The sequence below is a fragment of the Ruegeria sp. BHSA163 genome (assembly GCF_059613365.1).
Window position 1 is genome coordinate 1 of sequence record NZ_JBXWSJ010000002.1, and the last position, 57,671, is coordinate 57,671.

Here is a 57,671-nt window from a genome sequence, read left to right on the forward strand (position 1 = left end):
TGTCTGTGGTTTCGACGAAAATCCGCACCTTCGACAACCAGATTATCATTGTGCCAAACAGTAAGATTTGGGGCGACGTAATTACCAACGTAAGCGCATCAGAAGAGCGCCGTGTCGATATGGTATTTGGCATCGCGTATTCCGACAACGCCGCTCATGCAATCGATGTTTTGAAAGAATTGGTCTCGCAGCACGATTTGTGCCTTCGTTCGCCGGAACCAGAAGTCTTTGTCGGAGAATTGGGCGATAACTCCGTTAATATTTTTTGCCGGCCATGGTCCAAGTCAGACGACTATTGGACGGTGTATTGGGACATAACAGGTCAGGCAAAGGAACGGTTTGACGAAGAAGGGATATCGATTCCGTTCCCGCAGCGCGATGTTCATCTGATCCCGGCAGAAGGATTGAAGTCATGAGAGCGCTTTTAGTTTGTTTCACGCTGCTTCTGTTTGCCAGCAACGTTGTGCTGGCCCAAACCGAAGAAATTCTGCAACCGCAACCAGAACGCGACGATCCCGAATTTATCGCACCGGTAACTGTGGACGGGGAAGAACTGTTTGTTGTGCGCGGATCTAGTGCGTTGCCGGCCACTGAGCGTGCCGAGAAAATTGAGGAAAGGATCACTCAGGTCGCGGAAAAATCAGAAAGCGCGACGGTCAATATCCAAGTTTCAGAAGCTGAATTTGGACAACTCATTCGTGCCGACGGTCAGATGGTCACCATCACCACTCAAGCGGATGCCGACCATGAGCAGATGGATATTGAGGTTCTGGCTGGATTGCAGGCGGAAGCCATCGAAGTCGCTATTTTACAGTACCGTGATGCTCGATCCAGTGAAGGACGAGTTGACAGCGCTTTGGCTGCGGTCGCGTGGACAGCAATATTCGGGCTTGTGTCATATTTCTTTTTTACAAAACGAAAGAAGTTTCTGAGTTACATCCGCAAACAGCTGGAAAAAAGGGTGGAAACTGTAGAAGAGGCAACCAAATCCCTTCTGCGAAGCCGGGCTATCGCCTCAATCATAGTGTATGCAATCCACACGGTAATGTGGGTGCTTTTTCTGTTCTTTTTCTATTATTACCTGTCCCTGGTCCTGTTGTCGTTCGCGGAAACGCAGGCCATTGCGCAAGTTTTGCTTAAATATGTGAGCGAACCGCTGATTGGAATTGTGCTGGCTGTGGTGGGCTACTTACCCAATCTTATTATGCTGGCGATAATTGCAGCGGTAACTAGGTTTGTTATCCGCGGCCTTGATCTGTTCTTTGAAAACTTGGAAAACGGTGCGTTCCAAATAAAGGACTTTGAAGCGCACTGGATCGCTCCAACGAACATGCTTTGCCGGGCTTTGGTTATCGTTATCGCGGTTGTGTTTGCTTACCCATATATCCCCGGCTCGGATTCCCGGGCTTTTCAGGGCCTGACTATTCTCGCTGGAATAATGGTTTCTTTAGGGTCCAATACTGTTGTTTCCAACATGATGGCCGGATTGTTTGTCATTTATCGTCGAAGCACCAATATCGGTGACCGAATTCGGGTAGGGGACAAAGTGGGGGATGTAACCGAAATCAAACTTATGGAAACGCTTATCAAGTCGATAAAGAACGAAATGATCAGTATTCCAAATGCTCAGTTGTTGAACTCCGAAGTTGTAAACTATTCGCGCAAAGTCGACGGTCGAGGAATCCTTGTTCATACGACGGTAGGGATCGGGTACGAAGAACCGCCAAAAAAAATTCAAGCAATGTTGATAGAAGCTGCCCGTCGCACCCAAGGATTGCGAAAAACACCGGAACCTTTTGTGCTTTGGACCCAGTTGGCCGACTATGCCATCAACTACGAAATCAATGCCTATACGTCACGTGGATCAAGTCTTCCTAAAATTCTGTCGGATTTGCACGAGAATATTGTCAATGTCTTCAACGAGAACAGTACACAAATAATGACACCTTCGTATATTGCGGATCCCCCTGAGCCCAAGATTTCCACTGAAGAATGGGATGGCAAATTAGCGCAGAATACCACCTGAGCTTGCAGCTAAGATCTTGGCAAGGTTCGGACTTGCAGCAGAGACGCATCATGGTTGCGGCGTCTTTGTTTGAATAAGCGTGAAGCACTATGAAATTTGCGGGGAGTGGGGCAAGGGCAATGTCTTTGAGCGCAAAAAGGTTCGAGCTGTTATCTATCAGTTGTTAAAACTCAACATTGCGTTGTGTGTTTTTGGGTTATTGCCTTGGTCTGCGCGGTTTAGTTTGTGATTTTTTTCAGGTGGTTGTTTCTCAGGATTTTTTAGTCACAGCGATTGCGGCAGAAAAAGCGGTCGTGGCAATTCGACGAGGCCTCACAATCGGTTTTTTGAGGAGCTAAATCTTCTTAGTATCAAATTAAAACGCTGTTTATTCTGTGCAAGCTGCAGGGATCACGCGTCTACGCGCAAAATCTCGCTAGCTTTTTCACCGATCATTATTGCTGGGGCATTTGTATTTCCGCTGACAATCTCGGGCATTATTGAACAATCAGCCACCCTAAGATTTCCAATCCCGTTTACTTTGAGTGTTGGGTCAACCACGGAGTTTTTCGATGTGCCCATCGCGCATGTTCCGGTGGGGTGGTATATTGAAACTGAATTTGATCGGGCCCAATCCAGAGTTCCCTTGTAATCATCACTTGACAACTCTGAGCTTGGCCTGAACTCTTCAGAAATTTTTGAGGCCAGTGGGTTATGTCGCGCGATGTTCCGCGCGATATTCACTCCGTCAACAATAGTTCTGCAATCTGTTTCAGTAGATAAGTAATTCGGGTGTATTTTTACGTATTGAGAAGGGTCGGGACCATCCAGACGCAACTCGCCACGGCTTTCAGGTCGAAGCTGGCATACGGACATCGTGAAAGCAGAGAATGGATGCACGCCTTCTCCGGGGCTGTCAGCAGACCAAGGTTGAACGTGGAATTGAATGTCAGGTGTATCAAGCTCTGTTCGGGTTTTAAGGAACCCAGTTGCCAGGCTAGCCGCCATCGTCATTGGACCGGCGCGAAACAGCGCGTATTTCATTGCAATTCTTGCTTGGTTGAACAGGCTGCGAACCTCGTCGTTCAACGTAGGCTCGTTGCACTTGAAAACAAGTCGCGCCTGCAAATGGTCTTGAAGGCCTTTTCCCACACTGGGCAGCGCATGGAGAGGCTCAATTCCGTTTTCTTTCAAATGATCGGGATCCCCGATACCTGATAGCATCAGAATTTGCGGAGAGTTTATCGCGCCTCCGGACAAAATGATTTCGCGGCGAACCTTGATCGTTTTCTGTTCACCTGAGCGGTCTCTGTAAATTAAGCCCGTTGCTTGCTTTCCGTCCAGTTGGGCGCGCGTCACCAATGCGTGTGTGATTATCTTTAGGTTTTGCCGATTTCGAATTGGCTTGAGGTAGGCGACAGCAGCGCTACACCGACGACCATTCCGCGTTGTCAATTGGAAATAACCGACGCCTTCTTGATTGGCCCCATTGTAATCAGGATTGAATGGGTACCCAGCGGATTGAGCAGCCGCCACCCATGCGTCACAGATCGGTCGCTGTATGCGCATGTTAGATACGGACAAGGGTCCGCCGACGCCATGGTAGTCGTCTTCACCGCGCTCTTGGTCTTCGCTGCGTTTAAATAGAGGAAGTACGTCGTCCCATCCCCAGCCAACATTTCCCATTTGTCGCCAGCGGTCATAATCCTCTTTCTGACCGCGTACATAAAGAAGACCATTCAGCGATGATGAACCGCCCAGAACTTTTCCTCTAGGCCAGTCAATTGACCGGCCATTCAGGCCGGGGTCGGGTTCGGTACGATAGCACCAATCCACGGATGGGTTGTGCATCGTCTTGAAATACCCGACGGGAATGTGAATCCATGGGTTTGTGTCTGGTCCTCCAGCCTCCAACAAGGCGACGGTTGTGTTGGGGTCAGCACTCAGGCGATTCGCAACGACGCAGCCCGAAGAGCCCGCTCCGACGACTGCATAATCCACCTCCATAACCGTCTCCTCCCAAGGTCGTTGAAAAAAACTCTAGGCAAATTGCCGGAACTATACTAGCCTTTTTTGATACAATACGTCTCAATAATTGGGAAATGGGAGGAACCAATGGGAATATTTGACCGTGTGAAAGGGGTCTCGCGTCGAGATTTCTTCAAGATTGCAGGTACCTATGGCATGAGTTCAACACTCTTGGCTGCAGGTACTTTGGGCGGCGCAATGACGGCCGCCAACCTGGCGCAAGCAGCTGAATCGCAGTACAATCGCCGGTATTCGAAAGAACCCAAGTTTAATCTGAAGTTTGGCGCGGCAGGCTTCAATCAAGACAACCTTCTTATTGAACGAGCCGGCTGTCTTGAGTTTGTGCGCGACCTGGAAGAACGCACCGATGGCGAGATCCGTGTCGAATTCATCGGCAACAACCAGATTTGCGGTCAGCTTTCCTGTGTCGAAAAAACACAGCAAGGGATCGTCGATATCTACGCGGCATCGACACAAAACTCGGCAGGAGGCGCACCCTATCTGAACGTGCTTGACTATGCCTATATGTTCCGTTCGCGTGCCGATCAGTATCACTTCATGTATTCGCCTGCCTCGCAGACCATCCTGCGCGATCCTTTTGAGAAGATGCACGGGCTGAAGTTCCTCTTCACCCACGCGGAACTCCGCGGCATCCAGCTTGGCCTTGCGTGGGAAGACAAAGACACTGTGACCTCCGTCGAGCAGTTAGCTGGCACCAAGAACCGCGTCACCGGTACTCAGCTTGGTCGCATCGCGATGCAGGCACTGGACTTGAACCCTGTTCCGGTCGCTTGGGAAGAAACCCTTGACGGTTTGAAACAAGGGCTAATCGACGGCGCAGAGACATGGGCATCGGCTGTGGCCTACGCCAATATGTCGCCAGTGGTTTCGCAATGTGTCGATCTGCGCTTTTTCTGCGGTACTGAGCATACTGCTATGTCGGCATCGACATTCGACAGTCTTGGTGGCGAATTGCAGGACGCTGTGATGGAGTCTTCTTATCTGACGCAGGTGCACGTGCAAGCAGCAAATGAGGCAGCTCTGGTCAACACCGTTGGCTTCTCGCACCCGCATCAAGGCCCCGACACGATCTTCGCCAAGAATAACGTGCGCGTCGCCGCATTGTCTGATGCCGAGATCAAAAAGGCGGAAGAAATGTGTTCCCCCGAGTTCCAGCCACAGCTATGGGAAGAGTGGCGTGAACGGATCAACAGTTGGGCCGGCGGCATCGATACCTATCAGGAAATCTATGACGAGGTACGAACCAACCCGCATACTCTCGCGGAAAATGTCGAGCCGCGTCGTTGGTGGAAAGGTTAAGATTGTTAGTCTAGCATCGAGCCAGCCCTTTCAAAGGGCTGGCTTTTTTGCCGCGAGTGGCTGAAGGGCCGAGACTGACGGGAGGGTATACATGTCAATTCTTGCTGACATTGGCGCGATTTTTTCGGCCTTACTTGCAGGCGATGCCTTTGGCATTCGAAATGCTCTGAAAAGCGATGCAACTTGGATACTCGGGTTCATCGTAGCAATCGGCGGAGGTTGGGCCATAGCGATGATTTATAAGCGCGTGCCACTTCTGGACCGCCATTTGGAACGTAGTTTCATGGTGATCAGCTATCTTGCCATTGCGTTAATAATTTTCTGGGGCGTGGTTGACCGGTTCATCTTTTCCAATCAGCAGCCTTGGTCGACGACGATCCCACCATTGTTGTTCATGGTCATGGCTTGGTTTGGTGCAACCTATAATGTGCGTCTTCGCTCTCACCTCAGTTTTTCAGAGTTCCGCAGTCGGATGAGCCGCAAGGGTCAACTCCTTTGTCTCTGCCTCGACAACGTTTTGTGGATGACTTTTGCAATTATTGTGATTGTGACGACGGCTCGGGCTGTGGCGCTTTCGGCGTCAAATTTCCAAATCGTTCTTGGCACCGACAATACAATGCAATGGTGGTTCCTAATAACGGCACCTCTCGCTTTTGTGCTGATGGCTGGCCGCGTGGTTGAAAACTTTCTGGAAGATCTTGAGAACTACCGTGAAGGTAACGAACTTATCAAGCAATCCGTTATCGGAGGAGGTGATTAATGACCGACGGAACAATAATCACCCTGATCTCGGTCGGCGTCACCTTTCTTTTTATGTTGGGTGTACCGGTTTTTTTGGTCATCGCGTCCTGGATTGTAGGCTGTTCTTTCGTTCTAGGCCTGACGCTCGACAATATGGGAGCCGAGCTTCTAAACGTATTTAACAAGGGCTTTGCCTTGCTCGCGATGCCATTGTTCATTCTTACAGGCGACTTGATCAACAAGTCGGGTATTGCGCGAAGGCTATCAGATTACGCATACGCTTGCCTTGGATGGGTGCGTGGCGGGCTTGCCATGGCTTCGCTGGGTGCATGCGGCCTTTTCGCCGCGATTTCGGGTTCGAACTCAGCCACTACGGCAACCATCGGTTCAATGCTGCACCCCGAGATGGTTAAAGGTGGGTACGACGAACGCTTTTCTGCCGCAACAGCGGCGGCCGGCGGCACGGTTGGGATCATCATCCCTCCGTCGATTATCTTTATCGTTTATGGCTTCCTTCTGAACCTTCCGATCTCGGACCTTTTTGTGGCTGGTATCCTGCCCGGCGCGCTAATGGTGATCGGTATGCAGGTTGCCTGCTGGCTTGTTTGCCGTGCTAATGGCTGGGGCCACCTGATCCAATTGCAACTGAACCGGGTTTTGAAAACAGCGTTCGGTGCATGGCTTGGTTTCTTTGCTATTGGGCTTGTGCTTTGGGGTATTTACACGGGCAAGTTTTCACCGACCGAAGCAGCCGGAGTAACCGTCGGTTTCTGTATCATTGCCGGACTCCTAAGCTGGATCGCAAGTCGCGTGTTGAAGTTGAATATGAACAAGGATTGGTCCGAGAAATCCTATGCCGAGATGTTGGTCGTGGAGGGATTCACCCTTAGAGAAATTCCCAGCATCACCATGCGTTCGGCCCAAATTACCGGGGTTTTGGCACCGCTTATTGCGATTTCGGTTGTGATGCAGCAGATACTTTCGTTGTTGGGGGCGCAGGCGGTAATAACAGACTTCCTGACGTCGATGGGCGGATACTATCCTGTTCTGTTCGCAGCCATGGCTATCGTCTTTGTTTCTGGCATGGTACTGGAGTCCCTGCCGGTTACGATCATCCTAGCACCAATTCTCGCGCCGATTGCAGCAAGCGTTGGTGTCGATCCAATCCACTTCGCGGTAATATTTCTTGTTGGCGCTTCAATCGGCTTCATAACGCCGCCGTATGGCCTTAACTTGTACGTTGCCTCAGGCGTGACCGGAGTGCCCTATTTCCGGCTATTGAGATACACGTTCTACTACTTGATCGCATTGATCTCGGTGTGGCTCCTTGTAGCTCTGACACCGGATATCGCCCTTCTACTTTTGCCCAATCGATAATATAAGCCATGGGTAAATATGCGAAATTTCTGTTTGAGGCGGATCCTGTAGAGAATAGATTGAACCGCCAAAAAAACCAGACTGTAGGCTGATGACTGAGACGACTACGCTTCAGAAGGAAACCCAGATACCGACCAACCTGCGTTTGTTACTTATCTTGGAAGAGGTCGCAAAGCGTGGGGTCGCAGTCAAACCGTCAGACCTGATTGAAACACTGGGTCTGGCGAAGCCAACAGTGCATCGATTGTTGCAAACAGCCGAGGCAGAAGGCTTTTTGCAGCGAGATCTGGATGGCCGCACATATGGTCCGGGACCTAGACTGCGCCAGCTCTCGGTAAATACGGTCTCATCAGAGCATTTGCGAACAGCGCGGCTCGCAATACTGCGAGGGATAGCGGACGAAATCGGAGAGACGTGCAACCTCGCCATACCTGATCGCGAGGGCATGATTTATCTTGATCGGGTCGAAACCAAGTGGCCGTTGCGTATTCAACTGCCTATTGGGTCTCGGGTTCCGTTCCACTGCACTGCCAGCGGAAAGATGTATTTATCCACCCTACGCCAGCGGACACTTAACGGTTACCTGTCCGCGCGCAAGTTGCAGCAGTTGACCATCAAGACTCTGACAGATCCAAATGCTCTTCGTAAAGAAATAAGTAATATCTCGGATAGAAAGTATTCAACTGACGAAGAAGAATTCATGCAGGGAATGGCGGCCGTCGCCGTCCCAGTTCTTGAGGGAAATGAAAGGCTTGTCGCCACTTTGTCTGTTCACGCGCCCACCCAGCGGCATGATTTGAACAGCTTGAAGCAATTTTTGCCCGTCTTACAAGACGGAGCAAAACAGTTATCAAATTTGCTCTCACCATAGTATCATTTTGCTTGCTTTAGGCAAAAGCTCAGTTCGATTTTGCAGCGCCAGAGGCAGGTTCAACCTCCGTAGATCTGCTATCAAACAATTGCGCTATTGAGCTTGGACCTGCACTGCTCTACGACGCAGAATTTCCTGCCGAATTAAGTCAATATGCAATCGTGCATCATAGGCACCCTGACGATAGGCCAGCGGCAGTTTCAAAGTCGCGAGGTTCATGTCCAACTCTTCGATGTTGTTGGCAACAGCATTGACTTCCTCCGCTGTAGTGGCCTCGCTAAGCTCTTGTTCGAGCGCCGCGATCCGCTGATAAAATCGCCAAACACGTCTCTTTTGAAACCAAACATAGCCTGACGGAATGACCCGCAAAAGTGGTGCCAGAAACAACAGTGGCAAGAGCAAAAGCAATACCCTGCCAAACTGAGCCGCGATCCAATAAGGCAGGTAGTTGTGCAAAACGTTTGACCCTGACGTGATAAGCTCGCTGGCCACCTTATTCAGCGGCACGGGTGGAGAATCTGTGTTTGGATACTCTCGTGGATCTTGCAGTATGCTGCGCTCACCATGGATTTTTAGCGCAGCATTTGCCAGTCTATCAGCCGCCGCAGGATGCAGGTCGGCCGTTGCAATCATTGACGCTGTTAACGTAAGAATTTTTACGTCCTCAGGCGGGCGCGGGGGATCCAAAGTAATCGAACCCGCAGGCACTGTCACCGAGCGTGCGCCCGGAAATTTCAGCGCAATAGCGTCTACGAGGGCCATTGGAACGAATATCACTTCTGGGTCGAATATTGCTTCCATAAGGTAAGGAGAGTCCAATGGTGTAACAAATAACGCTGCGTCTGCGAGGTTGTTGTATAAAGCGTTCAATGCCGCAGTTCCGCTTGCATCGATCAACTTTATTCCAACATTCTGCAGTCCAGCTGCCTTGATAAGTGCAATCGCTGCAGCACGGGTTCCCGACTCTTCGGACCCGGCGGCTAACCGGAGTTCCGACCACTCTCCTGGGTTGGACCCAATCACGCCAAACTTGCTTTTGAAGATTACCAATGGCTCTGGGAACATGGCGCCGACTGACTGCAAACCGACATCCTGCGGAATATCGATGCCACCCTGGACAAATGCTATGTCTGCACCGCCGGATACCAGTTTGCTGATGTTCTCAAGAGAACCCTCTGTCTGTATTACCTCAACTTCAATCCCATCGCGAGCGAGTTCGGCCTTGTAAAGTTGAGCGATCTGCCAGTACCCCCCGCCATCTATTCCTGCGGCCAGGCGAATGCTGGTGGGTGGTTTGAGACCAAGAATAAGAAACGCAATCAGGACCACAAAGAGAGCTGGAACTAGAAAGAACAGGAAAAGGCGCATAAATTCCTACATTCTGATTTTCGAAACTCTCGACATAATCTCGCGCGTGTAAGGTCCTCTCGTCAATTAGAATTCAGTCACTCAAACAGTTCTTGAAAAGATCTTTTTAGAAATCACCGTGCTGAATAACGTCGCGATCTACCTTGGAGCCGGGACAAAAGGTTCGGAGGTGGACGGAAATCCCCAGGGGCCAAAGTTGAAATTTTTCTTGCAACCGGTTGCAATTTTGATCATGTTCGCGATCAAAGTAGGTGCGGGAGGTGGCAATGCTCAGAATCGGACTTCTTGGCGCAGGTCGGATTGGAAAGGTCCACGCAAGTGCCATTTCGGCTCATACGAAAAGTGAATTGTGTTCTGTATCAGACGCTTATCCAAAGAGTGCCCAAAACTTGGCGGAAGAATTCAATGCCAAAGTTCAAAGTTCCGAAGAAATTATTGAGGACCCGTCGATTGATGCCGTTCTGATCGCGACGCCTACGGATACACATTCAGATTTAATCGAAGCGGCCACGGCAGCGGGAAAAGCCGTATTATGCGAAAAGCCAGTTGATCTGAGCTTGACCCGCGCGCAGCAATGCCAAGCAGCCGCCGCCCGCAACGCGGTGCCAGTGATGATTGGCTTTAACCGCCGGTTTGACCAGAATTTTGCTGCGTTGAAGGCGGCGTCTGACGCGGGCGAAATTGGTGCTTCGGAAATGCTGTCGATTACATCCTTCGATCCTGCCCCACCGCCCGTGAGTTACATAAAAGTCTCTGGTGGGTTGTTTCGTGACATGATGATCCACGACTTCGATATGGCAAACTATATCATGGGCGGTTTACCAACTTCTATTTCCGCAGTCGGGACATCCGTTGTAGATAGCGAGATTGCTGCGGCCGGTGATGTCGACACTGCAATCGTCACAATGACTTACGCGGACGGCCGGATAGCGGTTATTAGAAACTCTCGAAGGGCGGTTTATGGCTATGACCAGCGGGTCGAGCTTTTGGGCGCAAAAGGTCTTTTGCAAGCTCAAAACATGTTGGAAAACACTGTGATTAAGTCGACTGAGTACGGAGTGACAGGAGCGAAGCCGACCTATTTTTTCCTCGAACGTTACATGCAGGCTTATGCCGCCGAATGGGAGGCATTTGTCGACGCGATCCTCGCTGGATCGGAGGTTCCTGTTACTATGGAGGATGGGGTGGCTGCGCTTGCTATGGCCGAGGCCGCGACCTTGTCGAATGAGAAAAGAATGCCAGTTGAAATGAAAGAAATTTTGAAACCGGTTGCAAAATAGTTTGAATTACGGAAACTGATGTTGTGCCGACACATGTCGGCGTTTGAGATTCGGCCTGGCCGAATGCATGGGGTTGAAGCCCTAAACGAAGATGACTTGTCCCAATGGGAGGAAACCAAATGAACAAGTTTGTTAAAGGTGCGTTAGCTGCAGGTGCCTTGGCGCTCGCAACGCCGGCCTTCGCGCAGGAAATCGTGGTCGTATCGCACGGCCAGGCCAACGACGCGTTCTGGAATGTTGTGAAAAACGGTGTGGAGCAGGCCGGCAAAGACGTTGGTGTAAACGTTGAATATCGCGCACCAGAAACGTTTGATATGGTTGCCATGTCGCAGCTCATCGATGCCGCTGTTAACCAAGAGCCGGATGGGCTGATCGTTTCGATCCCGGACGCAGACGCGCTTGGTCCGTCGATCGAACGCGCCGTAGCTGCAGGAATTCCGGTAATTTCGATCAACTCTGGTTCGGACGTCTCAAAAGAACTGGGTGCATTGCTGCACGTGGGCCAGGACGAATTTGACGCGGGTAAAGCCGCGGGTGAAAAGCTGGCCTCTATGGGCGGCTCGACCGCCATCTGTGTGAACCACGAAGTCGGCAATGTTGCATTGGATTTGCGTTGCGCAGGGTTTGCCGAGGGCTTTGGCGGCAACGTCGAAGTGCTGCCAACTTCGAATGATCCGTCGGAAATCGAGTCAAAAGTGTCTGCTGCGCTGGCCGCAAACGAAGCAGTTGATACGGTCATGGCTTTGGGAGCTAGCTCGGCCGGTGAACCAACAGTTGCAGCGGTAAAAGCTTCGGGCCGGGACGTGAACGTGGCATCATTCGACCTGTCGGCGAACTTTCTTCAGTCTATCGCGGACGGTGACGCTGCTTTCGCCATTGACCAGCAGCAATACCTGCAAGGCTACCTGTCGGTTAACTTCATGGGTCTTCACGCTAAATACGGCTTGATGCCGGGTGGAAATGTTCCCTCTGGCCCGAACCTTGTGACACAGGAAAAGGCCGCCCAGGTCATCGATCTGTCTGCGCAGGGCATCCGTTAAAACGAGGACAAAAAGCACTGAAACGGCGCTGCTTGCGCCGTTTCATTTGGATTGGGAGGAAAACATGAGCCAGTCAGCGCAAGTTGTAGCCGACGAAAGAGTCAAGAAAGAGCCGTTCTTGACCAAGCTAATGAAGCGCCCTGAACTCGGTGCCATGGCCGGCGTTGTTCTGGTCTTCATCTTTTTCGCTATTACAGCGGATGAATCCATGTTCACTTTGGCCGGGGTCATGAACTTTATGACACCTGCGGCGCAACTGGGCATTCTTGCCATCGGCGCGGCGTTGTTGATGATCGGAGGCGAGTTCGACCTGTCGATCGGATCGATGGTAGCGTTTTCCGGCCTGTTCTTTGGGGTCTGCGTAGTAACCTGGCAGCTGCCGCTTATCGCGGCGATCCCAATGACTTTCGTGTTTGCCGCTTTGGTCGGGGCAGTTAACGGCAACATCGTGATACGGTCAGGTTTGCCCTCATTTATCGTGACGTTGGCGTTTCTTTTTATACTACGTGGATTGTCCCTTGTCGGTCTCAAAATGGCGACCGGAGGTTCAACTCAGTTGCGCGGCGTTCGTGATACAGTTGAAAACGATTGGCTAGCACCATTCTTCTCGGGCGAGGCCTTTGGCAGCCTTTTCACTTGGCTGGCTGAGAGCGGAATAATCGATACATTCAAAAGCGGTGCGCCCAAAGTGCCGGGTATTCCGGTCGAAATCCTATGGTTCATTGCTCTTGCACTGGCGGCGACCTACGTGTTGCTGCGCACTCCGGCCGGCAACTGGATTTTCGCCTCGGGCGGTGACAAAACTGCTGCATCAAATTCAGGTGTGCCCGTGAACCGCGTCAAGGTTTCACTTTTCATGCTGACGGCGTGTTGCGCTGCGCTCGTTGCTATTATCACCGTTATGGATGCGGGGTCGACCGACGCTCGTCGTGGTTTCCAGAAAGAGTTCGAAGCGATCATCGCTGCAGTTATCGGTGGATGCTTGTTGACTGGTGGCTATGGCTCGGCGATCGGAGCATTCTTTGGCTCGATCATTTTCGGCATGGTTGTCATCGGCCTGACCTACACCGACTTCGACCAGGACTGGTTCCAGGTTTTCCTGGGGGCAATGTTGCTGATCGCGGTTCTGTTCAACAATGCGATCCGTAAGCGCGTAACGGGAGAGCGCTGATATGACCGAAGATTCCAAGTTCCATCATGGCGACGCAGCGGTGGATGTCGCTCCGATCGTGGAAATGAAAAACATCGAAAAGCATTTTGGCAATATCATCGCTCTTGCTGGTGTCAGTTTTGACGTCAAACCGGGCGAGTGTCATTGTCTGCTTGGTGACAATGGCGCTGGCAAGTCAACTTTCATCAAGACAATGTCCGGGGTGCACAAGCCAACCAAAGGCGAGATTTTTTTCGAAGGTAAACCGCTGCATTTCGACACTCCTCGGGATGCAATGGAGGCGGGCATAGCGACTGTTTTCCAGGACCTTGCGATGATCCCACTGATGAGCGTAACTCGCAATTTCTTCATGGGTCGCGAACCTACCAAAGGGAAGGGATTGCTTAAAAGGTTCGATGTAGATCAAGCGAACGATGTTTGCATGGAAGAAATGCGCAAGATGGGTATCAACCTGCGTGGCCCGGATCAAGCGGTGGGCACGCTGTCCGGCGGTGAGCGTCAAACCGTTGCCATCGCCCGCGCAGTGTATTTCGGTGCGAAGATTCTGATCTTGGACGAACCAACCTCAGCACTCGGGGTGCGGCAAACTTCGAATGTACTGGCAACCATCGACAAGGTGCGTAGTCAGGGCGTTGGGGTCGTTTTCATCAGCCATAACGTACGGCATGCTTTGGCTGTGGGAGACCGTTTCACCGTGCTGAACCGAGGAAAAACTCTTGGTACTGCAAGGCGCGGCGAGATTACGCCGGAAGAGCTGCAGGACTTAATGGCTGGCGGTCAGGAAATGGCCGAGCTTGAAGGGTCTTTGGGCGGTACTGTCTAAAAGTTTGAAATCAAGGTGGCCTGCTTGATTGGGTAGGCCACCTTATAGAAAAAACCTTGGTGTGCGATGCCGCCAAACCTGATCGGGCCTAACTACTGGGCCTGAAACCTTCGAAAAACTTGGAATCAACGGATTGCCCAAAGCGGCCATGTGTTGAAAGGGATCATGATGAGCAAGACAATCCGACTGACTGCGGCGCAAGCTCTGGTGCGTTATCTGGGCGCACAGATGAACGAAGCTAGCGAGCCGTTCATTGCTGGTGTGTGGGCAATTTTTGGCCATGGAAACGTAGCTGGGTTGGGCGAAGCGTTGCATGCTGTCAAAGACACCTTGCCGACCTATCGCGGTCACAACGAACAAACCATGGCGCATTCAGCCATAGCATATTCAAAGCAGATGGGGCGCAGACGCGCGATGGCTGTAACATCGTCCATCGGACCAGGCGCAACCAATATGGTAACCGCCGCGGCACTTGCTCACGTGAACCGATTGCCTGTCCTTTTACTTCCCGGCGACGTGTTCGCGACGCGCGGCCCGGATCCGGTCTTGCAGCAGACGGAAGATTTCACTGACGGCACGGTAAGTGCAAATGACTGTTTTAGGCCTGTCAGTCGCTATTTTGATCGGATCAGCCGCCCCGAGCACCTATTGACAGCATTGCCTCGTGCTTTTCGTACAATGACGGACCCAGCAGATTGTGGGCCCGTAACGCTGGCTTTCTGTCAGGACGTTCAAGCCGAGGCTTACGACTATCCACTAAGCTTCTTCGAGCCGCGTGTGTGGTATCAGCGTCGCGTCCGTCCAGACGAAAACGAGCTGGCCCGTGCCGCTTCCGCGATTAAGTCTGCCGCAAAACCTGTAATAGTTGCTGGAGGCGGCATACACTATTCAGGTGCGACCGAAGCCCTTCAACGATTTGCTGAGGCTCACAACATACCGGTTGCGGAAACACAGGCAGGCAAGTCATCGCTGGCGTGGGATCACCCTTTGAACTTGGGGCCTGTCGGAGTGACGGGAGGAGAACCAGCAAACACTGTCTGTGCTGAGGCGGATTTAGTTCTCGGCGTCGGCACACGCTTGCAGGATTTCACGACCGGATCTTGGGGATTGTTTTCGAACCCTGAAAGAACAATGGTTTGTCTGAACACCGCCGCCTATGATGCAGAAAAGCATGGGGCCATGCCACTTTTGTCTGATGCGCGTGTTGGATTGGATGAGCTTGGCGTAGCGCTGAGCGGTTATTCTGCCAAGCCAGTTGCCGACACATTGAAATCGGACTGGTTCAAAAAAGTAGATGCGTTGACGGACGCCCCATCTGACAGCAATGCCCTGCCGACGGATATGCAGGTGGTTGGCGCGGTTCAGCGCGCCTCGCACGAAGACACTGTGGTGATGTGTGCGGCGGGAACAATGCCGGGAGAATTACACAAGCTGTGGAAGGCACCACGCCCCGGAGCCTATCACATGGAGTACGGCTTTAGCTGCATGGGTTACGAAATTGCGGGGGCCATGGGCATTAAATTGGCGCAGCCCGACCGCGACGTGATCTGTTTTACCGGCGACGGAACCTACATGATGGCCAACTCGGAAATGGCCACGGCTGCCATGATGGGCGTATCCTTTACAGTCGTCATTACCGACAATCGCGGGTTTGGTTGCATCAATCGCCTGCAGATGGGCACCGGTGGGGCTGAGTTCAACAACCTGTTGGATCACGCTGTACATGAGAAGCCATCTGCAATCGACTTTGCCGCACATGCGGCGTCGATGGGGGCGACATCGGTCAAAGTAAGTTCGATTGCCGAGCTTGAGGACGCGTTGGCCAAACGCGGGGGCGTCACAGGTCCTTACGTAGTAGTTATCGACACCGATCCTTATCCATCTACAGAGTATGGCGGCACTTGGTGGGAAGTAGCAGTTCCCGAAGTAAGCGTCCGCCCCGAGGTCAACGAAAAACGAGCGGCCTACGAGATCGCAATAAAAGAAAGAAACACAAAATGAGCGTAAATATCGGTATTTCTCCGATCGCTTGGCAAAATGATGATCTGCCTGACTTGACGGCATCTTTTACCATGGAACAGGCGCTGAGAGAGGCGCGTGAGATCGGATATACGGGCGTTGAACGTGGTCAACGTATGCCGAGCGATACGGAAAGCTTGCGCTCCTATCTGGATGCCAACAACATCGCGCTGTGCGGCGGATGGTGCTCTGGTGCGTCGCTGGTCAATGATTTTGCGACCGAACGAGAGGCGGTACGCGAACAGGTTGAACAGTTCGTGGCGTTGGCCAGCCCATGCATCGTCTATGCCGAGTGTTCTAACACCGTTCAGGGCCAGATTGGCACTCCTGTCAACGACAGGCCAAAACTCTCCAAAGATGACATAATGGCATACGGAGCAAAGATTACCGAACTTGCGAAATGGATGGCCGATCAGGGTATGCCCATGGCCTATCACCACCACATGGGAACCATCATCGAAAGCGAGGATGATGTGAACTGGCTGATGGAAGGATCGGGACACGAGGTCAAACTGTGTTTTGACACTGGGCATTTGTTGTTTGGCGGCGGGGACGTTATGGCAACTCTAAAACGCTGGGGCGACCGGGTTCATCATGTTCATTTCAAAGACATCCGCCCGTCAGTGATTCAGAATACACGAGAAAAAAATCTCAGCTTTTTAGATGCCGTGATTGCGGGTGCATTCACCGTTCCGGGAGACGGTTGTATTGATTTTCAGGCCGTCACCAATGCGCTTAAGGCCATGAATTATGATGGGTGGATTGTGGTTGAGGCGGAACAGGACCCGGCCAAGGCTCCTCCTTACGAATACTCAAAAAAGGGATACGAGCACATCGTCGAAGTCTGCGAACGCGCCGGGTTAGAGATAGCTAGTTAAAGGGAACACGCGCTTGCGCAACACCTAAGCCATGAGAAAGGAGATTGTCATGGTAGATCAAGAACTTGGTTTTGTCGGCTATTTTGACCGGGAATCCTGTGATCTGGATGAATTCAAGGTGTTGACCTCGCAAAGTCTGACGGCCGCTGATGCTCCACTAGCTGCAGCCATCGAAAAGAATGTTCCAATCTATGACATGGGTTCTTTGCGCTCTGATCTTGATGACGCCGTTCAAAGGCGCAGATTGCTGGCGGAATGGGGCCGTATTCTGCAGAAATCTGCTGGCGTTATAGCCTTGAAAGGCGCCTATTCGGACACATCGGTGATTGATCGTGCGACTGGTGTTTTTCGAGAGATCATCGAAGAAGAACGCCGAAGTGGTGCAGGCGAAGGCGATCACTTTGCCGCTTCGGGTGCAAATGACCGAATATGGAACGCATTGCAAAAGCAATGCCTTCGCGATCCCGAAGGTTTCGCGCTGTATTTTGGTAATACAGCAGTCGCTGCCGCGTGCGAGGCTTGGTTAGGCCCCAACTATCAGGTTACTGCACAAATCAACCAGGTGCGTCCCGGAGGTAAGGCCCAGCAGGCGCATAGGGATTATCATCTTGGCTTTCAGAGCGCCGACAATGTCGCGCGATATCCTGCGCATGCTCACTTGGTTACCGCGTCTCTGACTTTACAGGGTGCGGTTGCCCATTGTGACATGCCAGTTGAAAGCGGACCAACAAAACTGCTGCCGTTTTCACAGTTGTATCCGGCGGGGTACGTGGCGTTTCATGATGAAGCACATCGCGCTGTTTTCGAAGAGAGTTATGTCCAACTTCCGTTGGAAAAGGGCGACGCGATATTTTTTAACCCAGCACTTTTTCACGCAGCTGGAGAAAACCGCAGCGCTGACATTCACAGGATGGCGAACTTGTTGCAAATCTCTTCTGCCTTCGGTCGAGCAATGGAGGCCGTTGATCGGCGATCAATGTCGGAAACGGTTTTTCCATTCCTTTTATCGCTGAAGAAACGTGGTGATCTAGGTCCCGCAGAGGTGAATGCGGCTATTGCCGCTACTGCCGAGGGTTATCCTTTTCCAACCAATTTGGACACGGATCCGCCAATCGGTGGCAACGCACCTGAAAGTCAGGCGGAGATTTTGCTCCGTGCAGTAGAAGAAGGTTGGACCGAAAACGAATTGGTCGCGACCCTGTCCGCTTTGCAAAGCAGACAAGCAGCCTGAACCAGAAAACAGGGCGGGCCATTGTGCCCGCCCACTAAGGAGAGACGAACATGCCGAACCTGCTCAGGAAACCGTTTGGAACCCGGGGAAAAGTGCATGATATCACTCCAGAAAACGCTGGCTGGCGATACGTTGGTTTCGGACTGTACCACGTCAGGGCAGGTGATCAGGCGGCTGAGGCTACTCGCGACCGAGAAGTCATTCTGGTTGTAGTCGAAGGCAAGGCCAGAATTTCCGGCGGCGGCAAGAACTGGGGTGTGCTTGGTGATCGGATGGATGTTTTTGAAAAAACACCACCGCATTGTTTGTATCTGCCTAATGGAACTAAATGGGAAGCCGTTGCTGAAACAGATTGCGTGATTGCCGTATGCTCTGCACCTGGCAAAGGTGGCCACGAAGCCCGGCGGATAGGACCCGATGGTATAACTTTGACTGAGCGCGGCAAGGGCGTGAATACCCGCTTTATCAACAACATAGCCATGGAAGCAGAGGATTATGCCGATAGTCTTCTTGTGACCGAGGTTTTCACGCCCAACGGACATTGGTCCTCTTATCCTAGCCATCGTCATGACGAAGACGATTATCCGAGGATCACATATCTGGAAGAGACATATTACCACCGTCTAAATCCTTCCGATGGGTTTGGCATTCAGCGGGTTTATACAGATGATGGGCAACTAGATGAAACTATGGCGGTTTCTGACGGCGACGTTGTCACCGTCCCGCGCGGCCATCACCCTTGCGGGGCTCCTTATGGGTTCGAGATGTATTATCTGAACGTTATGGCCGGTCCTCTGCGTAAGTGGCGCTTTGTTGCCGCCCCAGAGGTCGAGTGGATTATGGAACGAGATAGTTGAAGTGAGAGGCGGTCTAGTGCTGCGAACACATTTGATGCTTGTGACTGTGACAAGCAACTCAGACGATTTGGTCGCTGACACTAAGAACGTCTGAAACCATTGCCCTGCCAAATTCAGGAGATCTGGCATGTCTCAACCGTTCCAACTCGCGGCATGTGCCGAAATGCTCTGGCTGGACCGGCCCATGGATTGGCGTGCAGCCCGATTAACTGAAATGGGATTTGGTGTTGGGCTTTGGAACTGGCCGGAATTGGATATTGAAAAGCTTGGGGGCATCGGTGCCAACTATACCATCATGAATGGTTATCTTGAGGGACGTTTGGCGGATGATGAGGGTGCTGACTTGCTGCTTAATTCAGCCAAGGAAGCAGTCAAGGTCGGCAAGAGGCTGGATGCGGATCGCTTTAACCTGCATGGCACTGGGCTAGGTGACGGAGGTATTCCCATCTGGCAACATGAAGTCGTGACAGGTGAAATGTGGCTCAAGGCGCGCGATACATTGAACCGTATCTGTGATCTGGCAGAAAAAGAAGACGTGATATTTACCCTGGAAAACCTCAATCATTTAGATCACCCCGGGTGCCCGTTTGAATCTACGGCAGACGTGTTGGCGCTCGTGTCTTCGGTCGACCGCGCCCAATTACGGATCAATCTCGACCTCTATCACACCCAGATTGGAGAGGGCGATTTGATCCGTTGGTGTGAAAAATGTTTGCCTTGGATTGGGGAAATTCAGGTGGCAGACAACCCGGGTCGTTGTGAACCAGAGTCGGGCGAGGTCAATTACAAAGCAATCGCAAAGGCGCTATTTGATCTTGATTACCGTGGTCCGGTGGCAATGGAAGCTTTCGCATCCAGTGCCCCGGAAGCGGCACTTGAATCATTCCGTGCCGCCTTCACCATTTGAACGTTATCGGATATTTAATTCTGAGTTGGAGCGCCAAATGCTCTGATCACAGCTCGGGCTGCGGCTTCGACAGGGTCGTGGGTTTCTTTGAGGATTGCGACACGGTCGAATCTGTCAGGGTCACGGTTTACGGCCTCGCGCAGGGCGGCACCGAAGGCCATTCGAAGTTCGGTCCCAATGTTGAACTTGCAAATGGACGTTTCGCGGGCCAGTCGAGCGCGTTGCTCAACCGGAACGCCCGAACCACCGTGAATAACCAATGGCACGTTTGTGATGGCGTCGATTTGGGCAATTCGCTCTTCGTCCAAGCCGCCCTCTTTGTTTTCTTGCAGATGAACGTTACCAACAGAGATCGCCATTGCGTCGACGCCGCTTTCACGGGCAAACTGTGCGGCCTCTTCGGGGTCCGTTCCATTAGAGCCTTCGCCACCAGAGTAGCCGACAAAGCCGATCTCACCTTCGCACGAAATCCCGGCGGCGTGGGCCATCTCGGCAATTGCCGCGGTTTCATCGATATTCTGAAGCAGCGGTTTACGCGACCCGTCGAACATCAACGATGTAAAACCGCTCTCCAGCGCGATCTGGCATTCCTCAAACGTGTAACCGTGATCGAGGTGAGCAACTACAGGAACTGACGCGTTTTCCGCCAGATGCCTGAACATTTTTCCCAAAACAGGCAGCGGAGTGTGCTCTCGGCAACTGGGGCCAGCCTGCAGAATCACCGGTGCATTCTCAGCCTCTGCAGCGGCGACGTAAGCGCGCATATCTTCCCAGCCCAGAGTTACCAGCCCGCCAACGGCATAGCCTTGATCGTAAGCCGGGATTAGGACGTCTTTTAGCGTGACAAGGGTCATTTGAACTTGGCTATCATGTCTTTTATGCCGGGGATCGTTTCGATCTGATAGGCATGGGTGGGTTGGAAATACTGAACCAATGAGCGTTGTGTTAGCCCACCGAGAATGGTGAAATAGTACATTTCGTAACCCGGCAAGACGCAGCAGGGATGATAACCCTTGTCGATGCAGATCGTCGATCCGTCGACGATGTGGTAAGCATCACCCGGTTCATTGTCTTCGCGTTGCAACATCTGCAGGCCCGACCCCCAATTGGGTTTAAATCGGAAATTATACGTTTCATCGTGGCGCGTTTCGTCTGGCAAGCGGTTTGTGTCGTGCTTGTGACTTGGAAAACCGGACCAACCGCCTTGGCCCACGGTGAACAGTTCGCTCACTAAAAGCCGGCCGACTTTGTCGTGTTGCTTTTGGCCGAGGATGTGTTTGATTTTACGATGGGTTTTGGTGTCATCGCTGCCGTATTGCACCAAATCGTGCTGACGCACATCAAATGGTTCAAGCACCTTGTCGAACTTTGCCCCGGCAATGAATACCTCGGTTTCATCTGATACGCATACCAGCTGCGCCTTGGCGCCAACCGGGACATATACGCCTTCGGGTTCTCCGTCCCAGACGTCTTCCCCTCGGTTGCCTAACCGGGCAAATTTGACACCTTCAATGTCCACATCCACGCTGCCTGTCGCGGGTACAATGCAGGTTTCATAACCTGGCACCTGGTATTCGAATGCCTCGCCTTTTTTCAGTTTGACGATGTTGAAATAGTTCAACGGCACGGTTGGATCGTCGGTATCCACTATGGGAATGTTCTTGTTGTCAAAAGGGGCGATGTGCATGAAATTCTCCTACGTCGAAGGCCCTGGATGAGAGGCCAAAAATGCATTCAGTGTTTGAGTAGTCGGCATGGCAGGAGCGCAACCGGGTTGCGATACCACGATCGAGGCGCAGGCCGATCCGCGCATCACTGAATCTTTCAGGGAATGGCCCGCAGCGACAGAGGCCAAAAGACCTGCCATGAAACTGTCACCTGCTCCATTTGGCTTTACGGCCTCTACTGGGTAAATTCCCGTATGAATCTCCTGACCGTCCACCAAGGTTACTGCACCTTTTTCACCCATTTTATAGATTACCATCCGACCGGGTTTCGCAGCGAGTTCCTTGGCCTTTTCAAATCCTTTGTCGATACCACCTGCCATGAAGCCAAATTCTTCGTCATTTCCAACGATCAGATCGCTTTCCTCTCCGGCGCGCGACAGAACTTCTGCGGCCACTTCCGGTGACGGCCAGCTGTAAGGGCGGTAATCGATGTCGAAGATGATTGGCAGTCCAGCTTGGCGCGCATTTTCGATGGCTTTGAACGTGGCGCTGCGCGATGGTTCGGCTGCAAACACGGTGCCGGCAGAGATCACTGCAGAAAACGCGCCGAATTCCACTTTGTCCATATCGTCTTCGGTAACCTGAAAATCGACGGCGCCGTTTCGATATATAACGTTCTGAAAGTTCTCGATCCGGCTTTCATAAACCGCCAAAGACATTCGATATTCGCCTCCGACAATTTGGATATTGGTCGTGTCGACGCCATAATGTTTCAGGCGATTAGTGCAGAATCGTCCAACTGCGTCATCCGACACCGAAGTGATCAACGAGGCCTGACTACCCAACTTGACAAGACCAACACAAATGTTTGCAGACGATCCGCCCAGATCAGCGCGGAACAATTCTGCATCTTCGCTTTTGACACCGACAGGGTCAGCAAACATATCCATACCTGCCCGTCCCAATACGGCGAACCGGTTTCCTTTGATACCGTCTATCAAAGTGCTCAAGTCATTTCCTCCGGAAAAAGGGGTTTGCGCAAAGGGTTGGACCTTGCGTCGACGCGATTCACACGATACTGATTTTGCAACCGGTTGCAAATAGTATGTTTAGGGCCGTGACAGATGTCTGAAATTGGAATTGGAATTGTCGGTGGCGGCTACATGGGCAAGGCACATTCTGTCGCCATGTCGGCGGTAGGTGCAGTGTTCAATACGGCACTACGGCCAAGACTTGAGATGATCTGTGCCTCAAGTAAAGAAAGTGCCGAGCGTTACCGCCAAGCCTATGGGTTTAGAAGGGCAACAGATGATTGGCGTGAACTTGTAAAAGATCCAGCGGTTGAAGCTATCATCATCGCCTCGCCACAGTCCACGCATCGGCAAATTGCAGAGGCCGCCCTTGAATTAGGCAAACCAGTTCTCTGCGAAAAACCGCTGGGTGCTTCCATGGAAGACGGGCGGGCGATGGTAGCGGCGGCTGAGGCGTCCGGCTTAACCAACATGGTTGGTTTCAACTACGTCCGAACACCGGCGACCCAATATGCTCGTCAGCTTATTGCCAACGGCGAGATAGGCGAAATCACATGGTTTCGTGGGGAACACACCGAAGATTTTTACGCCGATCCTCAGGCTCCTGCGACATGGCGTACCACCGGAATGGCCAACGGAACAATAGGTGATCTTGCCCCCCATATAGTCAACGGCGCCCTGGCTTTAAATGGCCCCATTGCCGAGGTCATGGCTGAAGTAGAAACGGTTCATCATACACGCCCTGGTGGAACCGTGACAAACGACGACCACGCCCAAATAATGTGCCGGTTCAAGAACGGAACTATGGGAAACATTTATGTTAGTCGTATCGCAACGGGCAGAAAAATGGGCTACGCCTACGAAGTTTCCGGCACAAAAGGGGCCATCCGGTTCGACCAGGAGGATCAAAATGCTTTGTGGTTATACCGTCACGATGGACCGGAAGCGACGCGTGGCTTTACCAAGATACTGACTGGCCCGGCCCATCCGGATTACGAACCTTTTTGCCAAGGGCCCGGTCATGGAACGGGATATCAAGATCAGATAATCATTGAGGCAAAGGATTTCCTGCAGGCCATTCACAGCGGACAGGATATCTGGCCAACTTTCCGTGACGGCCACGAAGTCAACCGCGTGCTGGCAGCGTCACTAGCGTCTTCGGAACGTCGTCAGTGGACAAAGGTTGACGATTTTTGATCGTTTAACGGCAACGAGACTTTTTAAGAAAGACTAAAACCATGACAAAGCTGAAATGGGGCATGATCGGTGGAGGTGAAGGCAGTCAGATTGGGCCAGCCCATCGACTGGGGGCGCTGGCGGATGGCTTGTTCGAATTTTCCGCGGGAGCGTTGGACCACCGGCCCGAAGTTGGCCGCGAATATGCGCAACGGTTGGGTATCGCTGCCGATCGTGCCTACGGTGATTGGCAAGAGATGTTGGCTGGCGAGCGTGGGCGCACGGACCGGATCGATCTGGTGACAATTGCGACGCCCAATTCGACACATTTTGAGATTACCAAAGCGTTTCTCGAGGCTGGTTTTAACGTTCTATGCGAGAAGCCAATGACCATGACCGTCGAGGAGGGCGAGGAAATAGTCCGGGTTGCCGAAACTTCGGGCAAGGTTTGCGCAGTAAACTACTGCTATTCGGCTTATCCAATGGTGCGCCAGGCCCGAGCAATGGTAAGGTCTGGTGATATCGGAAAAGTTCGCGTGGTTGTAACGAACTTCAGCCATGGGCATCACGGAGACGCAACAGATGCCGATAACCCGCGCGTGCGTTGGCGTTATGATCCCGAGATGGCGGGCGTTTCAGGTCAATTTGCTGATTGCGGCATCCATGCTTTGCATATGGCAAGTTTCATTTGTGATGATGAGGTAAGCACGCTTTCAGCCGACTTTGCGTCCACGATTTCCAGCCGCGTTCTGGAAGACGATGCGATGATCAATTTCCGTACTGAGCGTGGAACTGTTGGGCGACTTTGGACATCGTCGGTTGCCGTCGGCAGGCAGCATGGTTTCGACATTCAGGTTTTTGGCGAGACTGGCGGCCTGCGTTGGGCGTCTGAACAGCCTAATCAGTTGATCTATACTCCAGTTGGTGGTCGTACGCAGATTATTGAAAAAGGCGAGGGCGGATTGCACGGCGAGGCTCAGCGTCTGTCGCGCGTTGCCATAGCCCATCCCGAGGGCTTTCCGCTTGCTGTAGCCAACATCTATTGTGATCTGGCGGATGCAGTTCGTGGCGAAATCCGCGATGGCTTGCCAGGTGCATCCGACGGCGTTCGTTCAATTGCGGCGGTCCATGCGGCTGTTTCTTCCGGTAAGGAAAATGGCGCGTGGAAAGAGGCGCGCCCGCCGATGTTCAGATAATCAGGAGCGGGGTCTCAAAGTGCCCCGTTCGATCACGCGACACGGAAAAATGCGAGCTTCGGGATATCGCTGAGGCTCTTTCAACATTTCTTCGACCAAATCCACTGACGAAGTGATAATTTGTTTTATAGGTTGGTGGATTGTCGTCAGATTTACGCTTTCCCAACGAGACATTTCCATGTCATTCAGGCCGATGATCCCAATGTCTTTGCCGGGGATCAAGCCATGATCCGAAACTGCCGACAGCGCGCCGATTGACAGGATATCGTCGCCGCAAAAAAAGGCTTCTGGCGGCGAGCCCTTCAATTGGTTCAGCATTTCTGCGCGCCCCGCTTCGAATGAATAGGCATCAGCAAAGCTGTGCGTCACATCGATTTCCGGATAGTGGCCCAGCTCTTCTGTGAAACCCCGGAACCGGTCTTGGGCAGAGGTCGCATCCTTGGGGCCGCCTAGGTAACCAACTCTGCGATATTTTCGCGCCAAAAGCTCTCGCGCCGCCATGCGTCCACATTCCACGTTGTCAATTCCTACAACGTGGACTTCGGGTGAAGTAGCCGAGCGGCCGAATGTGTGGACAACCGGCACACCGGCATCATGAAACGCCTTTGCAAAACTAGGTGGCAGGGTCGAAGAGGCGACGATCGCCGCATCAACCGAATACTGGCGCAACATTCGAACCGAGTTTGAGGGCTCGGTTTCGTCTGTCAGGTTGACTATTAATGGTCGCAATCCGCGTTCCTGCAGAGCGCGTGTGAACTGGTCAAAAACCTCAAGGAAGATAGGGTTGTGAAAGTTGTTTGAAATCAGCCCGATAAGTTTGGTTCGACCAGTGGTCAAGGACGAAGCCAACGCGTTGGGGCTGTATCCCAACTCCAACGCTGCCTTTTCAACCTTTCTGCGCGTTTTGGCCGAAACTGAAGCGCCTTCGGTAAACGTACGCGAAACAGCAGAACGGGAGACACCAGCAAGCGCCGCAACTTCTTTGAGGGTGACACTCACGTAGTTTGTACTCCTATTGCAAATACCCGTTTTGTGTTTCTCAAAATTACGTGGAAAGAAAATTTTTGCAATCGGTTGCAACAAAAAAGAGGTGTGCTTCGTCCGAACCATTACATGTAGAAGTTCGACCAACCCGTTGGGCCGAACGTGATAAGCACACAAATATCCTTCATTTGGCAATTCACTTAAAACGGATTGATGTGTCGATGCAGTGACGCGAAATTTGTTTAGAACATCGCCGAACGGGTCGGTATCTAGCTTGTTGAATTGAAGTCTGAACGAAAAGTATGGCTTCGTGAATTTGACTGTTGCAATCATTGGAACGTTCCATTATAGAATTGGAACGTTCCAAATAGACTTTAAGCGGGGGGTGGAAAGTGAACTGGGCTTTCGTGGGCGCAAGTACGATTGCTTCGCAGCATATGGTGAATGCGGTTCGTCAGCAGGCTGGAAACGAAGTTACTTGGATTGTTAGCAACTCACCTGATCGCGTTAAAGTTTGGGCCAAGGAGCACAATGTCGCAAATGCTACCACAAGCCTGGAAGACGCGATTTCCGATCCAGAGGTGGGCGCAGTTTATATCTCTTCAACCAACGAAAAGCACCACGCTCAGGCGATGGCGGCCATTGCCGCCAAAAAGCACGTTTTGTGCGAAAAGCCGTTAGGCATGACCTTGCAGGAAGCGACAGAAATGGTGCGCGCTGCAAATGCTGCCGGAGTTACCTTTGGTACGAACCACCACCTAAGGTGTTCTGGTAGCCATCGGGCCATTCGGAAACTCATTGCGCAGGGGCGCGTTGGCAAAGTCTTGTCCCTTCGAATTCATCATGCGGTTCATTTGCCTGACCATCTTCAGGGTTGGCGGATCAATTCCGCTGACAGCGGAGGTGGAGTTATCCCGGATATTGTTGTTCATGACGCAGATGTAACCCGGTTTCTGTTACAAGAAGATCCTGCAAACGTCGTGGCTCAAATGACCAGCTCTGGGATGGGTCAGGGAGTAGAAGACTCGTGCATGTCAGTTTGGACGATGCCGTCGGGTGCTATGGTTATGACACATGAAAGTTTTACTCACCCCTTCGCCGGGTCGAGTCTGGAAGTACATGGAACCCAAGGGTCAATATTCGCGAACGGCGTTATGACCCAACGCCCAGTTGGCGCGATAACTCTGGTCACCGAAGCTGGACGCGACGAAATCGCGTTCCCGGATCACTCTCTGTACGTGATGGGTGTGTCCGAGTTCGTTGCAGCAACAGAGGGCCATGGGCGCCCGGCAGCGGACGGACCGGATGGCGTGAAATCTCTGTCCGTAGCCTTGAGCGTTCGCGAGGCTGCAAAGACCGGTCAACGAGTCGAAGTGGATTATGGTGGTTTCTGATGACCAAGCTTGTTTCCGTTTCTCAGGCCGTATCAAGCATCCCCGATGATGCCGTGGTCACGGTCTCATCGTCTTCAGCCTTAGGATGTCCCGACCTGGTTTTGAAAGCTATAGGGCAGCGGTTTCGGGATGAAGGCCACCCACGAAATCTGACTTCACTACATCCGATCGCCGCTGGCGACATGTATGGCGTGAAGGGCATGGACTACCTTGCTCAAGATGGGTTGTTGACCCGAGTTTTGGCGGGATCATACCCATCGGGTCCTTCAAATCTTGAGATGCCAGAGATTTGGAAAATGATCGTAGAAGATCGAGTGGCCGCCTATAATGTGCCGTCCGGAATTTTGTTTGACATGCATCGAGAGGCTGCAGCGCACCGGCCCGGTGTTTTGACAAAGGTGGGATTGGAAACCTTTGTCGATCCTGTTCGCGAAGGTTGCGCAATGAATGCCAGAGGTGCGTCAGCGCCGATTGTCACAAGAGCCGAGTTCGGCGGCGAATCCTGGCTGCATTTTCCAAACATCAACCCAAATGTATGTATATTGCGAGCAACAACCGCAGATGAATTTGGGAACCTGACTTATGAGCATGAAGGAGCTTATTTGGGAGGGCTCGAACAAGCCATCTGCGTGCGCAATCACGGTGGTTTGGTTATCGCGCAGGTTCAGCGCGTCACCGCTGAGGGCAGCTTGCGCCCGCACGACGTTCGTGTGCCCGGACATTTGGTCGATATGATCGTCGAAGATCCCGACCAGAAGCAGACGACCGAAACGGTCTATGATCCCGCAATTTCTGGCCAGATCATGCGCCCGTGGGACAGCTTTTCACTTGCCGAGCACGGCGTTGAAAAGGTTATCGCACGCCGCGCTGCGATGGAACTGCGATCAGGGATGAGCGCAAATTTGGGATTTGGAATAAGCGCTATGGTGCCGCGTATTTTACTTGAAGAAGGGCACCCGCAAGCAGTGACATGGGCAATCGAACAAGGGGCCGTCGGTGGTGTTCCGTTGACGGGGTTTGCCTTTGGCTGCGCGTCGAACGCACATGCCTTTGTGCCGTCGCCGCAGCAATTCATCTATTTCCAAGGTGGTGGGTTTGACATGTCGTTCTTGTCTTTCCTCGAAGTTGATGTCGAGGGAAACGTGAATGTCTCGAAATTGGGTAAAAAACCTTACCTGACAGCTGGGTGCGGTGGCTTTGTCGACATAACCGCCCGGGCGAAAAAGATTGTGTTCTCTGGCTGGTTTGAGGCAGGCGCAAAAATAGAACTGAACGATAATGGTATTCACGTCGCCGCGCCAGGGAAGTTCACCAAGATGGTGGACAAGGTAGAACATGTCACGTTCTCGGGCCGCCGCGCGCGGGAAACAGGGCAGGAAGTGATTTATGTCACCGAGCGATGCGTAGTCCGTCTTGAACCCGATGGCTTGGTCGCAACCGAAGTAATGCCGGGTATAGACGCCCAACGCGATATAGTCGCAGCTTCGGATGGGCGGGTCAAAATTGCGGAAAACGCTTCGGTTATGCCCAATTCGTTGTTCGCTCAGGGGCCGATGGGGATCAGCCTATGAGCGGTGTCGGTTTTCATATCGTGGATGAAACGGCAGTTTTGACCCTGCAAAACGAGGCGAAGCTGAACGCTTTGACCTCTGAAATGCTTGAGGTATTGGAGCAACGGGTCCGAGATGTAGAACGGGATGGGTCGATCAGGGCATTGGTGCTGACCGGAGCAGGCAAAAAGGCTTTTTGCTGCGGTGCTGATATTTCCGCTTGGGGCACGCTGAGTCCGGCGGAGTTTGCACGACACTGGGTGCGAGACGGGCATCGAATTTTTGATCGGTTGACCCGGATTGGAAAGCCGACGATTGCTGCGATCAATGGGCACGCCTTTGGCGGTGGCTTGGAACTGGCCAGCTGTTGCGACCTGCGCCTTGTAGCACCGCGCGCAACCTTGGCACTTCCAGAGGCGAAAGTCGGAATCGTTCCGGGCTGGTCTGGTACGCAGCGGTTGACTCGGCTGTTTCCGGAAGGTGCCGTCAAGGAAATGGCATTGTTTGGTCGCCGTATTAATGCAGAACGCGCAGTAACCTTGGGCTACGCTGTTGAAGTTGCCGATGACGTTTTGTCCCGGGCTTTGGAAATCGCAGCCGAACAGCAGGGGCTGTCTCCTCGGGCAACGGAAATTGCGAAGCAAATGATTCACGCAGCAGTTGATGAAGATAAGCACGCCGCCGTCGAAGCGTTAGGAAGCGCGGCGGTTGCGGCATCAGCTGATCGAGATGAGGGCGTCGCTGCCTTCATGGATAAACGAAACCCAAATTTTTCAGGCATATGACGCGATGAAAGACTTTACGATCAATCATGCCATCTCTGTCGAGCTACCATCGCTTTTTGAAGGTCGCCATCTAATTAATGGCAATTGGTGCAAAAGTGAGTCAGGTGACACTTTCGAACGTCGCTCGCCGTCGCATGGACATATTGTCAGCCGTTCTTCGCGGGGCGGAGAGGCAGAGGCAAACGCCGCGATCCTAGCTGCCAGAACTGCCTTTGACAGCGGTGTCTGGAGCCGGGTTTCGGGCAAAGAGCGCTCTGCTGTTTTGCTTAAGGTTGCAGACCTTATTGAACAAAACGTTGACCGGATCGCAATGATCGAAACATTGGAAAGTGGCAAACCCATAAGCCAGTCCCGCGGCGAAATAGAGGGGGCTGCAGACTTGTGGCGTTATGCAGCGTCTTTGGCGCGCAGTGTTCATGGTGATAGCCATAACTCACTGGGTGCGGAAATAATGGGCGTCGTTCTGAAGGAGCCGATTGGTGTTGTTTCGATTATCACTCCGTGGAATTTCCCATTTTGGATTCTCAGTCAGAAACTGCCGTTTGCGCTGGCCGCAGGCTGTACCGTCGTTGTTAAACCGTCTGAGATGACACCATCTACGACCGTGATGCTCGGCGAGCTTCTGATCGAAGCTGGCATACCCGCGGGCGTTTGCAATATTGTATTGGGCTTTGGAGTTCCCGTCGGGAGTGTGATGTCCAGCCACGCTGAGGTGGACATGATCAGCTTCACCGGTTCGACTGCAGTGGGTAAGACCATCAGCGCCGCGGCCTCGGATACGCTCAAGAAAGTCGCTTTGGAACTGGGAGGCAAGAATCCCCAGGTGATCTTTCCCGATGCAAATCTGGAAGCTGCTTCGGATGCTGTGGTGTTCGGGGTTTATTTCAATGTCGGTCAGTGTTGCAATTCCAGCAGTCGCATCATCGTACACGAGGACATAGCCGAGAAATTTTGCGACCGAGTTGTGGCCTTGTCGCAGAGAGTCAGGTTCGGCGATCCCTTGGACGAAACGACCCAAGTTGGTGCCATTGTTACGCCGGAACACAACACCAAGATCGACACCTATGTGAAACAAGCGCAATCTGATGGCGCTCGGATCGCTTTGGGTGGAGAACGATTGAGCGTCAACGGGCTTGGCGACCAATTTTACCAACCAACGGTAATCACACACGTGGCACCCGACATGCCGATCGCCAAGGACGAAGTATTTGGACCGGTTTTGTCAGTTCTGACCTTCAAAACACTGGACGAAGCCATCGCGCTGACCAATGATAGCTCTTACGGTCTGTCTGCGGGTGTATGGAGCGAAAACGTTCACACCTGCCTTGAATTCGCCCGTCGTGCAGAAACGGGAACAGTTTGGACCAACACCTGGATGGACGGGTTCCCCGAAGTCGCCTTTGGAGGGGTCAAACAATCCGGGCAGGGGCGGGAAATCGGACGCTACGGGTTCGAGGAATTTTTCGAAGTGAAATCGGTGGTTATGCGTGTCGGGAACACCCGAACGCCGTGGGTTTCGCAAGATTGAAAACGGGCCTTTGGAAAGGGGTCAGGAAATGAAAATCGCATTTAGGGAGGAAACAAGAATGCGTAAATTTCTGAAAACAAAAACGCTGATCGTGGCCGGGTTGCTATGTTCAACCAGCCTCGCTCAGGCGGAAGAGGTCGAGGTACTGCACTGGTGGACATCCGGTGGTGAAGCTGCGGCTTTGAATGTTCTCAAAGACGACCTGTCCGGACAAGGTATCGGATGGACCGACATGCCAGTCGCTGGCGGAGGTGGTGAGCAGGCCATGACAGTGTTGCGCGCGCGCGTCACCGCGGGCAACGCGCCTACAGCTGTTCAGGCGCTAGGGTTTGATATTCTGGACTGGGCCGATCAAGGCGCCTTGGCTGATTTGAACGATGTTGCTGCCAATGAAGGTTGGGATGATGTTGTCCCAGACGCTTTGAAAGCGTTTGCAAAGCACGATGGCAAATGGGTTGCTGCGCCGGTGAACGTGCATTCGACCAACTGGGTTTGGGCGAACAAGGCTGTATTGGACGCAAATGGAATTGCTCAGCCAACAAACTGGGATGAGTTTGTTGCCGCTGTGGAGGCGCTCAAAGCTGCAGGTCTAACCCCAATCGCGCATGGCGGTCAGGCTTGGCAAGACGCGACTGTTTTCGATGCGGTGGCGATGTCTACGCTGGGGCCGGATGGCTATAAGGCTGCATTTATTGACCTCGATGAAGGTACGTTAGGTGGCGATGCCATGAAGGAAGCATTTGATCGCATGGCATTCATTCGCGATAACGTTGACGAGAACTTCTCAGGTCGCGATTGGAACCTAGCTACGGCGATGGTTATCAATGGCGAGGCCGGTTTCCAGATGATGGGCGACTGGGCAAAGGGTGAATTCCTGAATGCAGGTAAAGTGCCCGGTGAAGACTTCCTGTGCTTCCGCTTTCCGGGAACCCAGGATCAGGTCACATTTAACGCCGATCAGTTCATGATGTTCGACCAAGGCGGTTCGGTTTCTGCCGAGCAGGCTGCGTTGGCCAGTGCGATACTTTCGCCGTCCTTCCAGATCGCCTTTAACAAGGTTAAAGGGTCAGTTCCCGCGCGGACAGATGTCGACGGCAGCGATCTGGATGCATGCGGTCAGCAGGGAATGAAAGATCTGGCGGCTGCTGCATCGTCCGGTAACCTGTTCGGCTCGATGGCTCATGGCCACGCGGCGCCTGCGTCGGTGAAGAACGCGGTTTACGATGTCGTCACTGCTCACTTCAATGGCGAGTATGACAGCGAAACAGCTGTAACAGAACTGGTTGACGCTGTTTCAATCGCCAAGTGATCCGAAAGTGATCCTCCCGATGGGGCGGCAGGAAAGCCGCCCTGTCATTCCCCTGGCTTAAGGGCCAGGGAATACTGCAAAGCGAACGAGGAGAACGCGCCATGGCTGCTTCGGCCGACGCGGATTTCAAGACACGACTTCAGAATTGGATACCCAAGCTGGTCCTTTCGCCCTCTCTGGCGATGATGCTGGTCTTTGTCTACGGTTTCATTCTGTTTTCAGTCTACCTGTCCTTTACCGACAGCCGTATCCTACCAAGCTTTGGATGGGTCGGGTGGGAAAACTATGACAAACTCTGGCGGCTAAGTCATTGGGAAACCTCACTGATCAATATGGGCATCTTCGCGAGCCTCTATATTGTGATTTGCACATGTATCGGGCTGGGGCTGGCCATTTTCCTCGATCAGAAAATCCGTGGTGAGGGATTGTTGCGCCCGATTTATCTGTATCCTATGGCGCTGAGCTTCATTGTCACTGGTACCGCTTGGAAATGGTTTCTTGATCCCGGAATCGGCCTTGAAAATGTAATGCACACATGGGGTTGGACCAGTTTCGAGTTCGACTGGGTCAAGAACCGTGACTACGCGATCTATACCGTTGTTCTGGCGGCGGTCTGGCAAACCAGCGGCTTCGTTATGGCGATGTTTCTGGCTGGCCTGCGCGGGATTGACAACGAAATCCTTCGCGCGGCGCAGATGGACGGGGCTTCGAACTGGAACCTCTACCGCCGGATCATCATCCCGCAGCTGCGGCCCGCGTTCCTGTCGGCTTTTGTGATCCTAAGTCATCTGGCGATCAAAACCTTTGACCTTGTGATCGCGTTGACCGGAGGAGGTCCGGGTCGAGCAACAGAATTGCCTGCGACCTTCATGTACTCCTACACATTCACTCGGAACCAGATGGGTATCGGTGCTGCCTCAGCCACGATCATGCTGATGACAATCGCCGCGATAATGATCCCGTACCTATACGCCGAATTGCGAGAGAAACGCTGATGTCACAAGCCACTCAGGATACCGCAATCCGCACTGGCCGCGTCACGCGCACGCTGATCTATCTGGTGCTGCTGTTGTTCGGGCTTTTCTACCTGCTGCCGCTTTACGTGATGCTGGTGAATTCTGTTAAGCCGCTGGAGGAGATCACCGGCGGTGGGATGATGAACCTGCCGCAAGTCTTCACGCTGGAGCCGTGGCTGAAAGCTTGGTCTTCGGCCCAGATCGGTGTCGATCCAACCGGTTTGAAGCCCTACTTCTGGAACTCGATCAAGATGGTTGTCCCGGCTGTGATCGTCTCGACAATTCTAGGCGCCTTGAATGGCTATGTGCTGACCAAGTGGCGGTTCAAGTACGATACTATCCTGTTCGGTCTGATGCTGTTTGCCTGTTTCATCCCGTTCCAGATCGTCTTGATCCCAATGGCGCGGATGCTTGGTATCATCGGGCTGGCGGGCACAACTTGGGGCTTGGCTTTGGTACATGTGGTCTATGGGATAGGCTTCACAACGCTATATTTCCGCAACTACTACGCCGTTTTTCCGACCGAACTGATCCGAGCGGCACAGATTGACGGGGCAGGTTTTTTCCAGATTTTCTGGCGTATCCTTCTGCCCAGCTCAGGACCGATCGCCGTGGTCTCTATCATCTGGCAGTTCACGAACATCTGGAATGACTTTCTGTTCGGTGCGTCCTTTGCCGACGCCAACAGCCAGCCAATGACCGTGGCGCTGAACAACCTCGTTCAGTCGTCAACCGGCGTAAAGGAATACAACGTTCATTTTGCAGGCGCCATATTGGCTGCCATGCCAACTCTGCTCGTCTACATCGTGGCCGGTCGATACTTTGTCCGCGGCCTGATGGCGGGTTCCGTGAAAGGATAAGGCCTGATGGGATTTCTGGACATAGACAACGCGACCAAATCCTATGGGTCAGTCGAAGTTTTGCATAAAGTCGATATATCGGTGCAAGAGGGCGAGTTCCTTGTGCTCGTCGGCCCATCAGGATGTGGCAAGTCCACTTTGCTGAACATGATTGCGGGGCTTGAGGATATTACCAGCGGTGAAATCCGGATCAAGGATCAGGTTATGAACGGTGTGCATCCGTCAAACCGCAACATCGCCATGGTGTTCCAGAGCTATGCGCTCTACCCCAACATGACAGTAGGGCAGAACATCACATTCGGGCTTGAGATGCACGGTGTGCCCAAGCCTGAGCGTGAAAAGGCGATGACCGAGGTCGCCAATTTGCTGCAAATTGAGCAGCTTCTCGACCGCAAGCCCGGGCAACTTTCTGGTGGTCAGCGCCAGCGTGTTGCTATGGGACGTGCGCTGGTGCGGGAACCGGACGTGTTCTTGTTTGACGAGCCTCTATCCAACCTCGACGCCAAGTTGCGCGTGGACATGCGGACTGAAATCAAGAAGCTGCACCAGAACCTCGGCACAACCATCGTTTATGTGACTCATGACCAGATTGAAGCGATGACTTTGTCCAGCCGCATCGCAGTCATGAACGGCGGCTATGTTCAGCAGCTTGGTACCCCTCAGGAAATTTATGACACGCCGGCAAATATCTTTGTGGCGACCTTTATGGGTTCACCTGCGATGAACGTGGTGCCCGCGAAAGTAGCCGTGTTAAATGGCCGCCCGCATGCCGAGGTCGCGCTGCATGATGGTTCCGTGGCGCAACTCCCATTTAGTCAGGACAACCTTTCAGCTTGGGATGGGCGCGAGATCCTGTTGGGCATCCGCCCTGAGACCATTACCGACATGGATGGTGCCGATCGCAAGTCCTCCAACATTGCCTCGATGACCAACCGCATCGTGGTGACGGAGCCTGCAGGCTCAGACACTTTTGTCTCCATGACACTCGGTGGGCAGGATGTAATTGCCCGAATGCGCTCGGACGCAGAGGTCGCACCAGGTCAGGATTTCCCATTTGCCGTGAACATGGAAAAGGCCGTGGCTTTTGACCCAGAGAGCGAGATGCGGATCACTCCGTGACACGGGCAGACGTAATAATCATCGGTTCCGGGATGGGCGGGTCAACTCTGGCAGCGACCTTGGCGCCTTCTGGTCGCCGAATCTTAGTCGTGGAGCGCGGTGAACGTCTGGTTCCATCACCACAAGACAGGGACCCCAAGGCGATTTTTGGAGATGGATTTTTCCGTCCAGACGAGACATGGTTGGACGGCGACGATAAGTCATTTAATCCGGGTAACTACTACTGCGTTGGTGGGAATTCAAAGTTCTACGGAGCAGCGTTGATCCGGTACCGGCGTGAGGACTTCCAACCGCGCCCGCACATGAGTGGAAGTTCCCCTGGCTGGCCTATTTCTTATGATGAATTAGAGATCGACTACTGCGCTGCCGAGCACCTGTACGAAGTTCGCGGGACCGACAGCGAGGACCCGACGGAACCGCCGCACAGCATAAAATATCCGCACTTGCCAGTCGCGGATGAACCGGATGTTGCTGATTTGCGTAAGCGCCTTAACCAAGTCGGATTGACACCATCATCGGTGCCGCTTGGGGTTGATATCGATAGATGGCTGGCTGCGGGTCAAACCACTTGGGACGCGTTTCCAAACACCTGTGGTGGCAAAATGGATGCGGAAAACAGTGCTTTGGCCAAAGCTCTGCAGTATGAAAATGTTGAACTTCTGACCGGCGCGCAGGCGCGTAAACTGATCGCTGCCGAAGACGGCAGTCTAATGGGTGTCGAGGTTGAAGGCCATGGCATGTTGCAGGCGCCACTGATAGTTCTTTCGGCCGGAGCCGTTCAGTCTGCGGCGCTCTTGCTAAAGTCGGCAAATGAAACTTGCCCCATGGGACTGGCAAATCGTTCCGATCAAGTCGGACGAAATTTCATGAACCATAATTGCTCGGCTGTACTGGCCTTGCACCCTTTGCGCCGCAACAGATCGATTTATCAGAAAACTCTGATGTTCAACGACTATTACAACAGCGACGGTAACGGCGGACCGCCTTTGGGAAACATCCAGATGCTGGGTAAAATCACTGGTCCAATCCTTGCGTCTCAAACCAAATTGCCGGGTTGGATCGCCAAGCTAATCGCCGAGCGCAGTTTTGACTTCTACGCAATGTCCGAGGACCTGCCGAACCCGGAAAGCCGTGTAACAGTTGAAGGGGGGAAAATTCGCCTCGACTGGAAGCGCTCGAACTGGGAAGCGCACAAGGAACTTGTGGCGCGATTGAAGTCTCATGTTCGCCGGGCTGGCTTTCCTGTCGTATTGTCCCGCCCTTTTGACAGGCGCACTCCGTCGCATCAGTGTGGCACGGCACGCATGGGTAAAAATCCGACCAACAGCGTGGTGGATATCTTTTGCCGGAGCCATGACCACAGGAACTTGTTCGTTGTTGACGCGTCAGTCCTTCCGACTTCCGCCGCGGTCAATCCAGCGCTCACTATCGCGGCACTCGCGTTGCGAACCGGACGCCACATAATTGAAACGGAGTTTGCGGCATGACCGGAATCGCATTGGTCACTGGTGGACAACAGGGGATAGGCTTTGGAATTTCGCGTGCCTTGCTTGCCGCAGGATTCCAGGTTGCAATGGCTTCGCGCTCGGCACCAGAAAAACCTGCCGTAAAAAACGCGCTGGCAGCACTTGGGCCCAACGCGGTTTACGTACAACATGACGTTTCGGACATAGACAATGTGTCTTCCTGCCTTGATCAGGTAGAAGCGCAGCTGGGTCCGGTGACCGCGTTGGTAAGCAACGCTGGCGTTGGTGCTCCGGTTCGGGGTGACATGCTGGACCTACAGCCCGAGAGTTGGGACTTTGTGCAGAACATCAACTTGCGAGGGGCGTTCTTTCTGGCGCAAGAAGTTGCTCGGCGTATGCTTGCACAGCCACAAAACACGTACCGCTCGATCACATTTGTAACCTCTGTCAGCGCGACGATGGTATCCGTCGAGCGAGCAGAATATTGCGTGTCTAAAGCCGCAGCAGCGATGATGGCCCAGCTATTTGCCGTTCGATTGGCGCCGCATGGGATCGGAGTTTTCGAACTGCGCCCGGGCATTATTGCGACCGAAATGACCGAAGGTGTACGCGAAAAATACACCGACCGTATCGAAGGTGGCCTTGTACCTGCTGTGCGCTGGGGCGAAGCAAGGGACATTGGTTCAGTGATCGTGCCGATCGCGCAGGGAAAATTGGAATTCGCCACCGGTGCTGCGATTCCGGTGGATGGCGGTTTGTCTATCTCGCGTTTGTAAACAACAAGCTTCTGAGGACGAAAGAGAATGTCTGAAGGATATGATTTTATCGTAGTCGGCGGAGGCTCGGCTGGTTCTGTAATTGCTGGACGTTTGTCCGAAGAACCATCCGCTAAAGTCCTGCTGCTAGAGGCCGGAACCTCTGACAGAAACCCACTTTTCCACCTTCCTGCTGGATTTGCCAAAATGACCAAAGGCATCGGGAGTTGGGGGTGGTCAACGGTGCCTCAAAAACATATGCAAAACAAGGTGTTCAACTACACGCAAGCTAAGGTTATTGGCGGCGGGTCGTCGATCAACGCGCAAATTTACACGCGTGGTGCAACGCAGGACTATGACGAATGGCGTCAAATGGGGTGCGAGGGATGGGGGTATGCCGATGTGCTACCCTACTTCAAAAAATCAGAAGATAATGACGTCTATGACGACGAGTTCCACGGCAAGGGTGGGCCATTGGGTGTTTCTATGCCTTCAGCACCACTGCCGATTTGTGATGCATACATTCAAGCAGCAGGGCAGTTGGGTATTCCGGAAACCCGCGACGTAAACGGAACAAGACAGGATGGCGCCGGCTATTATCAATTGACCCAACGCAACGCGCGTCGTTCTTCCGCTGCTATGGCCTTTGTCGCCCCTAACCGCAAGCGCCCAAATTTGACCGTGCGCACAGACACTCAAGTTCGGCGAATTTTGGTAGAGAAGGGGCGCGCAACTGGTGTGGAGATGATTAGCGGCGAAAAAATCTCCGCTGCCAAAGAGGTTGTTTTATCCTCGGGCGCGATTGGATCTCCGCGACTGTTGCAACTCTCTGGAATAGGGCCCGCGAAACAACTGGAAGGTATCGGAATCAAAGCGGTTTATGACCAGCCACAAGTTGGTGAGAACCTGCAGGACCATCTGGACTTATATTCAATATGCGAGGTTACTGGCCCACATACATATGACAGGTTTGCCAAGCTCCATCTTTCGGCAATAGCGGGATTACAATACCTTTTAACCCGAAGGGGGCCGGTCGCTTCAAGTCTCTTCGAAACCGGAGGGTTCTGGTATGCTGACCCCGAGGCAAGATCGCCGGATATTCAAATGCATTTGGGCTTGGGTACCGGGATCGAAGCCGGGGTCGAGGCGATGCCCAATGGCGGGGTGACCCTTAACGCGTGTTTTTTGCGCCCAAGGTCCCGGGGCACAGTTCGATTGCAGAGCGCTGACCCCTCAGCTATGCCGCTAATCGACCCGAACTATCTGGCTGACCCTTATGACCGGGAGATGTCGATCCGCGGTCTCAAATTGGTGCAGAAGATACTGGCTCAGGACGCGTTGAAACCTTACATTCTTGCCGAGCGTATGCCAGGGCCGAAGGTTAGGACCGAGCAGGAGTATTTCGATTTTATCTGTGTGCACTCTAAAACCTCGCACCATTGCGCGGGTACTTGTCGAATGGGTAGCGATGCCGAAGCCGTTCTAGATCCACGTTTGCGATTCAACGGAGTCGACGGGCTGCGGGTCGCCGACGCGTCGATAATGCCGACAGTCAATTCTTCGAACACCAACGCTCCAACGATCATGATCGGGGAAAAAGTTTCCGACATGATTAAACAAGATCAGGGATTTATGTGATGATCCGCCATATTGTTCTGACAAAATTCAAAACCGACGTGACCGAAGAAACGATCGAGAATATTTATTCCGGTCTTTCCGAGTTGTCCGAGTCATTGACCGGTGCTGGCGGTTTCACAGGAGGGCGCAGCAATAGTCCGGAACAGATAGAGCGCGGCTACATGCACGGCTTTGTGATTGATTTCACCGATTGGTCTGCGCTGGAGCGTTATCAGTCCGACGAAACGCACAAAGCGTTGGGCGCCAAACTTGTTCAGAATACCATCGGTGGAATTGACGGTATTCTGGTTCTGGATATCGAGGTCTAAGCGATGACGCTAATACTGCCAACCTACCAAGGCGAATTGGAAACATATGCACCGGCCGGTACGCCTTTGGTGCCGCGCGCACCTAAAGTGCCTCTGACGCGTACTGCATTTGCCGCAGCGCATGTGGTCTCGGACCCAATGTTGGATCACACACCGTGGGTTGGCAGACCCGCCGTCGATTGGGACGCAACGCTGCAATTTCGCGAAGGACTCTGGGACCAAGGATTGGGGCTGGCCGAAGCGATGGACACTGCACAACGCGGAATGGGCGTCGATTGGGACACTGCACTCGAACTGTTCCAACGGACTATGGCGGCGGCACGTGTTCATTCGTTGTCTCCCAGAGTGGCTTGTGGGGCAGGGACAGATCACGCTGACCCAGAGTCGCTGCGGTCAGCAGATGATATTCTGGCGGCTTACGAACATCAGGCTCAAGCGATCGAGGAGGCCGGGGGGCAATTGATCTTGATGGCGTCGCGGGCGTTTACAGCAATAAATGCCGGTCCGGATGTGTATCACAATGTCTATCGAGCGCTGATCGATGGTTCTTCCGAGCCGGTAATCCTACATTGGTTAGGCGACATGTTCGATCCCGCATTGAAAGGCTATTGGGGCAGTAACGAAATTGAGACCGCCAGCGACTTTGTTCTGTCCCTAATCTCTGAGAACCCTGCCAAAGTAGATGGCATTAAAATCTCGCTGTTGGATCAGGCACACGAAGAGACTTTTCGCGCAAGGTTGCCTGAAGGGGTACGGCTCTATACGGGAGATGATTTCAATTATGCCGACTTGATAGCCGGCGATGGGAAGCATTATTCACATGCTTTGTTAGGAATATTTGCGGCTATCGCTCCCGCAGCCAGTCAAGCGCTTGAGGCTTTAGCCGAGAATGACATGGAAAAGTACCACGCACTACTTGCACCAACTGTTCCACTAAGCCGCGAAATTTTCAAAGCGCCTACACGCTTCTACAAAGCGGGGATAGCGTTTCTGGCCTGGTTAAACCAAGCACAGTCACATTTTGTGATGCCCGCAGGATTTCAATCAAGTCGGGGCGTTTGTCACTACGCGCAGGTTTTCAGGCTTGCTGATCAAGCTGGTTTACTCCTGTCGCCTGATGAGGCTACAGCGCGGATGAAGACACTGTTGAAGTTGTACGGTATCGAACAATAAACTGGATGCGCAGACCGACCATCATAGATGTTGCTGACAAGGCTGGCGTTTCAAAATCCACGGTCAGCTTGGTGCTCCAAGGGAGTGCTCAAGTAAAACCTGAAACACGACAATTAGTTCACGCCGCTATGAAAGAAATCGGTTACGTCTATAACCGGTCGGCGGCTAATCTTCGATCCTCCGGTACGGCGCTAATCGGTCTTGTAATTAACGATCTGACCAACCCCTTTTTCACTGAATTTGCGACTTCATTGCAGATGGCTCTTGGTTCTCGGGGCTATGCTGTGGTTGTGGCTAACACAAACGAAGACCCGGAAATTCAGGATCAGGTTGTGGCGGCCATGTTAGAACACGGCGTTTCGGCACTAATCCTGTCCCCTGCTTACGGGGACGTCTCAAGCACACTTGCTGCTGTGGAACGAGCCGGAATTCCGATGATGCAAGTTTTGCGCCGGGCGGATGGGTGTACTGCCAAGTTCCCATTCTTTGCCCCGGATTACGAAGATGGTGGTCGCGCGGCAACTCAATTTCTATTGGACTCCGGCGCGAGAGAAATTGCTTTTGTAGGTGGATTAGAGGGGCGGCAAGTTACAGAGGAAAGAGTTTCCGGGTACCTAAAGATTATGCATTCAAAGGGACTGAAACCGATTGTAAAGACTGGAAAATCCAGTCGAGCTTTTGGTCATGCCGCTGCTGCTGATCTGTTTCGGGAACATCCGGATTGTAATGCTGCATTGTGCTTCAACGATCTGGTCGCATTCGGGATGATAAACGCCTGTCACGAGGCCAATCTCAAAGTCGGCCAGGATTTTCAAATAATAGGTTTTGATGACATAAAAGAGGCGTCGGAATGCTGGCCTACGTTATCAACCGTGCATTGCGGAGTTGAAGAGTTCGGAGAACAGATTGCCGATACAATACTAGGCTGGCTGCAAGAAGGCACTGTGCCTTCCGAAACCAAGCGAACACCTGTTCGTCTGGTCCTGAGGCAGACGACAAAAAACGCAGACTAAAATGACCTTAGGGGTCGGCAAAAGCTGTACCGTTTTGCATGACCGCATAACAACGTGAGTTAAAAACCCTGCTAGCTGGCCAACGGTTCAAGGGGCCTGTATGTTTCAATGCGGGGTCTGATACCTTGGCGGCATGAGCCCTGACTGAAACCAGCTCACAAAAGTCACGATTGAAAATACAGGTAATCCAGTGGCTTGCTGGATGTCTGGCGCGTAGGGACACATGTTTGTACATTCTAAAACAATTGCCCCAAGGTCTGGATTGTTTGATTTCAGTTTCATTGCAGCCTCGACATTATCCAGTCGGGACTTGTTGACATCTAGCGTCGGCTCATTGCCAAGGATGGCGCGGGTAAATTCCTCGCCTCCCTCGGTCGTGCCAATTGGCGTCCCGTCTGGAACCTGAGCCTTTCTCAGGTGGTCGTCGGTGAGTGTGGACGCTGATATGGTTAGTATGCCGGCGCGTTTGCCTGCTGGCAAAACCCGGTTAACCATCCCGACCTGCATCAGAGAGGATGTTGCAACTGGTATCGGAACAGCTGCGGCCAATTCTTCTTGAAATAGGGATAGAAAGCCACAATTGGTGGTTATCCCGTCTACGCCGTCTTTGACCAACTCCTTTGCTGCGTCAACGAAGGCGTCTAACAATCCTTTTGCGCTTTTGCGGACAACTAGATCGGGGGTGGCTTCGCGGACTATTCGATAGTGTACGGGAAAAGGCCAAGTCAGCGCGTTCCCCATATCTCCGGGTATACGTGGAAACCGGGCATCCAGCATCAAAATGCCGACCGATGCCCCGTATAAAGATTTGCCGCCATTTGCGATCATCCCCTATGCCTCCTCGATGACGCGGGTCGAAATTTCCTGTGATCCTTCCATATAGATACTGGATATTCCGTTGCGTACGGCCTCTTGAATTTGATCCATACGCTTGGTGATGTGTTCGCCTAAATTCAAAGCTGCTTTATCCACGTCGCGCTCCAGCAGGGCCTGCATTATTCGTTTATGTTCGCCTTTTGACCGATGCACTCGGTCTAAGTTCATGGAAACCCAACGGATATAACGGATTCTCTCGTTGATCCTTTCCAGGGTTTGGAGAAGTTCCATGTTGCCCGACAAACGTGCGATGCCAAGATGGAATGCCTCGTCTCGCCTTACGGCCTCTTCCACGGTCAAACCCGTCACATCCAAACCAGTTGAGTGAAGTTCGTCATTAAGCGCCCGTAATTCTTGATCCGTTGCTCTTTCGCAGGCCGACCGCGCGGCAGCAACTTCGATTATCTGCCGCAGTTCGAATAAGTCAAAAACGCCTTGTGCGTCCAGCAGACGGCAGAAAAATCCTTGCCCGGGGCGAAAATCAAACAGACGTTCGGCCACCAACCGATTCAATGCCTCGCGTAACGGCGTGCGGCTTACGCCCAGTTCTTTTGACAACGCAACTTCGTTAAGACGATCTCCGGGGTGCAAGCGAAACGAAACGGCCATCGCTTTTACCTGTTCATAGATATCGTCAACACGCGGTCCAGTCATATCAAACGCCTCGTTATCAGTGACTCAGGGGTGCCACAGGTCGGTCTTGAATTCAATATACAAAACTGTATACAGTTCTGTGTGCAATTATCTGGCGAGGAGGAGCAACCAATGACGGGTACAAATCACCTGACCGGAGCAGAAGCCATGGTTCGTATGCTTCAGGCGCATGGCGTTAAGCACATGTTTGGCCTCTGCGGAGATACTACCTTGCCATTCTACGATGCCTTGGCGCGTATGGACCACGGAATTCAACACATCCTAACACGGGATGAACGTCACGCTGCGTACATGGCAGACGGTTACGCCCGCGTGACCGGCAAGCCCGGAGTTTGCGAAGGGCCATCAGGCGGAGGTGCCACATACATTTTGCCGGGCGTGGTAGAGGCTAACGAAAGTTCCGTGCCGATATTGGCCATTACATCTGATGTGGCGACGACCAGCCGCGGAAAATACCCTTTGACCGAGTTGGATCAACAGACCTTGTTTAAGCCGCTTGCGAAATGGAATGCGTCGCTTGATGACGCGGCAAGGTTGCCCGCAATGGTTCGGGCCGCGTTTCGTGCGATGACGACAGGAACCCCGGGCGCGGCGCATTTGGCCTTGCCATTTGATACCCAGAAAGCTCCAGTCGATGAGGCTGAAATTTGGGCCGACGCGCGGCATCGCAGCTTTCCGGCCGAACGTGCTGCCGCCGATCCAGATGCCGTCGAAGCAGCTGTCGACGTCTTAGCGCAGGCTAGATCGGCCGTCGTAGTATGCGGTGGCGGTCCTGTGCTTTCTGGGGCGGTTGATGAATTGCGCCGAGTGGCCGATCTTTTGGAGATGCCAATCGCGACAACAGTTTCGGGGCAGGGGGCCGTCGCTGAAACTGATCCGTTATCATTGGGCGTCGTCGGATCGAACGGAGGTGTTCCTGCAACTCGGGAAGTCGTGGATCAAGCTGATGTCGTTCTGTTTATCGGGTGCCGGGCAGGTTCCGTCACAACTGAACGTTGGCAGAGCCCAAGGCGGGATGCCAAAATCATCCACATCGATAGCGACCCCATGGTTATCGGCGCGAATTACCAAACAGAAGTCGCAATTTGCGCGGACGCCCGATTAGCATTGAATGCGCTAGCGGACGCTTTGCAGGCACGCAAAGATCTTCCAAGTCAAAACGGAAAGGCGCGGGCTAAATCGGCTTGGGATGCCAAATTAGCAGCATTTGCTCCCCTAGCCGCAAGCACTCAAACACCAATCCGACCCGAAGCTGTGATGGCCGCGCTTATAGATATCCTAGACGACGATGCAATTATTGTCGCCGATCCCGGTACGCCGTGTCCTTATTTCAGTGCGCACTATCGTTGGAAAACCGCCGGGCGTCATTTTATCACCAATCGGGCCCATGGCGCACTGGGTTATTCGCTTGGGGCTGCAATGGGTGCACATGTTGGCCGCCCGTCGGTCAAAACGCTTGCCGTAATGGGAGACGGGTCATTTGGGTTCACTTGCGGTGAGTTTGAAACCATGGTCAGGCATAAGATGCCGATAACCTCCATCGTATTCTCAAACTCAGTCTTTGGTTGGATCAAGGCTGGCCAAAATGCCGGCTTTGGACAGCGCTATTACAACGTGGATTTTACCAGGACGGATCATGCCGCTGTCGCGGCTGCATTTGGTGTACGGTCATGGACGGTGAAAGACCCGCAAGACCTGCGAAAAGTTTTGAAACAAGCGATGGAACACGATGGTCCTACGCTGGTTGATATCCACTCTCAGCCACTGCACGAAGCGGCTGCACCGGTGTCTGAATGGGTTGCATAAGTCGCAATCGACTGTGTCATCTGCGCCAGGAACTCTTGCGCAATTGATGATAGTGGTCGACCTTTTGCGGTTATCACGGCAAGGTCGAGCGTTACAGCGGGTGAAAAGGGGCGGGTCATGTAGCCGCTTTCGCGGTCGAACTTAACAGTGAATGGGTCGATCATCGCGACACCTAGGCCCTGTTTCACGAAGCTAAGAAGGTTCTCGGACAGATGCGTATGGATTTGGGTGCGCCACACCCGTCCAGCAGCCTGAAAAATATCGCGTGTGCGACGATGGGTCTGATGTTCTGGACCCATCACGATAAACGGTTCGTTTTCAAGCAGTTCGGGCGTCAGAATATCATAGGCAGCCAGCGGACTGTTTTCCGGAAAGGTGGCCAGTGTTTCGAACTGAAAGACCTGATAGTTCAGCGTGTCGTGCAATATAGGCATTTCAACCACCCCGATCTCAAACAGACCTGAGATGACCCATTCCTGGATCTTCGACGAATATTGCGATTGAAAACTGACCGACAAATTGGGACGTGATTGGGCAAATTTCGCAATCTCCTGCGGTATAAAACCAAAAGACAACATATGAGGTGCTGCGACTTGTAATTGGCCAGGATGTTTGTTCTGCAAATCCGAAACCGCTTGGGCTACATGATCCAACCCGCGTACCACGGTGTCGACCTCACGATACAATAATTCAGCCTCTGGCGTCGGAAGCAGACGGCCCTTGTTTCGTTCAAAAAGCGGTATGCGGGCTTCGCGCTCTAATTGAGAAAGAAGATTGCTGATCCCCGGTTGCGAAATTCCCAAAACCGACGCAGCGCCCGTCACCGTTCCTGTTTCCATGATTGCATGAAAGGCCTGCAATTGACGAAATCTCAGGGACATCTTCCGCCTCATCATTTTTTCTGATGGAGTTATGAAAAGATAGTATTTGAAATGATGGGTGCGTCAAGGCAGTTTGGTTTTTGTTCTAGGAGGGCGAATGGGCGACCTGAAGCAAAAGATTATCGGGTATGACCTGTGGCACCTAGAGTTGCCAGTCACATCACGACGCGATCACGGCATTGGGTCCGTTGAGGGCGTATGCGAAGTCGTCATTTTACGCCTGACTTCTGAGGACGGAAGCGAAGGTTTTGGCGAAGCATCTCCGTGGTCTGTGTTTACCGGTACCCCAGAGGCGACGTACGCTGCATTGAACAGATACTTGCGGCCGCTGGTGACTGGCAAGCAAGTCAGTGACCGAGCTGCTATCATGGAAAGTGCCGCTTATGCGGTTGCGCATTGCACCGAAGCCAAAGCCGCCTTGGACAGCGCTTTGTTGGACTTAGCTGGTAGGATTGCAAAGGTACCTGTTTGGTCATTGCTGGGCGGTAAGTGCCGGGATACCATTCCGCTGAGCTGTTCCATCGCCAACCCGGATTTTTCACAAGATATCGATCTGTTGGCGCGATTGCGAGATGACGGCGTACGGATTGTCAAACTTAAAACCGGTTTCAAGGATCACGCGTTTGACATTATGCGATTGGAACAGCTTGCACAAAACTTCCCGGAATTTTCGGTTCGAGTGGATTACAACCAGGGTCTTTCTATTGAAGACGCGCCAAAACAAGTAAAAGATGTAGCGCAGTTCAAGCCTGATTTCATCGAACAACCAGTGCGCGCGCATCATTTCAAAGCAATGGCTAACCTAAAACAGATCATCGACGTGCCGCTTTTGGCGGATGAGAGCGTTTTTGGACCCGAGGACATGGAACGTGCAGCAAGAGAAGGGATTTGCGACGGTGTGTCCGTGAAGATTATGAAATCCGGCGGATTGTCCCGCGGTCAAACCGTCGCCCGCATTGCCGCAGCGCACGGCCTTAGCGCATACGGCGGAGACATGTTCGAAGCTGGTCTGGCGCATCTGGCAGGAACGCATATGATTGCTGCTACTCCAGAAATAACATTGGGCTGTGAGTTTTATCAGGCATCCTACTTTCTGGCAGAAGACATATTGGAAACTCCCTTCCCTGTTGCAGACGGCCAGGTAGTTGTTCCGCAGACGGCCGGGTTGGGTAGTAGGCCAGATGAGGGCAAACTGAACCACTATGCAGTGACCAAGGCGGTGGCGGCATGAGCTCTTCTAAAACCATTGCGATCATCGGGGCCGGCATTGTCGGGGTATCGACGGCAGTCTGGCTGCAAAGGGATGGTCACGATGTGATCCTGATTGACAAAGCCGGGCCGGGTGAGGGCACCTCGCACGGGAATGGTGGTGTATTGGCTTCCTGTTCGGTGGTTCCAGTGACTGTTCCGGGGTTGTTAGGCAAGGCGCCCAAAATGTTGCTCAGCCCTTCTCAGCCATTGTTCCTTAAATGGGCGTATTTGCCTCGGCTAATTCCTTGGCTGACGCGGTATCTGAAGCATGCAAATGACGCGGACGTGGACCGCATTGCCGCGGCTTTGACGCCAATTATTGGCGACAGTTTGAATGATCATAAGGCACTGGCTGCTGGGACCGGTGCAGAAAAGTGGATCGTACCTTCGGACTATCTATTTTTGTACAATGACCGTTCCCATTTCGATGGTGACGCGTTCGGATGGAACGTCCGGCGAAAAAACGGCTTTACTTGGGACGAATTAGAGGGTCAGGCGTTTCGAGCTTATGATCCTGTGTTCAGCAAGGATATCGGCTTCGCAATTAGGTTGGCGGATCATGGCCACATCACTGACCCTGGTCGGTACGTTAAAGACCTTGCGTCTTATGTCGAAGCCAAGGGTGGCAGAATTATCCGCGCCAATGTCGAGGATATGGTCCGTGAAAATGGTCGGGTTAGTGGGGTCAGAGCAGACGGTCAGATCATCGAATGCGACACGGCGATTGTGACCGCCGGTGTGTGGTCAGGGCCTCTCGCAAAACGGTTAGGAGTTTCTGTTCCTCTTGAAAGCGAACGCGGCTATCATCTTGAATTGATAGAGCCCTCTGCCATGCCGCGCAGTCCTGTGATGGTAGTGTCTGGAAAATTTGTGGCAACACCGATGGACGGTCGTATTCGGCTGGCAGGGATTGTAGAATTCGGGGGACTGGACGCTCCGCCATCTCGTGCGCCCTTCGAATTGATGCGCAAGAACGCCCGGCAGGTCTTTCCGGGTTTGACATGGAAGGAGGAAGTGGAATGGATGGGGCACAGGCCGGCGCCTGCGGACTCGATTCCAATAATCGGTGAGGTGCCAGGTGTGGAAGGAGCCTTCATGGGCTTTGGACACCATCATGTCGGTCTAACAGGAGGGCCGAAAACAGGTCGCCTTTTGGCGCAATTGATTTCGGGCAGAACTCCGAACACGGATTTAAGCGCTTATGCGCCTTCGCGTTTCGTAACGTAAAAAAGCCGGAAAAAACAACGGCAAGTCAATATTCAGTAGGGAGAAAACGATGAAAAAACTCACCAGCCTTTTAGCTGCAACCGCATTGACCGCCACCGCTGCCGCACCGGCAATGGCTGAAAAATGGGACATGCCGATGGCTTATTCGGCGTCGAATTTCCACTCGGCCACGGGTGCCGAATTTGCCAAGTGCGTGACGACGGGAACCGGTGGCGAGATTGAGATTGTTACGCATCCTTCTGGTTCGCTGTTCAAAGGTGCGGATATCAAGCGCGCGATCCAGACGGGTCAGGCCCCAATTGGCGAGCGTCTGTTGTCTGGTCATCAGAATGAAAACGCGCTGTTCGGGTTTGACTCTATCCCGTTCCTTGCGACTTCGTTCGATGACAGCGCAAAGCTTTGGGAAGCAGCCAAGCCTTCAATTGAAAGTCTGCTGGCAGAACAAAACCTGACGCTGCTGTATGCAGTGCCGTGGCCGCCGCAGGGTTTGTATTTCAAAAACGAAGTCAATTCGGTTGCCGACATGGAAGGCATCAAGTTCCGGTCTTACAACAACGCCACATCCCGTTTGGCCGAGTTGACTGGTATGTTGCCCGTGACCATCGAAGCTGCTGAAATCAGCCAGGCTTTTGCAACAGGTGTAGCCGACGCGATGGTATCTTCTGGTTCAACTGGATATGACCGCAAAGTTTGGGAAAGCCTGAATTATTTCTATGAAGTCGACGCCTGGTTGCCGCGCAACTATGTGATGGTAAATTCAGATGTTTGGTCGGGTGTTTCGGACGCCAATAAAAACGTTATCACAGCATGCGCTGAATTAGCCGAATATGCAGGCAACTGGCGCGCAAAGGAATACACTGGGTTCACTTTGCAAGGTCTACGCGATGGCGGTATGACCGTTGGTCCGGCATCCGACCAAATGGTTGGAGAATTGAAAGAAATCGGCGTGACCATGACAAACGAATGGTTGGAAGCCGCTGGTGACGAAGGCAAAGCTATCGTCGATGCGTTCCAGTCATCGCAGTAACAGCGCATTGGAGCGGCGGCACTGTCTGCCGCTCCGGAACCATCCAACAAAATCGAAAGCGGGGACGGTATGGCGCTATTGAAAGGGCTTCGAACAGTATTGGATTTCACGTATCTCGCAGCGGGCGTTTTGGCGGCGCTAAGCCTGATTGCCATACTTTTGCTGATCGTAGTGCAAATGCTTGCCCGCTGGACAGGTGAGGTCTTTCCGGGTGCACCCGATTACGCTGGATATGCCATGGCAGCGGCATCATTTCTTGCCTTTGCAAACGCGCTGAACCGGGGCAGCCACATTCGAGTATCGATACTTTTAAATGCAGTTCCACAAGGCGTTCGGCGCATTCTCGAGATCTGGTGCTTCGCAATCGGTGCGGCGGTAATGTGGTATTTCTGCTGGTACGCTTATCGCTTTGTTTATTGGAGCTGGAAGTTCAACGACATTAGCCAGGGACAGGACAAAACCGCGCTTTGGATACCTCAGTCGACCATGTTGATTGGTGCCGTCATTCTGGCCATCGCCTTGACGGATCATCTGCTCCACGTGTTGTTCCGCGGTGATCACCGCATCACGCGCGATCTCGCCGATCAAAGTCACGGAGAGTAAGAGCATGGAAAACCTTTCTGTTATCATACTCTTTCTCTTTGTTCTGTTTACGCTGCTTGGCACCGGCGTTTGGGTCGGTTTGGCTTTAATGGGTGTCGCATGGGTCGGGATGGAGCTATTTACCACCCGTCCGGTCGGCGACGTAATGATAACCACGATCTGGTCTGCGTCATCTTCCTGGACCCTCACCGCTCTGCCAATGTTCATCTGGATGGGCGAAATCTTATATCGAACGCGATTGTCTGAGGACATGTTCAAAGGGTTGTCCCCCTGGATGGCCCCGTTGCCCGGTGGGTTGGTTCACACCAATATTGTCGGTTGCACGGTTTTCGCCGCTGTGTCCGGTTCCTCGGCGGCCACTCTGACTACTGTCGGTAAGATGTCTATTCCAGAGCTGAGAAAACGCAACTATCCGGAACGTATGATCATTGGGACACTTACGGGTGCCGCGACGCTTGGCTTGATGATCCCGCCATCTTTGACGTTGATCGTTTACGGCGTCACCATCAATGAATCTATAACAAAGCTGTTCTTTGCGGGCATTCTTCCGGGGCTCGTGTTAGCGGCAATGTTTATGGGTTACGTCGCGGTGTATTCGAAGCTGGGCAAGGATTGGAACCCGAACAGCGAAGGCAAGCTTAGCTTTTCCGAGAAAGTCAGGAATTCTCGGTTTTTGCTGCCGGTAATCCTGTTGATCACTGTTGTGATTGGGTCAATGTATCTCGGCTATGCCACCGCGACCGAGGCGGCAGCCTTTGGCGTTATTGGCGGGCTGTTGTTGGCCGCGGGGCAGGGATCGCTGAATTGGAAGACATTTACTGAAAGCTTGATGGGCGCGACACGTACAAGCGCGATGATCGCGCTGATTTTGGCGGGGGCAGCGTTCCTTTCCTTATCCATGGGCTTTACTGGTCTTCCGCGTGGATTGGCAGATTTGATTGCCGGTTGGGAGCTAACCCGCTTCGAATTACTGATGGTGCTGCTTGTATTTTATATCATCCTGGGCTGTTTTCTGGACGGAATATCTTCGGTTGTTTTGACCATGGCTGTGGTCGAACCGATGATACGCGATGCTGGGATTGACCTGATCTGGTTTGGCATCTTCATTGTTGTAGTGGTCGAGATGGCGCAGATTACTCCGCCAATCGGGTTCAACCTGTTTGTAATGCAAGGAATGACCAACCATGAAATGAGCTATATCGCTCGCGCTGCGATCCCGATGTTCCTCATTATGGTTTTGATGGTGTTTGTCCTGATTTGGTTCCCAGAATTGGCCACTTGGTTGCCTGAAAACTTGCGGCAAAGTCCCGGCGGGTAGAATTAGGTGAACCCGCTGCGCCTATCGGCTCGTCATGGCCCGCTGGTGTTGGTGACGGGTTTGGTGGCTGGGCTGTTGCTGCCCGGACTGGCCGAACCCATGCGGCCCCTGTTGCCGCCACTGGTTGGGCTTTTGCTGTTTCTAACGGTCCTTAGGATGGAGCCCACAGCGATATTGGGATCGCTGGCCGATTTGAGCCAAGTATCAAAGACGGTCATGGGATTTCAGGTTGCTCTTCCTTTGTTCGTCGCAGCTATCGGGATCGGCGTTGGATGGACCGGCTCTCCGGTATTTTTGTCTTTGCTAATCATGGCAGCAGCCCCATCAATTTCAGGTAGCCCCAACATGTGCCTAATGCTGGGGTACACTGCGGAACATGCTTTGCGTTTGATGGTTGTGGGGACCGCGATTTTGCCGCTTACGGCATTTCCGATCTTCTGGATGATTCCTGAATTAGGGGATATCAGTTCTGTGCTAAAGGCGACTTTTCGACTGTTCCTGACTATTTCCTTAGCGACCCTTGCGGCGATGGTTATACGTCGGCGATTTCTGCGCGACCCGACGCGTCCAGTACTGGAAAACCTTGAAGGTCTTGCAACAATCACGCTTGCCGTATTTGTCGTCGGTTTGATGCCGTCAGTTAGTTCCACCGCGCTGATCGACCCGAAAATCGCTATTTTTTGGATTGGTTTCGCCTGCCTGTTGAATTTCGGGGCACAATTGGTCGTTTTTTATTTCACTTGCGGTAGGTTAAGTGCTGATAAAGCGACGGCTGTTTCTTTGATTGCAGGAAATCGAAACATAGCCATTTTCTTTGTCGCTCTCCCGCCTGAGGTCACGGCACCCATTTTGGTTTTCATTGGTGCCTATCAGATTCCGATGTATCTGACCCCGACGGTCATGCGTCGCGTTTATCGCAGTATCGCCGACATTGATTAATACAACTCAGGTTTGCTCAACTTCCGCTGTCAATGAAGCCTGCCTCTACCCAGTTGTCGAAGGTTTCAAGCGCGGCATCTGAAAAAGCCGTATCGTTTATGTGTGCGTCTAGTTCGATCAACGTCACATTTGCGGGGCAGTGATTGCGGATTTCTTCAACAAAGGCCGCCAATCCCTCAGGGTCACTGAGCGGTCCACCGGGCCGATCCCATTCGTTGCCGCCTTGAATCGGCAGAAGCAAGGTTGTCGGACCCTTCGCCTTGCTAAGCTTTGAACAGATTTCCCGCGCCATTTCTCGGCGTTGATCGGCGGTCATCATTACAGACGTCAAAAGTCTGTTGTGGGCATGGGTTTCCTGCCCGATAAGTTTCGCTGGGGTATCCTGCCAACCTACAAAATCTACCAAATCATAGCACCCGATCGATACCATCTGAGGCGTGCCAGATAATCCTGCGGCCGTCATTCTATCCGCCCCGGCTGAGATAGATGACCCCATTAGGTGATTGCCGACCTCCTGCGGCGCGAAGTCCATCACGGCAGCGAAACGACCTTCGGACGCGAGACTTTCAAATGCGCGTCCTCCCATTCCCGTCGCATGAAAAACAGCAACCTCAAATCCACGTTGTTCCAGGGCAGGTTTGAGGATAACCATGTATTTTAGAACGGTTTTTCCGAAAGAAGTCATGCCGATCAGTGGCTTGTCACTGTCTGATCGTTCGACAGCGCGCGCAGCCCCTAAAACTGCACCAGCAGCTTGGCTAAGCGATGATTTGCAGACGGAATTCAAGCCATAAAGCCCACCGGCCCAAAGGATCATCTGCACGTCAGCTGGCAACCGCTCGGGCGGGATCAAAGGGGAAAAGGAAACGGTAGAAACGATGTACTTTGGCACCCCTACAGGAAGGGCCGAACAGATGTCCAATGCAAGATCAGTGCCCATTGTGCCGCCAAGAACCAACGCACCGTCAATTTTCCCATCCATTTGCAGACGTGCGGCAAGAATGGATCCACCCTTTGCCATTATTTGCATAGCCGTGTTTTCGTCGCCGCTGTTTATGGCCTCCTGAATGCTGTGACCACCTGCCTCGGCTACTTCATGCTTGGAAATGTCAGTGGGCTTCGACGGGTCGCCCAATACACTGACGTCCATGGTCAGAACCTTACCGCCCTGCGCCCGGATCGTCTCGGCCAAGTAGTTAAGCTCGTCATCTTTGGTGTCATAGGTCCCGACGAGCAGAATGGTCTTGTCGTTCATATCAACAGTTTCCTCAAAGCTTGATCCAAGCGGTTTTTAAGTCGAGATATTTGTCGAAGGCATGAAGCGATTTGTCATGCCCGTTACCGGATTGTTTAACGCCACCCAACGGTACTGTGACATCCGCACCGCCGTAAGTATTAACATGAACAACACCTGCCCGAATACGCGCGATCATTCGATGAGCACGGGACAAATCCGAAGTCCATACACCGGCCGCGAGGCCGAAATCGGAGTCGTTTGCAAGAGAGACGGCCTCATCTTCAGTTTCAAAAGACTGAACAGTCAGGACAGGGCCAAAAACTTCTTCTCTCACAATCCGGTCGCTTGCGTCGACACCGGTGACGATCGTGGGAGCCATGTAAGTTCCTCCGGTTTCCTGCAGGACGCGCATACCGCCGGTCGCTATATTTCGACCCGCGCGACGTGCCTCTTCGACAAAGGCCAGATTCTGTGCCAGCTGTCGCTCAGAGTTAATTGCGCCTGCGTTGGTTTTTGGATCAAGTGGATCGCCGACCCGCATTGCCTCTGCCTGCGCAACCAGTTTCTCGACAAAGGCATTATGAATGTCTTTTTGAACCAAGAGGCGGGACCCGGCGACGCAAACCTGCCCGGAATTTCGAAAGATGCCAGCAGCCGAAACTTTTGCTGCCTCATCCAAATCCGGCACGTCGGCGAAAACTATGTTGGGAGATTTTCCGCCCAGCTCCAAATAGACGCGCTTTAGATTAGAACGGGCCGAAGCCTCCATTAGTTTTCGTCCGGTGTTGCCTGAACCAGTAAAAACAAGAACGTCAACATCTTCAGACTCGGCTATAGCTGCGCCTACAACTGCTCCTTCTCCGGTCACTACATTCAGGACGCCGGGTGGAATACCAGCTTCCAGTGCCAGCTCTCCCAGCCGCACAAGAGTTAATGATGCCGTCTCTGCTGGTTTCATTACCACGGTGCATCCAGCCGCTAGGGCGGGTCCCAACTTCCAACTGCCGATCATTAATGGAAAGTTCCATGGAACGATCGCTCCGACGACACCGACAGGTTGTTTATGAATAAGCCCAAGTGCGCCGGGTGCAGTTGGAGCGATCTCACCGTAAATCTTGTCGATTGCCTCGGCGAAGTAGCGCAAAGTTCCCACGGCACTCAGCGGCTCTGCTTTATGGGCCATCCCAATCTCGGTGCCGTTGTCTCTTACACCTAGAACGGCCAGTTCCTGAGCTTGGGCTTCAATTAATTCGGCCCAATTAAGCATGACCTGTTTTCGCGCCGCTGGGCTTAGCCCCGACCACCGACCGTCATCGAATGCAGCTCTGGCAGACATGATGGCAGATTTAGCATCTTGTTCAGTTCCTTTCGGAATTGTTGTCAATTTGCGGCCATCGACGGGCGATATGACATCCATTGTTCCACGATCAGCCGCGTCAACGCGCTCACCATTAATGATGTGTTTTGCAGGTGCAATGACATGATCGCGGATTCGATCGATTTCAAATTTGTCCAATTCAAGCCTCTATGGTTTAATATTTGAACCGATGGTATTAAAAATCTTCGATCTTTTATGTCCCATTTGTCAATCATGATTTTTTTTGTTGACAGAATATGAATCTAGATCAGAATAAATGATACTAAAGGTTCAAATAATAAACCAATAAATAGCGCATCACAGGGAGATGACATGTCCAAGAAAACCAAGGCCATTCTGGCCGCGCTTGCTGTCGGCCTAGCTGGTCCGGCCCTGGCAGAGTATCCTGAAAAGCCCGTAAGTTTTATTGTTCCTTGGCCTCCAGGCGATCTTGAGGACGTTCTGACGCGAATGATCGCTGAAGATTTCCAAGCGGAGTATGGCGTTCCTGCAGCGGTGGTTAATAAACCCGGCGGCGGCGGTGGCCCGTTCCCCGGTGCGGTAGAAGTGGCAAACGCACCAGCAGACGGTTATACGATAGGCTCGTTTGTACCTGCAGTGTCGCTTATCGGGCATGAAATCGATATTCCTGAACTCACACCCGAAAAATTCGATCCTATTGGTATTTTTCTTACTTATCCATTCGTAATCGCGACGTCCGGCAACGCCCCGTATTCGACGATGGATGAGCTAGCGGAATACGCAAAAGAAAACGACGTGTTTTTGGGCCATTTTGGCGACGTTCTAACGCCAACTCAGGTGACAAAGGCCTTGTCGTCGATAAAAGACTTCGAATGGGCAGGAGACGCGCCCTTTGATGCCTTGGACTGCAATACGCTGGCCTCTGGTGATGCAGATGTCATCAATACAACTTTGCAGTTGATCTTGCCGTGTTTGGACGATGTCAAAGTTTTGGTGTCGATTACTGGTGAACGGATTAGCAAAATCCCGGATACGCCTGCAATTGGTGAGGTCGAACCGACGCTGGATATCTCACTGTGGAATGGTTTGTTCGTGACCAAGGACACACCTGCTGATGTGCGTGAGAAAATTGCGGCGGTGGCTGAAAAGACTGCAAAAAGCGAGCGGGCACAGCAGCTTGCAGCCGAAACCGGAGCGCTTGTTTATTGGCTGAACGCAGACGAAAGCGCCGCAGTCATTGCCGAGGACAAGGCGACACTTGGCACAATAAGCAGCGCGTTGGGTAACTAAACTCGACCCATTGGAGGGCGGTTTGCCGCCCTCTCTCGGTTATCAAAGGCCTTCCCGGATGGATAATTCAGAGCTGTTAAAGGTAAAAACAAAGACTTCGGGGCAGGTTGTTTTTGTTGCGGCCGGTCTGGCGATTTCATTATTGCTGCTGTCGCAAATTGGCAATCAGACGGAATGGTCTGAAAATGCCCGTAACATCGGTGGTCAGCCAAGGTTGTGGCCTGCTATTGCGCTTGTCATTATGGTGCTCGGATTTGCCGCCCATTACTGGCTGATGCGGCGCAGACGGCCAAATGCTTTGGATTGGGTCGAAGCGCGGCGATGGGTCGAGCCGTTGGAATACCTGCTTTGGTTTTTAATTTACGTCGCGGTCGTGCCGCGGTTTGGTTTCATGCCGATGAGTATTTTGTTCGCATGCACATTGACTTATCGGTTGGGTTATCGAAGCCGTGCCGCACTTGGGTTGGCCGCAGCCTTTGGAATTGCGACAGTAGTGCTTTTCAAGGGCTTGCTGGGCGTAAACATTCCAGGAGCGCAGGTTTATGAATATCTGCCAGATTCCATACGCACATTCTTCCTGGTTTACCTCTGATGGACCTGATCTTTTCCGCCTTGGATGTCTTGGCCCGTTGGGATGTATTGCTGGCTTTACTGGTCGGCGCTATAGGCGGCGTGGCAATAGGCGCGATCCCTGGCGTTGGTCCGGCGGTTGCAATCGCGATCCTGCTACCAGCAACTTTTTCGATGGATCCAATTGTCGGGCTGACACTTTTATTGGGTATCTATGGTTCATCCATGTATGGCGGATCAATACCCGCAATCCTAATAAACACTCCTGGTACTGCCGTTAACGCGTTGACGACTTACGACGGATTCCCAATGACGCTAAGGGGCGAAGGTCGGCGCGCTTTATCTCTGGCCTATTCGGCCAGTTTTTTGGGTGGCATTTTTTCGGTTGTCTGCCTTATCCTTCTTTCTCCTGTGCTGGCAAAGATTGCACCTATGTTCGGTTCGCGAGAGATTTTTCTCGCTGCTCTGTTGGGTTTGGTGCTTGTTGTAGTCGCACACAAAGGACAAATGGCGATTGCCGCGGCTTTGGCTGGGTTCGGGATATTGATCGGCACCGTCGGCTTAGAGCCCGCCGCCTATACACGTCGTTTTACATTCGGCCAGAGCTGGCTAGCGGGCGGGTTCGACCTGATCGTCGTTGTGCTGGGGTTATTTGCGTTGTCCCAAGCGTTCCTGTTGCTGACCATGGATGACGAGAAAATCCGCCTTCCCAGGTCGCGCGGCTCTCTTTTCCAAGGCTTCCGTGAATTGGCGAAACATCCTCGGGTTG

The 57,671-nt window shown here is 52.7% G+C and carries 52 protein-coding genes (1 of these 52 running past the window's edge); 41 read left to right on the top strand and 11 right to left on the bottom strand.

Annotation, left to right across the window (positions count from 1 at the left end; genetic code table 11):
• Positions 1-416, top strand: a 416-nt coding sequence (locus AC2FNV_RS01290) for a mechanosensitive ion channel family protein (RefSeq protein WP_496772188.1), incomplete at its 5' end; no start/stop codon positions are given.
• Entirely contained in the window at positions 413-2,026 is a 1,614-nt protein-coding gene (locus AC2FNV_RS01295) for a mechanosensitive ion channel family protein (RefSeq protein WP_170603964.1), read from the top strand. The genes AC2FNV_RS01290 and AC2FNV_RS01295, both read left to right, overlap by 4 nt.
• 390 nt (positions 2,027-2,416) lie before the next feature.
• On the opposite strand, the gene AC2FNV_RS01300 is transcribed toward AC2FNV_RS01295, so the two are convergent.
• Complete coding sequence (locus tag AC2FNV_RS01300) at positions 2,417-4,012, bottom strand: GMC family oxidoreductase (protein WP_170603962.1); 1,596 nt, start codon at positions 4,010-4,012, stop codon at positions 2,417-2,419.
• Positions 4,013-4,120: 108 nt separating this feature from the next.
• On the opposite strand from AC2FNV_RS01300, the gene AC2FNV_RS01305 reads away from it, so the two are divergent.
• The 4 genes from AC2FNV_RS01305 (at position 4,121) to AC2FNV_RS01320 (ending at position 8,342) form a co-directional block, all read left to right on the top strand.
• A complete protein-coding gene (locus AC2FNV_RS01305) occupies positions 4,121-5,353 on the top strand; it encodes a TRAP transporter substrate-binding protein (protein ID WP_170476182.1) in 1,233 nt (410 codons plus the stop codon).
• Positions 5,354-5,444: 91 nt separating this feature from the next.
• Entirely contained in the window at positions 5,445-6,113 is a 669-nt protein-coding gene (locus AC2FNV_RS01310; protein ID WP_170476181.1) for a TRAP transporter small permease, read from the top strand.
• Positions 6,113-7,471, top strand: coding sequence for a TRAP transporter large permease (locus tag AC2FNV_RS01315; protein ID WP_170476180.1), 1,359 nt, complete (start codon positions 6,113-6,115; stop codon positions 7,469-7,471). The genes AC2FNV_RS01310 and AC2FNV_RS01315 overlap by 1 nt, the downstream gene beginning before the upstream one ends.
• Positions 7,472-7,562: 91 nt before the next feature.
• On the top strand, positions 7,563-8,342 hold the full coding sequence (locus AC2FNV_RS01320) for an IclR family transcriptional regulator (protein WP_170476179.1): 780 nt from the start codon (positions 7,563-7,565) through the stop codon (positions 8,340-8,342).
• A 93-nt stretch (positions 8,343-8,435) separates the two neighbouring features.
• Here the strand turns inward: AC2FNV_RS01320 and AC2FNV_RS01325 are convergent, their stop codons facing one another.
• Positions 8,436-9,710 carry a TAXI family TRAP transporter solute-binding subunit gene (locus AC2FNV_RS01325; RefSeq protein WP_170603960.1) on the bottom strand — a complete coding sequence of 425 codons (1,275 nt, stop codon included), beginning with the start codon at positions 9,708-9,710 and terminating at the stop codon, positions 8,436-8,438.
• 266 nt (positions 9,711-9,976) lie between these two features.
• Here AC2FNV_RS01325 and iolG point away from each other — a divergent pair, with 266 nt between their 5' ends.
• The 9 genes from iolG (at position 9,977) to AC2FNV_RS01370 (ending at position 19,916) form a co-directional block, all read left to right on the top strand.
• On the top strand, positions 9,977-10,990 hold the full coding sequence (gene iolG / locus AC2FNV_RS01330) for an inositol 2-dehydrogenase (RefSeq protein ID WP_170603958.1): 1,014 nt from the start codon (positions 9,977-9,979) through the stop codon (positions 10,988-10,990).
• Between the two features lie 119 nt (positions 10,991-11,109).
• Complete coding sequence (locus AC2FNV_RS01335) at positions 11,110-12,030, top strand: sugar ABC transporter substrate-binding protein (protein ID WP_170476174.1); 921 nt, start codon at positions 11,110-11,112, stop codon at positions 12,028-12,030.
• A 64-nt stretch (positions 12,031-12,094) separates the two neighbouring features.
• Positions 12,095-13,201: an ABC transporter permease gene (locus tag AC2FNV_RS01340; protein ID WP_170476172.1), complete on the top strand. Its 1,107-nt coding sequence runs from the start codon at positions 12,095-12,097 to the stop codon at positions 13,199-13,201.
• Position 13,202: 1 nt separating this feature from the next.
• On the top strand, positions 13,203-14,024 hold the full coding sequence (locus AC2FNV_RS01345) for an ATP-binding cassette domain-containing protein (RefSeq protein ID WP_170603956.1): 822 nt from the start codon (positions 13,203-13,205) through the stop codon (positions 14,022-14,024).
• 168 nt (positions 14,025-14,192) lie between these two features.
• Positions 14,193-16,025, top strand: a complete 1,833-nt coding sequence (gene iolD, locus AC2FNV_RS01350) for a 3D-(3,5/4)-trihydroxycyclohexane-1,2-dione acylhydrolase (decyclizing) (protein ID WP_170603954.1) — start codon at positions 14,193-14,195, stop codon at positions 16,023-16,025.
• Positions 16,022-16,921, top strand: coding sequence for a myo-inosose-2 dehydratase (gene iolE, locus AC2FNV_RS01355; RefSeq protein WP_170603952.1), 900 nt, complete (start codon positions 16,022-16,024; stop codon positions 16,919-16,921). Before iolD ends, iolE begins: the two co-directional genes overlap by 4 nt.
• 49 nt (positions 16,922-16,970) lie before the next feature.
• Complete coding sequence (locus tag AC2FNV_RS01360; RefSeq protein ID WP_496772192.1) at positions 16,971-18,152, top strand: phytanoyl-CoA dioxygenase family protein; 1,182 nt, start codon at positions 16,971-16,973, stop codon at positions 18,150-18,152.
• Between the two features lie 50 nt (positions 18,153-18,202).
• Positions 18,203-19,009, top strand: coding sequence for a 5-deoxy-glucuronate isomerase (gene iolB / locus AC2FNV_RS01365; protein WP_170603950.1), 807 nt, complete (start codon positions 18,203-18,205; stop codon positions 19,007-19,009).
• A 127-nt stretch (positions 19,010-19,136) separates the two neighbouring features.
• Complete coding sequence (locus AC2FNV_RS01370; protein ID WP_496772194.1) at positions 19,137-19,916, top strand: TIM barrel protein; 780 nt, start codon at positions 19,137-19,139, stop codon at positions 19,914-19,916.
• A 14-nt stretch (positions 19,917-19,930) separates the two neighbouring features.
• On the opposite strand, the gene AC2FNV_RS01375 is transcribed toward AC2FNV_RS01370, so the two are convergent.
• Genes AC2FNV_RS01375 through iolC form a run of 3 tightly spaced genes read right to left on the bottom strand, consistent with a single transcriptional unit; the run spans position 19,931 to position 22,593 of the window.
• Positions 19,931-20,770, bottom strand: coding sequence for a class II fructose-bisphosphate aldolase (locus tag AC2FNV_RS01375; RefSeq protein WP_170603946.1), 840 nt, complete (start codon positions 20,768-20,770; stop codon positions 19,931-19,933).
• Complete coding sequence (locus AC2FNV_RS01380) at positions 20,767-21,603, bottom strand: 5-deoxy-glucuronate isomerase (protein ID WP_170603945.1); 837 nt, start codon at positions 21,601-21,603, stop codon at positions 20,767-20,769. Before AC2FNV_RS01380 ends, AC2FNV_RS01375 begins: the two co-directional genes overlap by 4 nt.
• 9 nt (positions 21,604-21,612) lie before the next feature.
• A complete protein-coding gene (gene iolC / locus AC2FNV_RS01385) occupies positions 21,613-22,593 on the bottom strand; it encodes a 5-dehydro-2-deoxygluconokinase (RefSeq protein ID WP_170603943.1) in 981 nt (326 codons plus the stop codon).
• 114 nt (positions 22,594-22,707) lie between these two features.
• Here iolC and AC2FNV_RS01390 point away from each other — a divergent pair, with 114 nt between their 5' ends.
• Both AC2FNV_RS01390 and AC2FNV_RS01395 read left to right on the top strand, forming a co-directional pair.
• A complete protein-coding gene (locus tag AC2FNV_RS01390) occupies positions 22,708-23,811 on the top strand; it encodes a Gfo/Idh/MocA family protein (RefSeq protein WP_170603942.1) in 1,104 nt (367 codons plus the stop codon).
• A 41-nt stretch (positions 23,812-23,852) separates the two neighbouring features.
• Positions 23,853-24,986, top strand: a complete 1,134-nt coding sequence (locus AC2FNV_RS01395) for a Gfo/Idh/MocA family protein (RefSeq protein ID WP_170603941.1) — start codon at positions 23,853-23,855, stop codon at positions 24,984-24,986.
• Here AC2FNV_RS01395 and AC2FNV_RS01400 read toward each other — a convergent pair whose 3' ends face one another.
• Positions 24,987-25,985 (bottom strand): LacI family DNA-binding transcriptional regulator, encoded by a 999-nt coding sequence (locus tag AC2FNV_RS01400; RefSeq protein ID WP_170603940.1) that lies wholly within the window; start codon positions 25,983-25,985, stop codon positions 24,987-24,989.
• A gap of 377 nt (positions 25,986-26,362) precedes the next feature.
• Between AC2FNV_RS01400 and AC2FNV_RS01405 the strand changes: the two genes are divergently transcribed.
• The 14 genes from AC2FNV_RS01405 to AC2FNV_RS01470 all read left to right on the top strand — a co-directional run bounded on the left by AC2FNV_RS01405 (position 26,363) and on the right by AC2FNV_RS01470 (position 41,884).
• Positions 26,363-27,364: a Gfo/Idh/MocA family protein gene (locus AC2FNV_RS01405; RefSeq protein ID WP_496772198.1), complete on the top strand. Its 1,002-nt coding sequence runs from the start codon at positions 26,363-26,365 to the stop codon at positions 27,362-27,364.
• On the top strand, positions 27,364-28,935 hold the full coding sequence (locus AC2FNV_RS01410) for an acyl CoA:acetate/3-ketoacid CoA transferase (protein ID WP_170603938.1): 1,572 nt from the start codon (positions 27,364-27,366) through the stop codon (positions 28,933-28,935). The genes AC2FNV_RS01405 and AC2FNV_RS01410 overlap by 1 nt, the downstream gene beginning before the upstream one ends.
• Entirely contained in the window at positions 28,932-29,699 is a 768-nt protein-coding gene (locus tag AC2FNV_RS01415; protein ID WP_170603937.1) for an enoyl-CoA hydratase/isomerase family protein, read from the top strand. Before AC2FNV_RS01410 ends, AC2FNV_RS01415 begins: the two co-directional genes overlap by 4 nt.
• A 4-nt stretch (positions 29,700-29,703) precedes the next feature.
• Entirely contained in the window at positions 29,704-31,227 is a 1,524-nt protein-coding gene (locus tag AC2FNV_RS01420; protein ID WP_170603936.1) for an aldehyde dehydrogenase family protein, read from the top strand.
• A 58-nt stretch (positions 31,228-31,285) separates the two neighbouring features.
• Entirely contained in the window at positions 31,286-32,536 is a 1,251-nt protein-coding gene (locus AC2FNV_RS01425) for an ABC transporter substrate-binding protein (RefSeq protein WP_170476138.1), read from the top strand.
• A gap of 101 nt (positions 32,537-32,637) precedes the next feature.
• A complete protein-coding gene (locus tag AC2FNV_RS01430; RefSeq protein WP_170603935.1) occupies positions 32,638-33,531 on the top strand; it encodes a carbohydrate ABC transporter permease in 894 nt (297 codons plus the stop codon).
• The gene (locus AC2FNV_RS01435) at positions 33,531-34,412 is read left to right on the top strand and encodes a carbohydrate ABC transporter permease (protein ID WP_170422333.1); all 882 of its coding nucleotides are present in this window, start codon (positions 33,531-33,533) and stop codon (positions 34,410-34,412) included. The genes AC2FNV_RS01430 and AC2FNV_RS01435 overlap by 1 nt, the downstream gene beginning before the upstream one ends.
• 6 nt (positions 34,413-34,418) lie before the next feature.
• Positions 34,419-35,531, top strand: a complete 1,113-nt coding sequence (locus AC2FNV_RS01440; RefSeq protein WP_170476136.1) for an ABC transporter ATP-binding protein — start codon at positions 34,419-34,421, stop codon at positions 35,529-35,531.
• A complete protein-coding gene (locus AC2FNV_RS01445; protein WP_170603934.1) occupies positions 35,528-37,018 on the top strand; it encodes a GMC oxidoreductase in 1,491 nt (496 codons plus the stop codon). The genes AC2FNV_RS01440 and AC2FNV_RS01445 overlap by 4 nt, the downstream gene beginning before the upstream one ends.
• Complete coding sequence (locus AC2FNV_RS01450) at positions 37,015-37,773, top strand: 3-ketoacyl-ACP reductase (protein ID WP_170603933.1); 759 nt, start codon at positions 37,015-37,017, stop codon at positions 37,771-37,773. Before AC2FNV_RS01445 ends, AC2FNV_RS01450 begins: the two co-directional genes overlap by 4 nt.
• A 27-nt stretch (positions 37,774-37,800) precedes the next feature.
• Positions 37,801-39,390, top strand: coding sequence for a GMC family oxidoreductase (locus AC2FNV_RS01455; RefSeq protein ID WP_170603932.1), 1,590 nt, complete (start codon positions 37,801-37,803; stop codon positions 39,388-39,390).
• Positions 39,390-39,698, top strand: coding sequence for a Dabb family protein (locus AC2FNV_RS01460; RefSeq protein WP_170603931.1), 309 nt, complete (start codon positions 39,390-39,392; stop codon positions 39,696-39,698). The genes AC2FNV_RS01455 and AC2FNV_RS01460 overlap by 1 nt, the downstream gene beginning before the upstream one ends.
• 3 nt (positions 39,699-39,701) lie before the next feature.
• The gene (locus tag AC2FNV_RS01465) at positions 39,702-40,871 is read left to right on the top strand and encodes a dihydrodipicolinate synthase family protein (protein ID WP_496772204.1); all 1,170 of its coding nucleotides are present in this window, start codon (positions 39,702-39,704) and stop codon (positions 40,869-40,871) included.
• Positions 40,872-40,876: 5 nt separating this feature from the next.
• The gene (locus AC2FNV_RS01470) at positions 40,877-41,884 is read left to right on the top strand and encodes a LacI family DNA-binding transcriptional regulator (protein ID WP_170603929.1); all 1,008 of its coding nucleotides are present in this window, start codon (positions 40,877-40,879) and stop codon (positions 41,882-41,884) included.
• Positions 41,885-41,989: 105 nt separating this feature from the next.
• On the opposite strand, the gene AC2FNV_RS01475 is transcribed toward AC2FNV_RS01470, so the two are convergent.
• Entirely contained in the window at positions 41,990-42,712 is a 723-nt protein-coding gene (locus tag AC2FNV_RS01475; RefSeq protein ID WP_170603928.1) for an aspartate/glutamate racemase family protein, read from the bottom strand.
• A 3-nt stretch (positions 42,713-42,715) separates the two neighbouring features.
• A complete protein-coding gene (locus AC2FNV_RS01480; protein ID WP_170603927.1) occupies positions 42,716-43,414 on the bottom strand; it encodes a GntR family transcriptional regulator in 699 nt (232 codons plus the stop codon).
• Positions 43,415-43,525: 111 nt separating this feature from the next.
• Here AC2FNV_RS01480 and AC2FNV_RS01485 point away from each other — a divergent pair, with 111 nt between their 5' ends.
• Positions 43,526-45,220 carry a thiamine pyrophosphate-binding protein gene (locus tag AC2FNV_RS01485; RefSeq protein WP_170603926.1) on the top strand — a complete coding sequence of 565 codons (1,695 nt, stop codon included), beginning with the start codon at positions 43,526-43,528 and terminating at the stop codon, positions 45,218-45,220.
• Here AC2FNV_RS01485 and AC2FNV_RS01490 read toward each other — a convergent pair.
• On the bottom strand, positions 45,172-46,101 hold the full coding sequence (locus AC2FNV_RS01490) for a LysR family transcriptional regulator (protein ID WP_170603925.1): 930 nt from the start codon (positions 46,099-46,101) through the stop codon (positions 45,172-45,174). The genes AC2FNV_RS01485 and AC2FNV_RS01490 overlap by 49 nt on opposite strands.
• A gap of 97 nt (positions 46,102-46,198) precedes the next feature.
• On the opposite strand from AC2FNV_RS01490, the gene AC2FNV_RS01495 reads away from it, so the two are divergent.
• The 6 genes from AC2FNV_RS01495 (at position 46,199) to AC2FNV_RS01520 (ending at position 52,466) form a co-directional block, all read left to right on the top strand.
• On the top strand, positions 46,199-47,332 hold the full coding sequence (locus AC2FNV_RS01495; protein ID WP_170603924.1) for an enolase C-terminal domain-like protein: 1,134 nt from the start codon (positions 46,199-46,201) through the stop codon (positions 47,330-47,332).
• Positions 47,329-48,579, top strand: a complete 1,251-nt coding sequence (locus tag AC2FNV_RS01500; protein ID WP_170476113.1) for an NAD(P)/FAD-dependent oxidoreductase — start codon at positions 47,329-47,331, stop codon at positions 48,577-48,579. The genes AC2FNV_RS01495 and AC2FNV_RS01500 overlap by 4 nt, the downstream gene beginning before the upstream one ends.
• Positions 48,580-48,628: 49 nt before the next feature.
• Positions 48,629-49,606 (top strand): TRAP transporter substrate-binding protein, encoded by a 978-nt coding sequence (locus tag AC2FNV_RS01505; RefSeq protein WP_170603923.1) that lies wholly within the window; start codon positions 48,629-48,631, stop codon positions 49,604-49,606.
• A gap of 69 nt (positions 49,607-49,675) precedes the next feature.
• Positions 49,676-50,209 carry a TRAP transporter small permease gene (locus AC2FNV_RS01510; RefSeq protein WP_170476109.1) on the top strand — a complete coding sequence of 178 codons (534 nt, stop codon included), beginning with the start codon at positions 49,676-49,678 and terminating at the stop codon, positions 50,207-50,209.
• Between the two features lie 4 nt (positions 50,210-50,213).
• Complete coding sequence (locus AC2FNV_RS01515) at positions 50,214-51,527, top strand: TRAP transporter large permease (protein WP_170476107.1); 1,314 nt, start codon at positions 50,214-50,216, stop codon at positions 51,525-51,527.
• A gap of 6 nt (positions 51,528-51,533) precedes the next feature.
• Positions 51,534-52,466: a hypothetical protein gene (locus AC2FNV_RS01520; RefSeq protein WP_496772209.1), complete on the top strand. Its 933-nt coding sequence runs from the start codon at positions 51,534-51,536 to the stop codon at positions 52,464-52,466.
• Between the two features lie 16 nt (positions 52,467-52,482).
• Here the strand turns inward: AC2FNV_RS01520 and AC2FNV_RS01525 are convergent, their stop codons facing one another.
• Both AC2FNV_RS01525 and AC2FNV_RS01530 read right to left on the bottom strand, forming a co-directional pair.
• A complete protein-coding gene (locus AC2FNV_RS01525) occupies positions 52,483-53,721 on the bottom strand; it encodes a Tm-1-like ATP-binding domain-containing protein (RefSeq protein ID WP_170603921.1) in 1,239 nt (412 codons plus the stop codon).
• Between the two features lie 13 nt (positions 53,722-53,734).
• Positions 53,735-55,219: an aldehyde dehydrogenase gene (locus AC2FNV_RS01530; protein ID WP_170603920.1), complete on the bottom strand. Its 1,485-nt coding sequence runs from the start codon at positions 55,217-55,219 to the stop codon at positions 53,735-53,737.
• Positions 55,220-55,393: 174 nt separating this feature from the next.
• Between AC2FNV_RS01530 and AC2FNV_RS01535 the strand changes: the two genes are divergently transcribed.
• The 3 genes in view from AC2FNV_RS01535 to AC2FNV_RS01545 are tightly spaced (at most 58 nt apart) and all read left to right on the top strand, a layout consistent with a single transcriptional unit that may run on beyond the window.
• Positions 55,394-56,332, top strand: a complete 939-nt coding sequence (locus AC2FNV_RS01535; protein WP_170476100.1) for a tripartite tricarboxylate transporter substrate-binding protein — start codon at positions 55,394-55,396, stop codon at positions 56,330-56,332.
• Between the two features lie 58 nt (positions 56,333-56,390).
• Positions 56,391-56,924, top strand: a complete 534-nt coding sequence (locus AC2FNV_RS01540; RefSeq protein ID WP_170603919.1) for a tripartite tricarboxylate transporter TctB family protein — start codon at positions 56,391-56,393, stop codon at positions 56,922-56,924.
• Positions 56,924-57,671: the start of a tripartite tricarboxylate transporter permease gene (locus tag AC2FNV_RS01545; protein ID WP_170603918.1), read on the top strand. 857 nt of this gene lie beyond the right edge of the window; the window shows 748 of its 1,605 coding nt (coding positions 1-748); the start codon lies at positions 56,924-56,926; its stop codon lies off the right edge, out of view. Before AC2FNV_RS01540 ends, AC2FNV_RS01545 begins: the two co-directional genes overlap by 1 nt.

Excerpts from the sequence above, each read along its gene's own strand:
- AC2FNV_RS01495 (WP_170603924.1), top strand. The coding sequence starts at position 46,199 with ATGGGCGACCTGAAGCAAAAGATTATCGGGTATGACCTGTGGCACCTA.
- AC2FNV_RS01440 (WP_170476136.1), top strand. The coding sequence starts at position 34,419 with ATGGGATTTCTGGACATAGACAACGCGACCAAATCCTATGGGTCAGTC.
- iolD (WP_170603954.1), top strand. The coding sequence starts at position 14,193 with ATGAGCAAGACAATCCGACTGACTGCGGCGCAAGCTCTGGTGCGTTAT.
- AC2FNV_RS01475 (WP_170603928.1), bottom strand. The coding sequence starts at position 42,712 with ATGATCGCAAATGGCGGCAAATCTTTATACGGGGCATCGGTCGGCATT.
- iolB (WP_170603950.1), top strand. The coding sequence starts at position 18,203 with ATGCCGAACCTGCTCAGGAAACCGTTTGGAACCCGGGGAAAAGTGCAT.
- AC2FNV_RS01320 (WP_170476179.1), top strand. The coding sequence starts at position 7,563 with ATGACTGAGACGACTACGCTTCAGAAGGAAACCCAGATACCGACCAAC.
- AC2FNV_RS01500 (WP_170476113.1), top strand. The coding sequence starts at position 47,329 with ATGAGCTCTTCTAAAACCATTGCGATCATCGGGGCCGGCATTGTCGGG.
- AC2FNV_RS01375 (WP_170603946.1), bottom strand. The coding sequence starts at position 20,770 with ATGACCCTTGTCACGCTAAAAGACGTCCTAATCCCGGCTTACGATCAA.
- AC2FNV_RS01340 (WP_170476172.1), top strand. The coding sequence starts at position 12,095 with ATGAGCCAGTCAGCGCAAGTTGTAGCCGACGAAAGAGTCAAGAAAGAG.
- AC2FNV_RS01510 (WP_170476109.1), top strand. The coding sequence starts at position 49,676 with ATGGCGCTATTGAAAGGGCTTCGAACAGTATTGGATTTCACGTATCTC.
- AC2FNV_RS01540 (WP_170603919.1), top strand. The coding sequence starts at position 56,391 with ATGGATAATTCAGAGCTGTTAAAGGTAAAAACAAAGACTTCGGGGCAG.
- AC2FNV_RS01305 (WP_170476182.1), top strand. The coding sequence starts at position 4,121 with ATGGGAATATTTGACCGTGTGAAAGGGGTCTCGCGTCGAGATTTCTTC.
- AC2FNV_RS01465 (WP_496772204.1), top strand. The coding sequence starts at position 39,702 with ATGACGCTAATACTGCCAACCTACCAAGGCGAATTGGAAACATATGCA.
- AC2FNV_RS01360 (WP_496772192.1), top strand. The coding sequence starts at position 16,971 with ATGGTAGATCAAGAACTTGGTTTTGTCGGCTATTTTGACCGGGAATCC.
- AC2FNV_RS01390 (WP_170603942.1), top strand. The coding sequence starts at position 22,708 with ATGTCTGAAATTGGAATTGGAATTGTCGGTGGCGGCTACATGGGCAAG.
- AC2FNV_RS01380 (WP_170603945.1), bottom strand. The coding sequence starts at position 21,603 with ATGCACATCGCCCCTTTTGACAACAAGAACATTCCCATAGTGGATACC.
- AC2FNV_RS01485 (WP_170603926.1), top strand. The coding sequence starts at position 43,526 with ATGACGGGTACAAATCACCTGACCGGAGCAGAAGCCATGGTTCGTATG.
- AC2FNV_RS01325 (WP_170603960.1), bottom strand. The coding sequence starts at position 9,710 with ATGCGCCTTTTCCTGTTCTTTCTAGTTCCAGCTCTCTTTGTGGTCCTG.
- AC2FNV_RS01395 (WP_170603941.1), top strand. The coding sequence starts at position 23,853 with ATGACAAAGCTGAAATGGGGCATGATCGGTGGAGGTGAAGGCAGTCAG.
- AC2FNV_RS01415 (WP_170603937.1), top strand. The coding sequence starts at position 28,932 with ATGAGCGGTGTCGGTTTTCATATCGTGGATGAAACGGCAGTTTTGACC.
- AC2FNV_RS01535 (WP_170476100.1), top strand. The coding sequence starts at position 55,394 with ATGTCCAAGAAAACCAAGGCCATTCTGGCCGCGCTTGCTGTCGGCCTA.
- AC2FNV_RS01480 (WP_170603927.1), bottom strand. The coding sequence starts at position 43,414 with ATGACTGGACCGCGTGTTGACGATATCTATGAACAGGTAAAAGCGATG.
- AC2FNV_RS01335 (WP_170476174.1), top strand. The coding sequence starts at position 11,110 with ATGAACAAGTTTGTTAAAGGTGCGTTAGCTGCAGGTGCCTTGGCGCTC.
- AC2FNV_RS01295 (WP_170603964.1), top strand. The coding sequence starts at position 413 with ATGAGAGCGCTTTTAGTTTGTTTCACGCTGCTTCTGTTTGCCAGCAAC.
- iolG (WP_170603958.1), top strand. The coding sequence starts at position 9,977 with ATGCTCAGAATCGGACTTCTTGGCGCAGGTCGGATTGGAAAGGTCCAC.
- AC2FNV_RS01420 (WP_170603936.1), top strand. The coding sequence starts at position 29,704 with ATGAAAGACTTTACGATCAATCATGCCATCTCTGTCGAGCTACCATCG.
- AC2FNV_RS01345 (WP_170603956.1), top strand. The coding sequence starts at position 13,203 with ATGACCGAAGATTCCAAGTTCCATCATGGCGACGCAGCGGTGGATGTC.
- AC2FNV_RS01490 (WP_170603925.1), bottom strand. The coding sequence starts at position 46,101 with ATGTCCCTGAGATTTCGTCAATTGCAGGCCTTTCATGCAATCATGGAA.
- AC2FNV_RS01410 (WP_170603938.1), top strand. The coding sequence starts at position 27,364 with ATGACCAAGCTTGTTTCCGTTTCTCAGGCCGTATCAAGCATCCCCGAT.
- AC2FNV_RS01310 (WP_170476181.1), top strand. The coding sequence starts at position 5,445 with ATGTCAATTCTTGCTGACATTGGCGCGATTTTTTCGGCCTTACTTGCA.
- AC2FNV_RS01315 (WP_170476180.1), top strand. The coding sequence starts at position 6,113 with ATGACCGACGGAACAATAATCACCCTGATCTCGGTCGGCGTCACCTTT.
- AC2FNV_RS01300 (WP_170603962.1), bottom strand. The coding sequence starts at position 4,012 with ATGGAGGTGGATTATGCAGTCGTCGGAGCGGGCTCTTCGGGCTGCGTC.
- AC2FNV_RS01430 (WP_170603935.1), top strand. The coding sequence starts at position 32,638 with ATGGCTGCTTCGGCCGACGCGGATTTCAAGACACGACTTCAGAATTGG.
- AC2FNV_RS01460 (WP_170603931.1), top strand. The coding sequence starts at position 39,390 with ATGATCCGCCATATTGTTCTGACAAAATTCAAAACCGACGTGACCGAA.
- AC2FNV_RS01455 (WP_170603932.1), top strand. The coding sequence starts at position 37,801 with ATGTCTGAAGGATATGATTTTATCGTAGTCGGCGGAGGCTCGGCTGGT.
- AC2FNV_RS01450 (WP_170603933.1), top strand. The coding sequence starts at position 37,015 with ATGACCGGAATCGCATTGGTCACTGGTGGACAACAGGGGATAGGCTTT.
- AC2FNV_RS01525 (WP_170603921.1), bottom strand. The coding sequence starts at position 53,721 with ATGAACGACAAGACCATTCTGCTCGTCGGGACCTATGACACCAAAGAT.
- AC2FNV_RS01470 (WP_170603929.1), top strand. The coding sequence starts at position 40,877 with ATGCGCAGACCGACCATCATAGATGTTGCTGACAAGGCTGGCGTTTCA.
- AC2FNV_RS01370 (WP_496772194.1), top strand. The coding sequence starts at position 19,137 with ATGTCTCAACCGTTCCAACTCGCGGCATGTGCCGAAATGCTCTGGCTG.
- AC2FNV_RS01515 (WP_170476107.1), top strand. The coding sequence starts at position 50,214 with ATGGAAAACCTTTCTGTTATCATACTCTTTCTCTTTGTTCTGTTTACG.
- AC2FNV_RS01435 (WP_170422333.1), top strand. The coding sequence starts at position 33,531 with ATGTCACAAGCCACTCAGGATACCGCAATCCGCACTGGCCGCGTCACG.
- iolE (WP_170603952.1), top strand. The coding sequence starts at position 16,022 with ATGAGCGTAAATATCGGTATTTCTCCGATCGCTTGGCAAAATGATGAT.
- AC2FNV_RS01505 (WP_170603923.1), top strand. The coding sequence starts at position 48,629 with ATGAAAAAACTCACCAGCCTTTTAGCTGCAACCGCATTGACCGCCACC.
- AC2FNV_RS01425 (WP_170476138.1), top strand. The coding sequence starts at position 31,286 with ATGCGTAAATTTCTGAAAACAAAAACGCTGATCGTGGCCGGGTTGCTA.